The organism is Pseudomonas sp. Q11, assembly GCF_024494355.1.
Lineage (GTDB): Bacteria > Pseudomonadota > Gammaproteobacteria > Pseudomonadales > Pseudomonadaceae > Aquipseudomonas > Aquipseudomonas hefeiensis.
Window position 1 is genome coordinate 1 of record NZ_JAKNQY010000015.1, and the last position, 55,646, is coordinate 55,646.

Consider the following 55,646-nt stretch of genomic DNA (forward strand, 5'->3'; position numbering starts at 1 on the left):
CTCGCGATGGCGCCGGGTCAGCTTGCATCAATGCTGAATGTCAGACCGCTATCGCCAGCAAGCTTGGCTCCCTCAGGGGGAGCTGCGAACTGCGGCCGGGCACAAGTTTTATGCCCGCTGAAGATCCACTGTGGGAGCGAGCCTGCTCGCGATGGCGCCGGGTCAGCTTGCATCAATGCTGAATGTCAGACCGCTTTCGCGAGCAAGCTTGGCTCCCACAGGAGAAGCTGCGAACTGCGGCCGGGCACAAGTTTTATGCCCGCTGAAGATCCACTGTGGGAGCAAAGCTTGCTCGCGATAGCGTTGGATCAGCTACATCAATGCTGAATGTCAGACCGCTATCGCGAGCAAGCCCGCTCCCACAGGGTTCTGCGTCGTCTGTTATTTGAAGGCCAGGGCCTCTGGCACATCGACATCCCACGTCACGCCAGGATCGTCCACCGCCACCTCAACCACTCGTGCCCCGGCAAACAACACCTTGGCGCCGCGATCTGCGGTCAATGCCATCAATTTCGCACCAAACGCACGGCCAAATCCGACAGGATGCCCATATTCACCCCCAAGGACCGGCACACTGATGCCATCCTCGCTGATCTGCGCCACCACCTGCTCGATGCTCGACGGCAGGATGAACGGCATGTCACCCAGCACGATCAACCAGCCATCAAGGTCCGGGCAAGCCTGGACACCCGCGGCGATACTGTCACCCAGGCCGGGCGAGTCCAGCTCGACAAAATCACACCCATAAGCCTGCGCCATGCGAATCGCCTGTGGACGATCCTCGCGGGTCACCAGCACACGCTTTTCCAAGGAGGCAGGCAAGTTCACCAACACCTGCTCAATGACCGATCGGACGGCGCCATCACGGCCCGTGCAATCGGCCAGCAACTTATCTTTGTCCTGGCCTGCCACCTCACGGAAACGACTGCCCGATCCTGCCGCGAGAATGATCACGCCAATCGATCCAGACATCCCTCCTCCTCGCCGGCTGATTACAGCGGCTTCTTCTGGCGCAACTCGACGCCATTCTTGATCGCCACGATTTCAGCCAGCAACGACAAGGCAATTTCCGCCGGCGTATGACTGCCGATGTGCAAACCGATCGGCCCGTGCAGCCGCTCGATAGCCTGTGCTGACAAGCCTAGCTGAGCCAGGTTGTCCCGGCGCTTCTGGCTGTTGACCCGGGAGCCCAAGGCCCCGACATAAAAAGCCTTGGAGTCCAGGGCCGTGAGCAACGCCATGTCGTCCAATCGTGGATCATGGGTCAGGGCGACAATGGCCGTGCGCTCGTCAGTCTGGATGCTCAACACCGCTTCGTCAGGCATGCCGGAAACGAAGCGGCCATGCTGCTCTTCCCACCCGTAGACAAATTCCTTGCGCGGATCGCAGATCAACACCTCGAAATCCAGCAACCGGGCCATTTCTGCCACATAACGCGACAGTTGTCCTGCACCGATCAACAGCAGCCGCCAGCGCGGGCCGTAGAGGGTCCGCAAGACTTGACCGTCGAATACCAAGGCGTCGGTTTTGCTCGCTGGCGTCAGCACCACCTCGCCTGTGGCGACGGTCAGCTCTCGGGCGACAATCTCATGGTCTTCGCAGCGCTCCAGCAGCTCTGCGACCCACTGCCAATCGCCGACCCGTTCTTCGGTCAAGCGCAAGGTGCCGCCGCACGGCAGGCCGAAACGCGCCGCCTCCTCACGAGTCACGCCATAGGTGATGAACTGCACCGGCGGACCGTCCGCCGGAATACGCCCGTCGTGCAGCCGGGCGATCAGGTCATCCTCGACACAGCCACCCGACACCGAGCCAATCACCACGCCGTCCTCGCGCAGGGCCAACATCGCCCCCGGCGGCCTCGGCGCGGTGCCCCAGGTCTGGACCACCGTAAACAACACCACCCGCTGCCCGGCGCGGCGCCATTGAAGCACGCTACGCAGGACGTTCAGATCAACGCTGTCCATCAGGCCTTGGCCTGCTGCCAACCTTGCAACTGGTAACGCACGGGCAACTCACGGATGCGCTTGCCGGTGGCGGCAAAAATCGCGTTGCACAGCGCCGGCGCAATCGGCGGTACACCCGGCTCACCTACCCCGCCCAACGGCACCTCGCCCGGCGGCGTGACCAGATGCACGGCCACTTCCTTGGGTGCCAGGGACATGCGCGCCACTTCGTACATGTGGAAGTTGTCTTGCTGGACCTTGCCGTCCTTGAAGCTGATCTCCCCCACCACCGCATTGCCCAAGCCCATGACACAGGCGCCTTCGAACTGGGAGCGGATGCGCTCGGGGTTGATCTGCGGGCCGCAGTCCACGGCAATATCGGCCTTGTGCACGATCAACGTACCATCGTCCTTGACCTCCACCTCAAGCGCTGCCGCCACGTAGGTGACGAAGCTGTAATGCACCGCCAGCCCCAGGCCACGGCCCTTGGGCAGTTTACGGCCCCAACCGGCGGCCTTGGCGGCGGTTTCCAGCACCGTGCGGATTCGCGCCGTATCGATGGGATAACGCTCAGGGGATTCGCCGTAATTCCATTCTTCATTCAAGGTACGCGGATCGATCTTACGGTCCGGGCCAAGCAATTTGACGTGATACGCCAGTGGATCCTGGCCGGCCTTGTGGGCCAATTCGTCGATGAAACTCTGAATCGCAAAACCGTGGGGAATGTTCGACACCGAGCGGTACCAGCCGACCCTCGTATGGGCCACCGCTTCGGGATTCTCCAGGCGCATGTTGGCAATCGCATAGGCCATGTTGGTCACGCCCATGCCCACTTCGAACGGCGCTTCGTGGGTCATGCCCGGTGCAAACAGTGCGGTGATGCTCGGGGCTACGGTGCGATGCAGCCAGCCGGACGGCATCCCGTCCTGGTTCAGGCCAGCCTTGAGGTATTCGGCCGATACGGTGTGGAAATACGAATGATGGATGTCATCTTCGCGGGTCCACTGCACCCGTACCGCCTGGCCTGGAAACTCCTTGGCCAACACGGCCGCTTCGAGGACAAAATCGGGCTTGGACTTACGCCCGAAACCACCACCCAGCAGCGTGATGTGCACCGTGACCTTGTCGAAAGGGATCCCCAATCGCTCGGCGACGCGTTCACGGGTGACCTGCGGCGCCTGGCTCGGTGCCCAGGCTTCGCACTGGCCATCCTTGAACCGGGCGACAGCGACCATCGGCTCCATCGGCGACTGAGACAGGTGCGGCAGGTAATAGGACGCCTCCAGGGTCGAGCCGGCCTTGGCCAGCGCCTCGTCGAGGTCGCCCGTGTTGCGCAAGACTTTGCCAGGCTTGAGGGCGGCGGCTTCCAGCTCCTTGCGATAGGCGACGGAGTCATAGCCGGCATTCGGACCGTCGTCCCATTCGATTTTCAGCGCCTCGCGGCCCTTGATCGCCGCCCAGGTGTTTTTCGCCACCACCGCCACGCCGCCCAAAGGCTGGAACTCCGAGGGCAGCGGACGTCCTTCGATCTGCAGCACCTTGACCACGCCCGGTACTTTCAGCGCCGCGCTGCTGTCCACGCTCTTGACCTTGCCGCCATAGACTGGCGGGCGAGCCACGACGGCATAGAGCATGCCATCGAAATGCACATCGGCGCCGAACACGGCACGACCGTTGACGACGTCTTCGCCATCGATGGCCCGGCTCGACTCCTTACCGATGTAGCGAAACTCCGAAGGCTGCTTGAGGCGCAGGCTGTCACGGGCTGGAACTGGCAAGGCACTGGCCGCGGCGGCCAACGCGCCATACCCCAGTTCCCGACCGGAAGGCTGGTGCACGACGTTGTGCAATTGAGCACGACACTCGCTTACCGGGACGTTCCACTGGGCAGCAGCGGCCAGTTCCAGCATGGTCCGGGCCGCGGCCCCGCAACGACGCATCGGCTCGTACCAGTGGCGCATGCTGCGCGAACCGTCGGTGTCCTGGTTGCCGAAGCGGACCTCATCAGCCGGTGCCTGCAGCACCTTGACCCGCGCCCAATCAGCGTCCAGTTCATCGGCTACCACCATGGTCAGGCTGGTACGCACGCCCTGGCCCATCTCCGAACGGTTGCAGATCACCGTCACACTGCCATCGGCGGCGATGCTCACGTACACCTTCGGGTCGTCGATCACACCATTGGGCATGCCCTCGCCACCGAACTTCTTGTCCTCGGCAAAGGCGTCCGGCAGGCCCCAACTGGCGGCCAGCACCAACACGCCAGTGGCGCTCGCGCCTTTGAGGAAACCACGCCGGCTGAGGTTGCTCAGCACAAAATCATTAGGTAAGCGGCTCATGCCTTGGCCTCCTTCAGGTGGGTGGAAGCCTGACGGATCGCAGTCTTGATCCGGTTATAGGTACCGCAGCGGCAGATGTTGCCGACCATGGCCTCTTCGATCTGCTCATCGCTCGGGTTGGGATTGGTCTTGAGCAAAGCGGTCGCGGACATGATTTGCCCGCCCTGACAGTAACCACACTGGGCCACTGCCGTATCGAGCCAGGCCTTCTGGACAATTTGCCCGACCGGGTCGACGTGAAGCGCATCGATGGTGGTGACATTCTGGCCTTTCACCGAGCCAATCGGGGTGATGCAACTACGCACCGGGGCACCGTCGACGTGGATGGTGCAGGCGCCGCACAGGCCCATGCCGCAGCCAAATTTGGTGCCGTTGTAACCGGCTACATCGCGGATAGCCCATAACAGCGGCATGTCCTCGGTCACATCCAGTTGGTGATCTTTTCCATTGAGCTTCAGGGTAATCATGAGCACGCCCGCATAGTGATCGAGTTATGGGGTCGAGCAATCTGCCGTTTGGGCAACGGTTCGGTTGGCGCAGACTGACTCAGGCTAATCGGGCTCTCTTGTGCAAACACGCAAGCGCCTGCACCGGGCCTTCAATAATGCGATGGTCGCATCGTTAGCCCATTAAATTAACCCAGGATTAAGCAAAAAGCCCTGCACAATCCTGCACAAATGATCCTTGTGCGAGGTTTGTGCAGGGCCGTTGGTGAAAGCCAGATTCAGTACCGATTGGGTTCCATTTCCAGATCGACCTGAAAACGTTCGGCAATGTCTTTCTGGATGCGCAGGGCCAGATCCAGCAGCTGCGGACCGGTGGCGCAGCCGTAGTTGACCAGCACCAGCGCCTGCAACTTATGCACCCCGGCGTCGCCTTCGCGAACCCCCTTCCAGCCGGCCCGCTCGATCAACCAACCGGCGGCGATTTTCATCTGCCCTTCGGGCTGTGGATAAGCCACCAGGTCCGGGTATTGCAGCTTGAGTTGCGCGACGTGCGAAGCCGGCACCAACGGGTTCTTGAAGAAACTGCCGGCATTGCCCAGCACGGCCGGGTCAGGGAGCTTTTCGCTGCGAATGCTGCAAATGGCCCGACTGACATCCAAGGGGGTCGCCTGTTCAATGCCCAGTTCGGTCAACCGCTGGCGGACCGGACCGTACTCCAAGTGTAAAAGCGCGGCGCGACTGAGGGCAAAGCGCACCCGCAGGATCAGCCAGCGACCCGTTTGCTGCTTGAACAGACTGTCGCGGTAGGCGAAACGGCATTCTTCGAGGGTGAAATCGTGCTGTTCACCGGTTTGGCGATCCAGGGCGGTGAGGCCCGCGAAGACATCCTTGATCTCCACGCCGTAGGCACCGATGTTTTGCATCGGCGCGGCCCCCACCGTACCGGGGATCAGGCTGAGGTTCTCCAGTCCCGACCAGCCTTGCGCCAGCGTGTACTGGACGAAGGGGTGCCACGGTTCTCCTGCTTCGGCTTCGATCAGCACCCGCTCGCCATCATCGCTGAGCAGGCGAATGCCTTGGCTGGCCATGCGCAGCACCAGCGCGTCAATATCGCCAGTCAGCAGCAGGTTGCTGCCGCCACCGATCACCAGCAACGGCACATCATTGGCACTGGCATAGGCCAGCGCCTCGCGAACATCGGCATCGCTGTGAGCTTCGGCGAACAACCGGGCGGTAACGTCCACGCCAAAGCTGTTGAATGGTTTGAGGCTGACGTCGGCCCGCACCTGCAAGGTCATAACCGCCCCTTCAATTCGAGCACCAGGCGATCCGTGGCACGCTCGATCAGGTCCAGCACTTGCTCGAAACCCTGCTCGCCGTCGTAGTACGGATCCGGCACGTCATCGAGCTCAGCCTCGTAGCGGCGCAGGAACAGATCCAGTTCGGCCCTGCCATTGCTCGGTTGCAGGGCTTTTAAATTGCGCAGGTTGCTGCCGTCCATCGCCAGAATCAGGTCATAAGCGGCAAAATCGGCCCGGCTGACTTGGCGGGCACGCTGGGCCGACAGGTCATAGCCGCGTCGCAGGGCCGCAGCCTGGCTGCGTTTGTCCGGAGCCTTGCCGACATGCCAGTCACCGGTGCCGGCGGAAGCGACTTCCACCTGTTCGGCCAGCCCGGCCTCGCGCAGCTTGTGCCGCAGGATGCCTTCAGCGGTGGGTGATCGGCAGATGTTGCCGAGGCAGACAAACAAAACCCGCATCAGGCCTCCAGCAGGCGACGAACGCGCTCGAGGTCTTCTACGGTGTCGACGCCGGTCGGCGGGGCAATCAGCGCATCGGCGACGTGGATTCGCACGCCGTGCCACAGGGCACGCAGTTGCTCCAGGGATTCGGTGTTTTCCAGCCAGCACGGGCCCCAGGCGACGAAGTCCTGAAGGAAACCGGCGCGGTAAGCGTAGATGCCGATGTGGCGGCGGTACGGCACGCCGTCAGGCATGACGTCCCGGTTGTGCGCGAATGCATCCCGGGCCCAGGGCAAGGTGGCGCGGCTGAAGGTCAGCGCCAGGCCATTGAGATCGCTGACGACCTTGACCACGTTGGGGTTGAACAGGGTTTGCAGATCCTCGATCGGCTCGGCCAGGGTGGCCATACGCGCTTCGGGGTGGGCGGCCAGATTGTTTGCAACCTGATCGATCACGCTGGGCGGGATCAACGGTTCATCGCCCTGCACATTGACCACAATGGCGTCGGGCTCCAGGCCCAGCTTGGCGGCGACTTCCGCCAGGCGATCAGTCCCGGAGTTGTGATCCTCGCGAGTCAGCACCACTTCGGCGCCAAAGCCCTTGCAGGCCTCCACGATGCGCGCATTGTCGGTCGCCACTACCACGCGCTGGGCGCTGCTTTTGCAAGCCTGTTCCCACACGTGCTGGATCATCGGCTTGCCGGCGATCAACAGCAACGGTTTGCCGGGCAGGCGCGTCGAGGCAAAGCGCGACGGAATGACAACGGTAAAGGCTGCGGTCATTTATCCAGGCGCTCGTCGGTGGTCAGGGTACGGGCTTCGCTTTCGAGCATCACCGGGATGCCATCGCGAATCGGATAGGCCAGGCCGGCGCCCTTGCTGATCAGCTCGGTCTTGTCAGCGCTGAGCTTGAGCGGACCTTTGCAGACCGGGCAGGCCAGAATGTCGAGCAATTTGGTGTCCATGAATATTTCCCTGGATAAATGGTTTTAAGGCAAAAGCCGGTCCGGCAGCAGGCGCATCAACTGGGTATCGAACCAGTCCGCGAAGGCCGGCGACGGCGCGGCGTCCACCGCCAGGTACCACCAGTGGGGTTCGGCGAAGGCACGGCATTTGACCGCGTCCTTTTCCGTCATGACCACCGGCAACGACGGCGTGAAATTCAATGCCTGGGCGCTGTATTGGGCGTGGTCGGCAAACCCGTGCGGTATAGGTCGCCAGTGTAGCGTTTCGAGGGTATTGAAGAAACGTCGGGGATTGCCGATTCCGGCCACCGCATGCAGGGCCTGGCCAGGCGGAAAATGGTCCAGTGGCCGCCGTTCGCCGCTGGCCAGATTCACCAGGGCAGTGGGGCGCAGCTCGAAGGCAAAGCCGTCTTCGCGGTCGGCGCTGGCGCCGTTATACAGCACGGCATCGACCGATTGCAGACGCTCAACGGGTTCACGCAACGGACCGGCAGGCAGACAACGTCGATTGCCCAGGCCGCGAGCGTTGTCGATCAGCACCAACTCAAGGTCCCGGGCCAGGCGGTAATGTTGCATGCCGTCGTCGGACAGGATCAGGTCCAGCGGTTGAGCCTCCAGCAGCGCCCGGACCGCCCGACTGCGATCCGGATCGATCACCAACGGCACGCCGGTACGCTGGACAATCAGCAGAGGCTCGTCGCCCGCGACGTCGGCGCCCTGCCCGGCCTCGACTCGCCACGGCAGATGGGGTGGTTTAGCGCCATAACCCCGGCTCACCACGCCGACCCGCAGGCCACTGCGCTGGCAATGCTGGATCATCCACAGGATCAACGGCGTCTTGCCGGTGCCGCCTACGGTGATGTTACCCACTACCACCAACGGCACGGGCGGTTGGTAAATCTCACCCTCGCCCGCCAGGAAACGCTCGCGCTTGCCCACGACCACCCGCCGGTACAACCACTCCAACGGCCGCAACAGCGTCAGGGCCGGGTGACCGTCGTACCAGGCGGCAAGCAATCGATCAGACATGGCCATCAGGGCGCCGGCGCCGCCTCGACGGTGGTCATGCGCAGATGGCTGAAGCCGAGCTTGCCGGCCGCGTCCATGGCGGTGATGACGGATTGATGGGGGGTCTTGCCGTCGGCGCTGATGGACAGCGGCAGGCTGGTATCGCCGCCGGACTCTTTCTGCAGCGCATCGATCAGGCTCGCCAGGTCGCTCTTGGGCAGCAACTGATTGTTCACCGAAAACGTCCCTTCTGCGCTGATGGTGACTTCCAGGTTCTTGAGCTGCTGGTCTTCGGCCGGCGAGCCGCTGACCGCTTCCGGCAATTCCACCTTGAGCTGGGTTTCCCGGGTGAAGGTGGTGGTCACGACGAAAAACAGCAGCAGGATGAACACCACGTCAATCAGCGACGCAAGGTTGATCTCGACCGTTTCCCGTGGTTTGCGGCGGAATTTCACTTCTTGCCCTCGGCCAGGTCCACGTCACGGTCGCCTTGCACCACCTCGACCAGCTTGATGGCTTCCTGCTCCATGCCCACCACCAGTTCATCGATGCGCCGTTGCAGGAAGCGATGGAAAAACACGGAAGGTATCCCCACCATCAACCCGGCGGCCGTGGTGATCAAGGCCTTGGAAATCCCCCCTGCCAGCACCGAGGCATTGGCGGTCATGCCGGCGCCGGTGAACGAACTGAAAATGTCGATCATGCCCAGCACCGTGCCCAGCAGGCCCAGCAACGGGGCCATGGCGGCGATGGTGCCCAGGGCATTGATGTAGCGTTCCAGCTCATGGATGACCCGGGCGGCGGCTTCTTCGATGCACTCCTTCATGATCTCGCGACCATGCTTGGAATTTGCCAGGCCCGCAGCGAGGATTTCACCCAGAGGTGAACTGGCCCGCAGCTCCTTGAGCCGGTCCTTGTTCAGCTTCTTGTCCTTGATCCAGACCCAGACCTGGCCAAGCAAATGCTCCGGGGTCACGCGACTGGCCCGCAGGGTCCACAGCCGTTCGGCAACAATCCCCAGCGCCACGATGGAACTCAGAATGATCGGCAACATCATCCAGCCGCCGGATTTGACCAATTCCCACACAGTGACAGCCCCCTCGAAAAAGTGCGCCACTTTATCATACAGACTCGCCTTGCAGGCCCGCTCCAGCGATAACCCCGTCGCGGCAGCTGACCCGGATCAATGTGGCGTCTGCGGTCCCGCCGTCGGTGGGTCGCGCCAGTATCGTCGTTGGTCGGCCTGGAGGCGCGGCGGTTCGAAGGCTCCCAGTTGCAGACGAATGGCACCCTGTTCGGCGCTGTCGTAGATCGCCATGCCCAAGCGGCGATAGCGAGCCATCACCCGAGGATGAGGATGTCCGAATGCATTGCCTTGACCTCGGGAGATCAGCACCGAATGGGGTTTGAGGCGTGACAGCAGCACCATCGACGATGAACTGCGGCTACCGTGATGAGGCGCCGCCAGCCACTGGATCGGCACCGCCAGAGGCCCGTCAAGCAAGGCGCGCTCGGCATGGCTATCGATGTCTCCGGTGAGTAACAACCGCTCACCGCCGGCCTCGATCAGCAGAACGCAGGACCTCTGGTTGCTTTCAAGGGCCGATGACCATTGCCACAGCTCGAACCAGACCCCGTCCCATTCCCAGCGCGCGCCACTGTCACACGCCTCTGCCCGCAGATCGGCAGGCAACGCGGCAGGGTCTCCGCTGGCGACCCGAGTCGTTGGTAACCCGTTGCGCACCGCGCCGGCGCCACCGGCGTGATCGGCGTCGGCATGGCTGAGCAGCATCAGGTCCAATCCGACGACGCCCAGCTTGCGCAAGGTGGGCAGCACCACGCGCTCACCTGCGTCGGCCTCGCCAAAGCGCGGCCCCGCGTCGTAAAGCAGTGTATGACGACGGGTGCGCACCAATACCGCCAGCCCTTGGCCTACGTCCAGTTGCCAGATTTCGGCTTGGCCTGGGGGTACTTCCTCCCGAGGAGGAAAAACCACCAGCAGCAACATCGGCCATCCCAGGACCCGCATCGGTACGCCTTTCGGTAGCAACAGCAACAGAGCCCCAAGAGCCGCCACGCTCCATGCCCAGCCGGAGATAGCCGTCGGGACCCATGCCGGCATTCGTCCGGCCACCAGTGCCAGCCCCTTGAATAGCAGATCGAGCAACCCGCCAGCGATCCAAAGCAGTCCCTCACCCACGAACGGCAACGGCAGTAACGCCGTACCGAGCAGCGCTGGCGGCAACACCAACAGGCTGACCCAGGGCACCGCCACCAGGTTCACCAAGGGCCCGCTGAGGCTGACCGGCAAACCCAATACCAACAATATCGGGCACAGCCCGACCGCAACCAGCCACTGGGCACGGGTCCAGGTTTGCCACCAGCGCCAGGGTCCCAGCCGAGCGCCGAAAGTAAACATCAGGATCGCCACCGCGGCGAACGACAGCCAGAATCCCGGCCGCAGGCTGGCCAGCGGGTCGAACACCAGCACCCCATTAAAAGCCAGCAGCCACGCCCACCACGGGTCCGGATGCCGGTAACGCAAGCGCCACAGCAGCACCAGGGCGATCATGGCGCAGGCTCGCCGCACCGGCACCTCGAAGCCGGCGAGCAAGCCATAACCCAGGGCCGCGATAAAGGCCAGCGCGCAGGCCCAAGGTAGCCACGGCAGACGCACCGGCCACACACCATAGCGCGCCGCACCGGCCACCAGCAGATACACCAGCCCGGCGAGCAGCCCGATATGTTGCCCGGAAATCACCAACAGATGGACCGTGCCGGTGTCTTGCAGCACCTGCCAGTCATCGCGGCTCAATCCGCCGCCGTCCCCCAGGACCAATGCCGCCAGCGCCCCGGAGCGACCCTGGGCATCAACTTGCGCCAGCGCCTGACGCACGCCGTCGCGCCAGGCGCCTTGGGCAGGTTGCTGGAGATGACCGTCCTTTACCGTACCGGTCGCGCCGATGCCCCGACTCAACAGCCAGGCTTGGTAATCGAAGCCATGGGGGTTCAGGAGACCGACGGGGCGCTTGAGCTTCACCGCCAATCGCCATTGCTCGCCGCTGCTCACAGGCGGTCCACCGAACCAGGCCAGGCGCATCGACGACGGCAGCCGTGTGCGGCGGGAATGGGCATCGGCCAGTTCGAAACGCACCACACCCTCACTGTATTGCGGTAAACCGACGACGCGCCCTTCGACCCAGCGGGTTTCTCCGTCCAGCGCGACAGGCAACCGCTCGTCCAAGGCCAACTGCGCTGACAGACACGCCCAGGCCAATCCAAGCAGGAAAAAGCCCAATGAATGAGTTCGAAACGGTAAAAACATCAGCGCAAGCACTGGCATGACCGCAATCAGCCACAACGGCGGCAGCGCCGGAAAAAAAACCGGGGTCAATAGCCCCAGTGCAAGCGCGACCATCCCTGTGCGCATAAGCCTGTCCTTGAGAGTCTTCTCTTCAGGCATAGTCGGTCTACGGCACGGTGCGCGTTAACAATTGTCACAAAGTCTGAATCAGTCAGCCGTAGAATGCGGACATACTTGCGGCCTTACCGCTTTGAACCGACCGAGAAGCCTTATGCCCCGGCGCCTTTTCAAACGTTACATGCCTGACCCAGCGAGTATTCGGGAACATAAATCCTTACGCTTTCTCGGTTCATTGCTCCACGACCCCAACCTTTGGCACCTCAACCGACACTCGGTGGCTCGGGCGATGGCTGTCGGCCTGTTTGCCGCCTTTTTGCCGATCCCCTTGCAGATGCTGCTGGCCGCCGCACTGGCCATCACGGTACGCGGCAACATACCAATTGCGGTGAGCCTGGTCTGGCTGACCAACCCTCTCACCATGCCCGCTGTATTTTTCTGCACCTACCAGACCGGCGCCTGGTTGATGGACGTGCCTGCCCGCACGTTACCGGAAGAACTGACCTGGGAATGGATCACCAACCAGCTGTCCACCTTGTGGCAGCCGTTTCTGTTGGGGTCGGTGGTGACCGGCCTGGTGCTGGGCGCCCTGGCCTATTTCATGACCATGATCTATTGGCGCTGGTGGGTGGCGCGGCAGTGGAGACGGCGCAAGAAAAGCCGGATGTGAAATGCAAAAAGGCCTCCAGTGAATGGAGGCCTTTTTTGCATTTCCATGTGGGAGCGAGCCTGCTCGCGATAGCGGTATGTCAGTCAGCACACCTGCCGGGTTCTAAGTACGCATCCCCCGCCCACTGACCAACAGCCGCGCACAACCGACATAGAGCACCACGGTTGCCACCAGCATGAAGGTGATCGCAACGCTGATCCGGATGTCCGACACCCCTAGGATGCCGTAGCGGAACGCGTTGACCATGTGCAGCACCGGGTTGGCCAGGGACACGGTCTGCCAGAACGGTGGCAGCAGGGAGATCGAGTAGAACACTCCGCCCAGGTAAGTCAGTGGCGTGAGCACGAACGTCGGGATGATGGAAATATCATCGAAGTTGCGCGCGAACACCGCATTGATGAACCCCAGCAGCGAAAAGATCGTGGCGGTGAACACCACCACCAATATCGTCACGCCCAAATGATGCACTTGCAGATCGGTGAAGAACAGTGACAGCAAGGTCACGATCAAGCCCACCGCCAACCCACGCAATACACCGCCCAAGGTGTAGCCGATCAGGATCGTATGGGGCGAAACCGGCGAGACCATCAGTTCCTCGATCGAGCGCTGGAACTTGCTGCCGAAGAAACTGGAGACCACATTACCGTAGGAGTTGGTGATCACCGACATCATGATCAGCCCCGGCACGATGTAGTCCATGTACGTGAAGCCACCCATGTCGCCGATCTGCCGGCCGATCAGGTTGCCGAAAATCACGAAGTACAAAACCATGGTGATTGCCGGCGGCAGCAGGGTCTGCGGCCAGATCCGCATGAAGCGTCGGACTTCGCGATAAACGATCGTGTTGAGGGCAATGAGGTTGGGTCGCAGTTCGGAACTCATACAGCCACCTTCGCCAGATTTTTTTCCACCAGAGACACGAACAACTCCTCGAGGCGATTGGTTTTGTTGCGCAGGCTCTGCACTTCAATGTTTTGCAGCGCCAGTTGCGAGAACAAGCCGGTAATGCCGACGGCTTTATCCACCTGGACTTCCAGTGTGTGATGGTCCACCAGGCGGGCCGGATAACCGATAAGTTGCGGCACGGTCTTCAGATCGCTCTTCAGGTCCAGCAGGAACGTCTCAACATGCAATTGGCTGAGCAACTGTCGCATGCTGGTGTTCTCGACGATGGTGCCATGGTCGATGATGCCGATGTTGCGGCACAGCTGCTCGGCCTCTTCCAGATAATGGGTGGTGAGGATGATGGTGATGCCTTTCTGGTTCAGCTCGGTCAGGAAGGTCCACATCGAACGACGCAGCTCGATGTCGACCCCCGCGGTGGGTTCGTCGAGGATCAGCAGGCGTGGCTCATGCACCAGGGCACGAGCAATCATCAGGCGTCGCTTCATGCCGCCGGACAAGGAACGGGACGGCACATCACGCTTGTCCCACAACCCCAATTGAGTCAGATACTTCTCGGCGCGCTCATTGGCGATCTTCGGCGGAATACCGTAGTAACCGGCCTGGGTCACAACGATGTCGAAGGTCTTTTCGAACTGGTTGAAATTGAACTCCTGGGGCACCACGCCGATGCAGCGCTTGAGAGCGGCGGGTTCACGGTCCAGATCATGACCGAAGATATTCACCGTACCGCTGGTTTTATTCACCAGGGTGGAAAGAATGCCGATGGTGGTGGATTTGCCAGCACCGTTGGGGCCGAGCAAGGCGAAAAAATCACCTTCGGCGACGTCCAGATCGATACCACTCAAGGCCTGGAAACCGTTGCCGTAGGTTTTGGTTAGCTGCCGGATGGACAGAGCGGAACTCATATCGGATTACGCACCAAGAAGGGGAAGAAAGAATTAGATAAGGGCGCACGGCGAGCAATACAACCACGGCGCACGAAGGCAATGGTGCGTGGCGTCGCCGCACAAGTACAGTCAAGCGTGTCGATAGTAAGTATTAAGTCAACGCGGTCATCACCGCCTTGCGATACGCCGGACGCTGCTGCAGCCGGGCGTACCAGGCTTGTAGATGAGGCAGCGCAGCACGTTCGATGGGCATCTCGAACCAGGCATAAATGAAACTGCCCAAGGGAATATCGCCCATGCCGATTTCATCCCCGCTGAGGTAGGGTTGCTCGCTCAACGTCTGGTCCGCCATCGCTAGCAAGCCGTCGCAGACCTTGATGGCCGCATGGATCGCCGCCCAGTCCTGCTGCTCGGCAGGGGTGCGCAACACACCCCAGAACACGGTGCGAAACGGATCGGCAAACGAGGAGGTGGTCCAGTCCATCCACTTATCAGCCATGGCCCGAGCCTGGGGGTCTGCCGGATACCAGGCCGAACCCGGAGCGTGGCGAGACACCAGATAACGCACGATGGTGTTGGACTCCCAAAGCACGAAACCGTCGTCTTCGATCATCGGGACGCGGCCATTGGGGTTCTTTGCACGATACTCAGGCGTGTCCACCACACCGAACGCACCACCCGCATCGATGGCCTCGTAGGCCAGCCCCAGTTCTTCGGCGCACCACAGCGCCTTGCGCACATTCGATGAATTTTTCCGACCCCAGATCTTCAGCATCACGGCTTGCTCCGATGAATAAATGCCGCAGCAGCATACGCCGGATCAGCCGCGGCTCAAATCGCTCTGCATGTCGCCAAGCAGGGGCGGCATTTGCTCGTCGAACAAGTGCGGGTAGCATTTTTCCAGGTGTTCGAAGAAGAACGCTTCGGGCACATCGGCGAATTGGCCGTGGTCGGTGACGTACTCCATCAGCTTGGCGCCCTGGCGATTGAACGGGTGGAAAACGCTGTCTTGGAGGCCGTCGAATTCCAGGGGGGCTATGTCGAACAACTCACACAAACCTTGATTGAAGGCCGGCGTGGCCTTGACCCAGCGCTCGTTCAGGTAGAGCTCGGTATAACCGTGCATGGCGAACACGTCACTCTTGAGCAACTCCAGCAGGCGCGCAGTGGACAAGTGATTACGCACATCCGCCAGACCGATGCGCGCCGGGATACCACAATGGCGGGCGCAGGCGGCCAGCAAGGTCGCCTTGGGCACGCAATAGCTTTCACCGCAGGCCAGTGCGTAACTGCCACGCAGGGTCTGCGGATCGCGACTGAAGGTATAGGGGTTGTAACGCACGGCCTCGCGCACCGCGTAATACAGGCTGATTGCCTGTGCCCGTGGGTCGCGATCAGTGCCGCGATGGGTTTCGGCGAACTCGATGACGGCGGGGTGATCACTGTCGATGAAGCGGCTGGGGTTCAGGTATTGCTGCATGGTAAAGACCTCTGGGAAAACGCCAGCGTCCGTAGGAGCTGCCGAGTGCAACGAGGCTGCGATCTTTTCCCAGTCAATTGAATCCTGAGCGAAAGATCAAGATCAAAAGATCGCAGCCTTCGGCAGCTCCTGCGCGGCTTGCCACGAGTCTATCCACAGCCACAGCCCAGCGATAACGGCGTTTACGCCAAACAATGGCGCTTTCTCACTTTGTTAACGAACGATTTCCCACGGCTGTTGCCAACCAGACTGGCGCAATGCATCCAGGGTTTCCCACGAAATCAATCACATCGCGCCGACCGCCGGTTTTGCAGATGCCGTCTAAGCTCTGAGGGTCGGTTTTGCCCTGGTTCACGGAGGATTACATATGCTGTTGTTGTGGATACTGGTTCTGGTCGTCGGTAAAGCCTGGCTGGCGCACCGGCGCACCGCCCCGTTGCCTGCGCTGGGTATCATCGCGGTCTACCTGTTGGCCATGAGCCTCTTCAGTCCCGCTCCCGGTTGGCTGATGTTTATTCTCTGGGTGGCGCTCGCCGCTGTCGCGGCCCCACTGCTGCTGCCGGACCTGCGCCGCAAGTATTTCAGCGCGCCGATGTTCAACTGGTTCCAGAAGACCCTGCCTCCCATGTCAGAAACCGATCGCGACGCCATCGACGCCGGTACGGTGTGGTGGGACGGTGAACTGTTCAGTGGCCGGCCGGACTGGGACACGTTGCTGGCCTATCCCAAGGTGCAACTGAGCGAGGAGGAACAGGCTTTCCTCAACGGCCCCACCGAAGAACTCTGCGCCATGGTCAGCGACTGGCAGATCGGCCAGGCCATGGACCTGCCGCCCGCCGCCTGGGCACACATCAAGGAGCACGGGTTCTTCGCGCTCATCATCCCCAAGGAATACGGCGGCAAGGGCTTCTCCGCCTATGCCCATTCCCAGGTGGCGATGAAACTGGCCACCCGTAGCGGCGACCTGGCTTCCACGGTGATGGTCCCCAACTCCCTCGGCCCAGCCGAATTGCTGTTGCACTACGGCACCGACGAACAACGCAACCATTACCTGCCACGGTTGGCCCGCGGCGACGACATCCCCTGCTTCGCCCTGACCGGGCCGCTGGCGGGCTCAGACGCCGGGGCGATGCCCGACACCGGCATCATCTGCAAGGGCGAATGGGAAGGCCAGGAGACCCTGGGCCTGCGCCTGAACTGGGAAAAGCGCTACATCACCCTGGGACCGGTGGCCACCCTCCTCGGCCTGGCCTTCAAGGCCTATGACCCCGATCACCTGCTGGGCGATGAAGAAGACCTGGGCATCAGCCTCGCCCTGATTCCCACCGACACCCCTGGCGTCAATATCGGCCGTCGTCACCTGCCCCTTGGCGCCGCTTTCATGAACGGACCGAACTGGGGCAAGGACGTGTTCATCCCGCTGGACTTTCTCATCGGCGGCCAGCCCATGCTCGGCAAGGGCTGGATGATGCTGATGAACTGCCTGTCGGTCGGTCGGTCGATTTCCCTCCCGGCAGTGGGCACCGGGGCGGCGAAGTTCACCAGCCTGGTGACCGGCCAGTACACCCAGGTACGCGAGCAGTTCAACGTGCCATTGTCGGCCTTCGAAGGTATTCAGGAAGCCATGGCCCGTATCGGCGGCAACGCCTGGATGATGGACGCCGCCCGGATGCTGACCGCCAACGCGGTGGACCTGGGAGAAAAACCTTCGGTGCTGTCGGCGATCCTCAAGTACCACCTGACCGAACGGGGCCGTGAATGCATCAGCCACGCCATGGACGTCCACGGCGGCAAGGGCATCATCATGGGGCCAAACAACTACCTGGGGCGCAGTTGGCAAGGCGCACCGATCTTCATCACGGTCGAAGGCGCGAACATCCTGTCACGCAACCTGATGATCTTCGGCCAGGGTGCGATTCGCTGCCATCCGTTCGTGCTCAAGGAAATGGCCTTGGCCACGCGAGAAGATAAAGACCAGGCGCTGATCGAATTCGACGGGTTGCTGCTCAAACACATCGGTTTTGCCATCAGCAACGCCGCCAGCACCGTGGTGCTGAACCTGGGCCTGGGGCGTTTCGAAAGAGCCCCCGGCAACGCCTTGAGCCAGGGTTATTTCCGCGCCCTCAATCGGCAAGCGGCGGCATTCGCCCTGCTGGCGGACCTGAGCATGATGTTGCTGGGCGGCGAACTCAAACGTCGCGAACGCTTGTCGGCGCGCCTTGGGGATGTATTGAGCAACCTCTATCTTGCCTCCGCAGCGCTCAAGCGCTACCACGACCTGGACTCGCCGGACCATATGGAACCGCTGTTCACCTGGGCCATGGAAGAAAGCCTGGGCCAGGCGGAGCGTGCGCTGGACGAACTGCTGGCTAACTTCCCGAACCGCGTGCTCGGCTGTCTGTTACGCGTGGTGGTGTTCCCCTTCGGCCGCCGCCACAAAGGTCCGAGCGACAGGCTGGACGCTGAAGTGGCCGCGGTGATCGGTCGGGCCAAGGGTGACCCGACCCTTGAGGAGCTGCTGCAGGGTTGCTATCGCCCGCAATCGGTCGACGATCCGGTGGGGGCGCTGCAGCACGCTTGCGACCTGCTGGCCGCTGCTCATCCGCTGCACAAGAAACTGCACGGTGCGCTCAAACAGGGTCAGCTCAACCCCGCCCCTGGCGAACAGGTCATCGACGCGGCCCTCGAAGCCGGCGTGCTACAGGCCGGCGAAGCCCAAACCCTGCGCGAGGCCGAAGCGGCCCGACGTAAAGTGATCGACGTGGATGATTTCGACAAGGAGGCGCTCACGCTCGCCGAGGACAAGGTCCGCTGATTCTGGCGACCCTGTGCTCTGTGCCATGTAAAAACGGGCGCAAGCGCTTTATACTCTTGCGCCCGTTTTGCTCTTGAGGACTTATCTCGTGTCCAACGTCGTTGCCGATCACCTTGTCTTGCTTGACCACTTGCGCAGCATCTTGGTCGCCGTGGGTGAGGCAGAACAGGTTCCCGAAGAAAGCCATGCCCTGTTTCTGGAGCGCTTCGACGAATTGCGCGCGCAGTTGCCCGTTGATCCGATCGAAAGCCAGTACCTGGGCCAGGACCTGATGTGTCAGGTCATTGTCCGTTATCCACAGATCGCCCACCTGGTGCCTCGTGACCTGCTGTGGTACTTCGCTGGTGACTGCCTGCATTATATGCCCGACGAAGAAATCGCCTTGTACCAGGCTCTGGAAGAACGTCGTTTCGAAGCGGAGCAAAACGACGAACCCTTCGACTGGAACCAGGAAAAACAATTACTGGCGATGTCCGATCAGGACAGCAAGCACTGATTGCGATCAGTCATGCAAAGGCCCGCACGGTTAATCCGGCGGGCCTTTTTTGTGGGGCGCGGTATTCAAGGTGGGCTCCTTCTCCAGGCACTCCACCAGATAATCAATGAACACCCGTAACTTGGGCGGCAGGTAGCGGGTTGGCGAATGCAGCAGCCACAAACCACCCTGGTAGGAGGCCAGAAACGTCCAATCCGCCAGCACCTGTACGATCAACCCTTGCTCCAGCGCATGGCGGGCCGTGAAGTACGGCAAGCTGCCGATGCCAATGTCCTGCAAAACAGCCTCCAGCCGCACGCCCGTATGATTGGCGGCATAGCGCCCACGCACGCCGACGGTGACGGACCGGGTGCCTTTCCTGAGTTTCCAGCGAGCGTCGTGTGGGGTTTCTCCCAAGTAGATGCAGCTGTGCTCCAGCAGATCGTGGGGATGCTCGGGGATGCCGTGCTCGGCCAGGTAGCGCGGCGTGGCGCAGAGCAGGTGGTCAATGGTCAATAGTTGACGTCCCACCAGCCCGACCGGCGGCTGGTCGGTGATCCGCAAAGCCAGGTCAACGTGATCGTCGATCAGATCGACCTGCCGATCTTCCAGCAGTAACTCCACATCGACCTTGGGATAGCGACGCAAAAACTCGGACATGTGGGGATGAATGACAAAGCGTCCTACCGCCTTGGGCACGCTGACCCGGATCCGCCCCTCGGCTTCATCGGTGAACTGGCCGCTGACTTCCATCACCGACCGAGCGGCGGCGACCATTTCCCGACAGCGCTTGAACACTTCTTCGCCACCATCGCTCAAGCGCAGCTTGCGAGTGGTGCGTTGCAGCAATCGGGTCGCCAAGGCCTTTTCCAGACGAGAGATGCTGCGGCTGACAGCCGACGGTGACAAGCCTGACTGCCTGGCCGCTTCGGAGAAACTGCCGGTCTCCACGACCTTGACGAAAATGGCCATTTCGGCGAGCAAGGCCAGTGATTGATTTGTGCTCATGAAGCAAAAGCCCTGTGTAATTTGAACGGATTATCACCCGTTTTCACACAACTTATAATCCCGCACACATTCCGATGCGGGTATGAAATATCCGCGCCTGAGCCTTTTCTCTTTTTAATCGGTTATCGCCGCGATGCCTCGCCCTGACCGTTCGGAGTTGAAATGCTATCCAGCTACGTTGGCGAATTCCTGGCCCTGGCCACCGTTCATTTTCTTGCGGTGGTCGCACCCGGTCCTGATTTCGCCGTGACGATCCGCCAAAGCGTTCGTTTTGGCCGCTGGGTCGGGATCTGCACAGCGTTGGGCATAGGCGCCGGCATCTCGGTGCATGTGATCTACACCTTACTTGGCGTGGGTGCGCTGATGCACACCTTCCCCTGGTTGCTGATGGTCGCCAAGGTGGTGGGCGGTGCCTACATTCTTTACCTGGGTGTCAGCCTGCTGCGCAGCCAACCCAAATCCACCCTTGAAGGCGAGCAAACCAACAATCAAACCACTGCCCGGCAAACGCCATTCAAAGCGTTTGTCACCGGGTTTCTGACCAACGCGACCAACCCGAAAGCCACGCTGTTTTTCCTGGCCATCTTCACCACGCTGATCAGCACCACCACACCGCTGCAGATCCAGGCCTTGTACGGGGTCTGGATGTGCCTGGTGAATGCACTGTGGTTTATCGTCGTCGCGTTGTTTTTTTCCAGCGCCCGGGTGCGGGAAGTGTTCATGCGCTTGGGACATTGGTTCGAACGGACCATGGGCGTGATCCTGATTCTGTTTGCTGGGCGGCTGATCCTTTCCCTGCGAATACGCCCACGAAACCGAACAAAAGACAAATTATTGACGGCTACTTTGCCGAGTTTTCCCCTCCCGTCACTTTTTAGTCGTTTTTTTCGTTTATGGCGTGGCGCTTTGCCATGCATGAACTACCTTCAGAAAGAAGCGGGCACGGCGGTGAATAAATCACCCCTCGGGCGACCTGATCAACCGGTCACCCTACTCGCCACCCCGGTATCGCGGGGCTCAAAAGGTTTTTCGAAAGCTGCCTGCCATTCAGTCAGGCCGGTGGGATGCGCCCGCTCGCTTTAGCGACGAGGCGCTCACCGCAGCCGCTCGATGAACGGGTGAAATACAAGGGGCAGCCCGGGCCCCTTAAGTGATCCGAGGCATCTGGTAAGCCTAGGACGGCCTCTCTGTCGAGGATCACTTCATGAGCTATCGTACCCTGCCCGCGTTAAAGCAATTGATTCATGGTCTGTTCTGGATGGGCCTAGGCCTGGAAGCGGCCCAGGCCGCCACGGCAAATTGTGCTCAGTTGGACAATTTGCCAGCGACCTTCGAGGTTGGCCAAGGGCTCCAGAACGAACTGCGTATCCTGGCCCCCGTAACGAAGCTGGCGGTGGGCGACCCGAAGATTGCCGACGTACAGCCCAGCGGCAGCGATGCCTTCATTCTCACGGGCCTGGCGCCCGGTGCCACCAGCCTGATGGTCTGGACGGCATGTTCAAAAATCCCCCGCCAGAGCATGATCTTCGTCAAAGGCAGGGCCACTACAGCACTGACCAGCGCAGCGAACGTCCCCTCCGAAGACCCTATGCTGCTCGCCCAGGTGCAGACCGACATCCGTTTCGTCGAAGTCAGCCGGACCAAGCTCAAGGAAGCCTCAACCTCTATTTTCGGTAGCCGTGGCAACTTCCTGTTCGGCGCGCCGAGAACCCTGCCCACCATCGGTGGCGTGGTCCGGCCGTCATTGCCGGTCAATAACGACATGTTCAACCTGTCCTTCGCCACCGGACAAACCCTGCTGATGATCAATGCGCTGGAAGGCAGCGGCTTCGCCTACACCCTGGCGCGGCCGAGTCTGGTGGCCCTGAGCGGGCAAAGCGCGAGCTTCCTGGCCGGCGGCGAAGTGCCAATCCCGGTGCCCAGCGCCGGCAGCGACAACGTGTCCATCGAGTACAAGGAATTCGGGATTCGTCTGACCTTGACGCCCACCGTCATCGGAACAAACCGCATCATGCTCAAGGTGGCACCGGAAGTCAGTGAACTGGACTTCACCAACGCGGTGAACATCGCCGGCACGCTGGTTCCGGCGCTCACCGTACGCCGTACCGATACCAGTATCGCCCTGGCCGATGGCGAAAGCTTCGTCATCAGCGGCCTGATCAGTACGCGTAACGCCTCCCAGGTGAACAAATTGCCAGGGTTAGGTGATATTCCGATTCTCGGCGCGTTCTTTCGCGATAACTCCATCAATCGTGAAGAACGCGAGCTGCTGATGATCGTCACGCCGCACCTGGTCCAACCCCTGGCCGCCGACGCACAACTGCCCACGTTGCCGGGCGAACAGCTGCGCAATTACGACCCCAGTTTCTACCGCATGTACTTCCTCGAAAACGGCGAGTTCGACAACCGTAACGGGCTGTCCCAATGAGCCGGCGCCTGAAGTGCAAGCATCCACGTGTTCAACCTGATACGAGGGGACATTCAATGAAAGCGGTGATCGCGATAGCCGCAACGGTGCTGCTGGTCGGCTGCGCCAGCAATGGCGTGGCTTCACGCCCGGCCAGTTGTGCCAAGCCCGGATCCGATCAGGAACTGGCGCTGAACCTGGCCGATGACATGGCCAATGATGGTCGTTTGTACGCCAGCCTGGCGAACCTTGAAGGTCTGCCGGAGGATCTGGTCCAGGTCCGCCTGCGCAAGGCGCGCGTGCTGCGCCTGATGGGACGTAACGAAGCAGAGCCGTTGTACCAGAGCCTGCTCGGCACTTGCCTGGCCGCCGATGGCGAGCATGGCCTCGGCCAGTTGGCTGCCGCCAGACATGATCATGCTGGCGCCACCGAACACCTTGAGCGCGCGGTGAAAATGTCCCCCACCGAAGGGAAAATCCGCAATGACCTGGGGGTTGTCTATCTCAATCAGCGACGGATCCCTGAAGCCCGCTTCGAGTTCATGACCGCCATGGAGCTCAGACAGTCAGACTCACTGGCCGCCTTCAACATGGTGACGCTGCTGATTTACCAGGACAACTGGAAGCAGGCAGCCGAACTCGCAAATATGGCCAACCTGAGCCCTAAACAAGTGGCCGATGCTCAAGCCCGGGCGGAAAAAATCAGAGGCTCGACCCCTACCGGGGTGACGTCACCCGCGAACCGTTTGACCGATATGGCCGACGCTTCATCCGATGCGGTCAAGTAGAGCCTTACGAGGAGTCCAAGAGATGAAAACCAGACAACTGTTGATCGTGTGCATGACTTGCCTGTCCACCACCGCCTGGGCCATTGAACCTGGCCCCTCTTCGGCCGCGCAACAGGGCACGGAGAGCTGGATGCAGTTGCAGATTCGCGGGGTGGTGGCCTCAACTCACCTGCAAACCGCCTCGGCCAGCGAACGCGAACTGGCCATGCAGCGCTGGCTCAATAGTTTCAATTACCCGATCCCGGAATTCTTCGAACAGGACTCGGGAGGGGAAATCACCAGCAGCAACTGACACACAGTGGAAAACCAATAGATCGCAGCCTTCGACAATCCCTACATCCGATCCGGGGTAGGCATTGTCGAAGGCTGCGATCTTTTGGTTTGCCTTGCATCAGGTCGAGCGCCCCTGTTTGTGGCGAGGGATCTATCCCCGTTGGGTTGCCCCACCCAGGAAGCACATCCCCATTCAAACTGAGTCTTGCGCGGGGCCGGCCAGTGGGTGACATACCGTATCCTGGTTTTCAGGACCGCTACGCGGCCCAACGGGGTAGTGTTCGGTTGGGTATGGACTTTGAGAGGGTGACCTTTGTGTGCCCGGCTGGGTGTTGGCTTTCAGGCAGTCATCATCGTGGCGAGGGAGCTTGCTCCCGCTCGGCTGCGTAGCAGCCGCAAAACGGGGCCGCTGCGCTGCTCGAGCGGGAGCAGGCTCCCTCGCCACAGGCTTGTCCAGATGGGGTCGTACGCGCCTCTACATATTTCCAAAGGCCCTGAACACACCAATCATGGCGGGGCCGATGGCGACCAGGAAGAAGCTTGGCCAGAGGCAGAAAATCAGCGGAAAGATCAGCTTGGTGCCGATTTTGGCGCCCATTTCCTCCGCCGCCTGGGTGCGCCGGTCACGAAACTCATCGGCGTAGATGCGCAGGGTGTCGGCCACGCTGGTGCCGAAGCGGATGCTCTGGGCCAACAGGCTGACCAGGCCCTGGATATCGTCCAGGCCGGTGCGCAGGGCCAGTTGCTTGAGAGCATCGGTGCTGGTGATACCGGCGCGGATCTGCGCGTTCACCAGAGCCAGCTCTTCGGCCAGCTCAACCTGGCTGACCGACATCTCTTCAGCCACCCGTTCTATGGTGGTGGGCAGGGCCAGGCCTGACTCGACGCACACCACCATCAGGTCCAGCGCATCGGGAAATGCCGCCCGCAGCCGGGCTTGTCGCGCCTGTTTGCGCTTGCCGACGTAAAGCGCCGGCAGCAGCCATCCAATACCCGCCATCAGCGTCGCCACCAGCAAACCGACAATCAGGGACACCTTGATCAGCGGCAGTAGCAGCAACGTAACGCCAAGCAGCAGCAACGGCAGCATCAGGCGCACGGCCCAGTACATCTGCACCGCCGAGGCGGAACGGTAGCCGGCGTGTGTGAGCAGGGTCAGGGTGGCGCTGGCCTGGGTCGGGTCAGTCGCTGCGAAACGCTGGCCGACCCGTTCCAGCAAGAGTTGCAGGTTACCTGGCGCCTCCTGCCCTTGCGTGCTGCCGGAATACCCCCGTTTGATCAACGCCAGGCGCCGTTGCACCGGGTCCTGCAGGCCCAGCATCAGCAGGATCATGGCGACGACCGCCAGTACCGTACTGAGGCCGATCACGGCGATGAACAACAGCCGTGCCGCCTCCTCGTTTCCCGTAAACCGACTGAACAACCCGAGCAGAAAATCCATGACTGATACCTCTCGCCGCAAGGGCGCTTAAACCTGGATCCGGATGATTTTTCGTATCCAGAGAATCCCGAGCAACATGGCGCAGAACGCGCCGATGATCAGCTTGTGACCTATAGGGTCATTGATCAGCACCGGCATATAGCTGGGGCTGGTGAGCACAATGGCGATCGCCAGCACGAAGGGGATCGCCACCAGTACCCAGGCCGACATGCGCCCTTCCGCCGACAGGGTCCGGATCTTGCGCTGGAAGCGGAAGCGCCCGCGGATCAAGCGGCTCAGGCGCTCCAGTACTTCGGTCAGATTGCCACCGGTTTCGCGGTGGATAAGTATGGAGGTCACCAGCATCATCACCGTCATGCTCGGCATGCGTTCCAGGAGGCCGAGCATGGCCCGGCGCACATCGTTGCCATAGTTGATGTCGGCGAAGGTCATGCCGAACTCCTGGGCGACCGGGCCCTTATGCTCCTCGGCGACCAGACGCAGGGTTTCGTTGAACGGGTGCCCGGCGCGCAAGGCCCGGCACATGGCGTCCAGTGCATCCGGCAAACCTTCCTCGAAGGCGGCGAAACGCTTGTTACGGTCACGCATGATTTTCAGCACCGGCAGCCAGGTCACCGCAAAGGCCACCAGCAGCGCCATCCACCATACCGGCCAGAACATCAGCACCACGGCACCGGCCGCCACGCCCAGGGCCAGCCCGAGCACCATCACCCGATAAGCCCGGTATTCGTGGCCGGCCTGCTCGATCAACTGAGTCAGGTTGGCCATGAACGGCAACTGTTCAAGCCGGGCTTCCAGGGGTGACAGGCGCGTCAGGTACTTCTGCCGCAATACGGTCTGCATGTTGGGCAGATGGTTGGCTTTCTCCAGCACATGCAGGCGCCCACGGATGCGCTTGCGCATTTTGCCGGCCTCGCCGAACACCGGCACCACCACGCCTTGGGACAGAAGGAAGACGGCGATGAACACCATGGCGAGAAAAATCAGGATGAACTCACTGGGGATGTTGTTCATGACGACCGGGCCTCCATCCACTCAGGGCGGAACAGGGTCAGCGGCAACTCGATGCCGCGCCTGGCCAACACATCGCGAAAGGCCGGGATCATGCCGCTGGGCCGATAATCCCCCAGCACCTCGCCGTTTTCACCGATGCCTTGGCGCGAAAAGGAGAAAATTTCGGTCATGGTGATGATCTCTCCTTCCATGCCATTGATCTCCTGCATGCTCACCACCCGTCGTTTGCCGTCTTCTTGACGCTCCAGTTGGATCACCACATCGATGGCGGAGGCAATTTGTTGACGCATGGCCTTGATCGGAAAAGTTGCGCCGGTCATCGACACCATGTTCTCGATTCGCCCCAACGCATCACGCGCTGTATTGGCGTGGATCGTGGTCAGGGAGCCGTCGTGACCGGTGTTCATGGCGGTGAGCATGTCCAGCGCTTCAGCGCCGCGCACTTCGCCGATGACAATGCGGTCCGGTCGCATCCGCAGGCTGTTGCGCACCAGCTCCCGCTGACTCACCTCGCCGCGCCCCTCGATGTTCGAAGGACGGGTTTCCAGGCGTACCACGTGAGGTTGCTGCAGCTGCAGTTCGGCCGAATCCTCGATGGTGACGATGCGTTCGTTGTGGGGGATGAAACTGGACAGCACGTTGAGCATGGTGGTCTTGCCGCTGCCGGTGCCGCCGGAAATCAGCACGTTCAAGCGCCCACGGACAATCGCCTTGAGCAACAAGGCAATGGCCGGGGTCATGGTGCCAACCTGGATCAGGCTGTCGGTATTGAGCAGGTCGATCGCAAAGCGACGGATCGACATGCTCGGACCGTCGATGGCCAGTGGCGGGATGATTGCGTTGACCCGTGAGCCGTCCTTGAGACGGGCATCCACCAGAGGTGACGACTCATCGATACGCCGCCCCAGGCTGGAGACGATGCGATCAATGATGTTCAGCAAATGCTGGTCGTCGCGAAAGCGCACGTCGGTTCTTTGCAGCTTGCCGAAGCGTTCGACATAGACCGAGGCAAAACCGTTGACCAGGATATCGGACACGCTATGGTCGGCCAGCAATGGTTCCAAAGGCCCCAGACCGAGCACTTCGTCGGTGATCTGCTTGATGATCAACTGACGGCTGGCAGAGCTTACCGGCGCCGAATGCTCATCGAGCAAACGCAGGCAGATATCACGTATCTGCCTCGTGGCTTCGGCCTGCTCGAGAGAGTCGAGCAAGGACAGGTCCATGACCTTGAGCAGCTGCTGGTAGATTTTTTCTCGCCACTGGGCCTCCACCGGGGTCACCTGGCTTCGGGTTTCGTAGAGCACGTCGGGGATGGCATGCTCCCAGGCCATCAATTGCTGGGTGGGATCCGGCAGGCTGTCGCCAGCCAGCTCAATGGCAGGTTTACCGGACTGTTTACGCAAGCGGTTGCGGAAGTCGCTGATCATGGGTCACCCCCCGAAAAAACGGTTGAAGGCACGTTTGAGCAGGCCTTTGTCTGCGGCCATCTGGTGACCGACCAGGTCTTCGGTCAAATCGCGCAGGGCAACGGTGATGGCCGCCCTCGGCGCATGCAGCCCCAACGGCACGCCAGTGTTCTGACTCTGGCTGACCAGGTTGAAGTCATTGGGTAATTTCGACAGGTTGGTGCACCGCAGGGCTTCTGCGACATCCTTGAGGCTGACCGCGGCCGCCTTGTCATAGCGGTTGACCACTATCTGCAACTGGTCCCCGCGCACGCCCAGGTCCTCGCGAAGGATCCGCACCAGCGCGCTGGCATCGCGCAGATGGCTGACGCTTTGTTGAACCACCACGTAGACCCGGTCGACCTGCTCCAGCACGGAACCGGTGAGGTGGTCGATCTGGCGCGGCAGGTCCACTACCACCCAGTCATAGCTGGCACGGGCCAGTTGCAACAGGGCGTCGAGTTGTTCCGGCTGAGCGTCCTGTGGCAGGCACAACTCACCGCTGCGGCCACCCAGCACGTGCAGGGTCGGACTGAAGTGACTGCAAAAACCCCGCAGGGCAATGCTGTCCAGGTCCTCGACCTGTTGCAGCACTTGCAGATGGCTATGGGACTGGGCGACATCCAGGTAATGGGTCACGCTGCCAAATTGCAGGTCCATATCCAGCAACAGGGTGGTACCTGCCTGGGCGCTGAGTTGCTGGGCCAGGTTGCAGGCCACCAGGGTTGCGCCGGAACCACCCTTGGCGCTGATCACGGCGACCAGTTTGCCCTCGGCGCCTTGACCGACGCGGACCTCCGCAACCAGACGATTCAAGGCGGCCACCAGTTCCGTCTCGGCGAAAGGTTCAGGCAGCACGTCCCGGGCGCCGGCCTGCATCGCCAAGCGCATGCCTTCCTGCTCGCCCATCAGACCGCACACCAGCATCGGTGGACGCTCATGGGCCGGACGCTGCAGCAACGCCGCCAACTCTTCGCGCCACAAGTGACTAACCCGCAACAGCAGCAGGTCGGGCATCCGCTCCAGGCCGTAGAGCGGATCGACATGGCCGTTGCTCACCAGACGTGTGCTCACTTCCAGGCAAGGCATGCGCTGGCAGACACATTGCAAATCACGCAGGGACGAAGCGTCACGACTGCTGATCAGTAGCCGCAGCCCGGGTTTGCCGGTGATGGTGGAGAGTGGAGTTTCCCTGGTATTCAGCATGGTGTGATCTCCCCGGAATCGGAATGACGCCCAAGGCTTTCGCGTGGCAACGTCGCCCGGAACGCGGGCAAGGTAATGGGCACGCCAAACCCGGGAATGAACAGATTGAAAACGAAGTTCTGCACGCTCAACTGGACGTAGCGGATCGCGCGAAATCCGTTGGCGCTGACCGTGTCGGCGGGGTTCGCCACCACCGCGCCGTTCACATCCAGATAGGTCAGCGCCAGGTTCGAGGTGGCGAGGCTGCTGATCAGTTGACTGGTGCCTGCGTCCGTCGCGGCGTTGAAGATGGCCCGGCGCAACACCACCGGATCGTTGATATTGCACACCGCCGCCAGGCGCGCGCCGCGCCGCGCCGCTTCATCCAAGGCGCTGGCAGTGAAGTACAGCCGGCCCATCTCCACCACACCAAACAGCAGGATGAACACCAGCAGGCCAACGAAGGCGAACTCCACGATATAGGTGCCTTGCATGTGCTTGTTGTTCATCACAACGCCCTCATGACGGTGGTCGCGACCAGCGGGATACCCAGCGCAATGGCACTGCCGAAAAAACCGGGAATTGTTCCGCCGCAATTGCCCGCTCCAATCACCGGGCAAAAGGTGTAGGTGATGGTGACACGCACATGGTCAACACCCACCGCCGCGACCTCCACGTTAGCCGTGGTCAAGCCGGCCACCACAGCGGCGCCGGCCTGGCTCGGGGTGCCATACACCGCGACGTTTTTCGTCTGGGTCTGCAGCGTGTTGTTCAGGGTGATGCTGCCCAGGGTGGTATTCCAGGCCTGGCCGGCGACGAATCGATTGGCATCACGACTGGCCTGTAGCAGCACGTTGTATTGGAAGAGCATGCGGCCGAACTCGCCAAAAGCCAGCAACAGCAGCAACAACAACGGCAATACCAGGGTGAATTCCACCAGCGCCACGCCTTTCTGGGCCTGCGCTGGTTTGAAATGGGCAAGTCTCATGACGCCTCCTACGAGTCGGTGCTCGGAGTGCCGCTGCCGTTGAGATAGGTTTTGTAGAGCTGAATGATCTGCGGGCCGGTATCGCTGACCGGCGTGGGGCCGGGCACATTATCGCCTTCGCATTCCTGGACGAACTGGCCAAAGATGATGGAGTCCGAACCTCCGCCATTAACCGGCTGCACAACGAAATAGCAGCCAAAACCCAGGACGGGAATCGAGGTAGAACCGCTCAGTTTGCCGGTGCAGTCACCGATCACGATCTTGAGCATCCGCCGTTCGAAAACCCCGTTGCCCTCGCAGCCATTGCCAGCTCCGGCCACACAGGCGGCGACCGTTGTTCGCCAGTCGTTGTAGTCCAGAATTGCCTCGCCGCCGGCCGTGAGATCGCCGTTGCTCGAAGTAATGGGCTGTCCTTTGTATTGCGCCTGGGAGAGCGAATCGTCATAGGTCATCGCCGGGTTGCTCGAAGTGGTGACCAGGTCGGGTGGATAGTCCGAAGAACTGACCGGGCCGTTATAGATACCGAATCGCGTGTTCAAGCCCTGGGACGTCGGGCCGGCTTTGTTGCCCGGCGCGGTCTGGACGTTGTCCCCGACACTGCGGCAGACCGAACCCCCGCCCGCCAGGTCTTCGCGCACTGCGCTGCCGCCGGAGCCGAAATCGAGCAGTTGGAAATTGCCCGGGCCGATGGGCGAAGTGTTGCCCGCCGCCGTCTTCAGCACCGTCAGGTCGCCAAAGCGGTAACTCCAGAAATTCCCGGCAGCGGGGTCGTATTGGCTGGTGTCGCCGCAGACCATCAAGGGCGCAAGATCACACGGAGCCGTCGGGCTGGGGCCTGCGGTGGCGAGCGCCGCCACGGCCTTATTGCCCAGACCGGCACTGCCCATCGCTTGCACGAAACTCCAGAAAAAACCGCTCAAGCGATAACTGGACACCGACACTCGCACGTATTTGGCATCCGCAGGCCCAGGATAGGAGAACGGGCCATAAACGCTGCTGGCCAGCTCCACCACGGCGAACGCACCCGGGTTGCCGGCGACAGCGGTTGCCAATTCAGCGTTGCCTGCCGCGTCGGCATTTCGTGTCAGCGTGTCCAGGGCGGCGGCCCGAGTCGTGCTGGCCATGTTGAGACCGCCCGTCACCTGGCTCAGGGTCTTGGCGCCGCTCAGGGCGGCGGCATCCACGGCATTCTGCAGGCGGGTCTTGTTCAGTAGCATGTGTCCGCCATCCAGGGCCAATGCCGCCATCATGGAAATCGCCATTAACGCGATCACCATCAATACACTCACTGCTCCTTCCTGGCGCCGAAACGTCGCAGTGACAGGCTGCCGGATACTGGGATTCATGATCGAGCCCTCGTTTGCCGACGCGTGAGGATCGGCATCGCCATGGCCGAAGGGGCCAGGCATTTTTCTACGCGTTTTCAGCGAACGTTGACGACACTGCTTTCGATTCCACGGATCACCGTGATCCCGCTGCCCTGCGCTTTGGGGCTGCGCTGCACCACGGGCCTGGGCATCGCTGCGGGTGCCACCGCCATCACCGGAGCAGGAGGGGGCGCCACGACCACGGTTTTTTTCTCCAGGTTCAGCGGGTTACGCAAGGCCAGTTGTAACTTGCCTTCAGTCTGCGCAGTCACCAGCGCCTCGGCTTCAGTGGCCGACATTTCCAGCGTCACGGCCCGTACCACCACCGGCTGGGTCTTGTCGGTGCCCGCCGTCTGATCCACCGCCAGCACCCGCAGGTTTTCAAGGATGGTCCGGGACACGGCGTTGTTACTGCCGGCGCTGGTGGTCTTGGTTGCCAGCACGTCGACCCGGTTCCCGGGCAACAGGAACCCACCCACACCGACCACATCATCGACCCGTACCGATATGGCGCGTTTGTCAGGATCGATCAGAGACGCCAGGGTGCTGCCACCCAGGTGCTCACTCAGACGCGCACCCCGGACGATGTCTCCGCGCAGAATGTCGAACGTCGCGATCTTGCCCACCGCCTGTTCGCTGGAATCAAAGGCATCGTCCGGGATCGTATCCATGGGCATGCGCACGGTCGTGACCTGTTGGGCCTCGACCATCTGCCCGAAAGGAATTGGCACGGTGGCTACCACCACGCTTCGCAAGTGGTCATCGGGTTTGGCGTTAAGTCGTGCGCTCAGCCAGGAGTCAGCCATCCATGCGGCCCCCAGGCCCATTACCAGGGAAACGCCAATCAGCGAAAGCGTACGAGAGCTCATGTCGGTATCTCCGATTCAAAGGAAGTCGAGCTGAACGAAGTAGTTGTGCCAGGCCCATTCCAACTCTTGCGGCAACAAAGGGCCTGATCCGCCCAGGTAACGCTGGCGGTCGAGCGCCATGTTCAACAAGTCACGGGGATGGCAAGGCACCAGCGGCATGCCTTCGCCTGCATAAAGCTGCTGCAGCACATAGCGCACCAGCGACGGATCATGGGGAATGCCCAGGCGTTCGCACTCCTGGCGCCAGATGCGTTCGTATTCTTCGGGCTTGAGATAACCGAATTGCACCTTGTAGCCAATGCGGCGCAGAAAGGCCTCGTCAGCCAGTTCCAGGGGGTTGAGGTTGGTGGAAAACACCAGGACCAGATCGAACGGCAACTCGCAATGGCGACCACCGCCCAGGTTGATGAAGTCGCGCTTTTCTTCCATTGGTACGATCCAGCGGTTGAGCAGCTCGGCCGGGGCCATGCGCTGGCGGCCCATGTCATCGATGATGAACAGGCCGTTGCTGGCCTTGAGTTGCAATGCGGCCTGGTACTGGCGGGTAAAGGGGTCGTAGCGAACATCCAGCTGTTCCATGTTCAACTCCCCGCCCGTGATGACGATCGGGCGTTTGCAGCACAACAACCGACGGTCGATGCCTTCATTGAGCATCAGATTGTTCGATTGGCTCTTGTCATCCAGGCGCTGATGCACCTGTGGGTCGTAGATCTCGATCACCGACTCGTTGATGACGATCGCATGGGGCACCCAGATGGCCTCGGCGAACAGCCGGATAAGACGACTGCTGACGTATGTCTTACCAGTGCCCGCCGGGCCGTAAATCATGATCGCCCGCCCGGAATTCAACGCCACGCCCAACTGATCGAGCATGCCTTGCGACAGCACCATGCCGGCTAGGGCACGTTGCATGTCGGTGGCGGTAATACGCCCATGGTGAATGGTCTGGATCTTGATCAGGGATCGATAGCTACTCACCGGAAAAGGTGCCGCACCGATATAACCACTGCGAGCCAGGGCATCGCGGGCGGCACTGCGGCCACGTTCGGTCAAGCTGTAACGCAAGGCCTGTACGCTCGTCTGCCCGAGCTGGCCGAGTACTTCGACCCGACCGTCCTTGCGCAGGAACGCCAGGACTTCTTCCAGTACCGCACCGGTCAGCGCCATGCGCTCCACCAGCCGTGGCAGGTCCAACACCCCGGCGTCGTGCAGATGCTTGCAGACCAGCTCGCCGAGAAAACTGTCGCTCAGGCCAGTGTCTTGAATCGTGCATGGCTGAGGTGCCAGGCGTTGCACCGCTTCCCGTTCACTGGGGTAGGCATCACTATCGTTGATGACGTGCATGACTAGACTCCCCAGCCGTCGGCAACCAGCTGCCAGTAGACGCTGTTCAAGGTGCCGATCAGGATCGCGATCGAATAAGGAAAAGGTTTGCCGGCCACTTCATCCGCAGTAGGCGCCAGGTAAGCCTGGGCCCGCACGATCAACCAGTAACGCTGGAGGGTCTGGAGCAACTGACCGCGGGCCAGCACGATCAGGAAACCGCACACGCCACCGGCAATCAGGCTGAACAGCGCAGCCCACAAGGCGTAATGAACCGGCAGGAAACTGCCCACCATGGCCATCAACTTGACGTCACCGGCCGCCATGCCGCCCACCGCATACATGGGTAAAAACAGCGCGAAACAGATCAGCATCCCCAGCAGGCTGTCACCCGTTCCGCTGATCCCGCCTATATAAGTCTGACCGGCCAAGCCCAAGGCCAGGCCTAACAGGACCAGCGTGTTGGGGATGCGGTGGCGAAGCAAATCGCTCACCACCGCCACGCCTAGCAGTCCCAGCAGCAGTACCGTCGACACCAGCAATTCCATGGACATGGCGCGTCTCCCTGTTGCAGTTATCGTTAGCAGGCCACGTTACCGTTGACGGCCTGGCACAGCGCACGGATCTTGGTGTCCACCGCGCCGCCGAGAAGGACGAAGGCTGCCGCCACCAACACGGTGATCAAACCACCCGCTACGGCGTATTCAACAATGGTCAGGCCGTCTTCATCTTTGGCGAACCGGCTGATCGCAGTTCTTATTGTGTGCAGAGTCATTTTCTTCACCTCAACGTTGAGAAAGGCTGTACCGCCATGAACTTAGTTGTCGGGGACAACGCCAAGTCCATTTGAATTATTCGTTGTACTCACAGCAAAAGAGTCGCAAGCGACGATTCCGTAAACATTGCCGTGTCCCCGCGCAGTTGTTGCTATCAGCAGGCGACGTTGCCGTTGACGGCCTGGCACAGCGCGCGGATTTTGGTATTCACGGCACCGCCCAGAAGAACGAAGGCGGCGGCCACCAACACCGTAATCAACCCACCGGCCACGGCGTATTCCACAATGGTCAGGCCGTCTTCATCTTTGGCGAACTTCAGCACCGAAGCCTTGATTGTTTGAAGAGTCATTTTGCGCACCTCATCAGGGTTGTTTTCAGGGGCAGTACTTTTGCAACTGCCTGATGCAACCCTAGTCAGCGGGTGGGGATAGCCGTTAGGAGGATTTTGCGTATCGCTAGGATTATTTTGCGCGGGGGGCCAGGCATATATTGCAATTGCAACTCGCAATGATTTGCGCTCTGCCGTTTTTGAACTTGCGGCGCTTTAAAAAAAGCTTTTTATAAAAAATTATTCGGCGAAGTGATGGCACATTGGCAATACTGCTAGCTTAAGAGCAGTAGTACCGCTGAGTGGTAGGCACATGACGCCGAATCTGACCAGAAAGCCAAAGCTGTTGTGGTTCGATCTGACTCACGATCGGTCCACCCCGGAACTTGTCAGCCAGTTCGAGGACTCTTGCGACTGTACCCAGGCAAAAGACGCCCTGCTGCCCGGCGGGGAACAGGCAGACATGATCTGCATCCACTTCGATCGCCCGGACACGCCGGGCCTGAGGCGGTTACTGGAGATCAAGCACACCGTTCCCGCCACACCCATTACCATGTTCACCGTGCAGCACTCTGAGGAACTGGCGGTATGGGCCATGCGCTCTAGCGTTTGGGAATACATGGTATTGCCCCTGTCGGCCACGGAGAGGAAGCGCTACCTGACGGCCCTGGTGCAATTATGCGAGCTACGTCGCCACACCAGTGGCCCGCGCAAGACTTCGCTGATCGACCACGCGCCAACCCTGCCGGACAGCATTCGTCTGACCTCCGGACACCAGAAACACCAGGCCCTGAGCCACATCATGCTGTACATCGACCAGCATTTTCGCGACAGCATCGATCAGCGGGACCTGGCCAAGCGATGCGGCATGACCACGTTTCGCTTCAGCCGTGTGTTCAAGGAAGCCAACGGGCTTGGCTTCACCGATTACGTGCTGAACAAACGCATGAGCTTTGCCAAGGAACTGCTCGACAATAGCCAGATGCCTATCACCAGCATCGGCTATGAGGCCGGTTTCAAGGATCCCTCCTACTTCGCCCGCGCCTTCAAGCAATACGCCAACTGCACACCCAGCGAATACCGCTTGGCTCGGCAGAAGCGGACAATGACTCCCGCGCCCGAGTCGCCGGAAGACGAGAGTGCAGACGTACTAGAGAGTCTGGTGGATAGCCTCGAAGGTTGAGATCGCTTTTTCACGGACGAAAAAAAACGCCGCTCAATGAGCGGCGTTTTTTTGAATTTGGAGCGGGAAACGAGACTCGAACTCGCGACCCCGACCTTGGCAAGGTCGTGCTCTACCAACTGAGCTATTCCCGCAAATGGCGTCCCCTAGGGGACTCGAACCCCTGTTACCGCCGTGAAAGGGCGGTGTCCTAGGCCACTAGACGAAGGGGACACGCTGCCCGGAACACATGGTGTGTGTTCCAGTGCCCAGATCCGTACCCGAAGATATCGGTTCTGGTTTCACTCAGCCCTGCCCGAAGGCAACGCTGTTTAAAATTGGAGCGGGAAACGAGACTCGAACTCGCGACCCCGACCTTGGCAAGGTCGTGCTCTACCAACTGAGCTATTCCCGCATTGGCGTCCCCTAGGGGACTCGAACCCCTGTTACCGCCGTGAAAGGGCGGTGTCCTAGGCCACTAGACGAAGGGGACACACGTACAACATTCACTGCTTATCGCGTTTGGCTAAGTGCTTTACGCTGTAAGTGGCGCGCATTCTATGGATGGATTGCTGGGTCGTCAACCCCCAGATATAAATTTATTTAAATCAATGACTTCGCCCGGTTTGAGGCCTGTTCGCACATTTTGCCCGCCTGGCCTCTGGCGCCTATATTCTGTCGTCCGCCAAGACGTTATAGTCGTGTCCGACAAATAGTGGCAATGTGCACCCACATTCGCCGCACGTTCATACACAGCGCAACGCCTGTCTAATCGCATCGCGCGGGCCTATGCGCTTAAAAGCCAAGCCACTACACTCTTGATATGCGAACCCCAATAAAGAGGTCTTACCGGTGACACCACTCATGATCACCCTGCTCGTCGTAGCCGGGATCGCACTGTTGATCGCCATTGGCTACATGAACCATGTGGTGGAAAACAACAAGCTGGAAAAGGCCCGTACCAAGGTTGAACTCAACGACCGTTTACGTCGTTGTGGCGAGCTCACCGAGACCTTCCCCGGACAACTGATGACCCCGGCCCTGAAGCTGTTGATCACGCGTCTTGAGATCAACGTCTGCCAACGCCTGCTGAACCTGGAGAAAACCAATACAGCGGTCAAGGCGCGCCTGGACGAACTGAATGCGCTGGCCGCCCAGGGCGAATCAATCCCGGTGAACAATCCACCGGCACCGATCCAGACTGAAGCCAAGGCCAAGGATGTGCGGTTTCTGCTCGAAGCCCTGCACGGTCAGATCACCCGCGCTGCCCAGGACGGTTTCCTGCCGCCCAACGAAGCCAAGCGCTGGATCCGCGAAGTGCGGCACATCCTGGTGCTGTTGCACATCGAGTTTTTCAACAACCTCGGCCAGCAAGCCTTGCAGCAGGAACAACCGGGACAGGCCCGCCTGGCGTTCGAACGTGGCGTGCAGTACCTGCGCAAGCAACAGGAACCACAGGTCTATGCCGAGCAACTGGCCTACCTGGAAAAACTCCTGGCCCGCGCCAACGCCATGGTTCTGGCCAGCACCCAACCCGTCGAAGGCGAAGTCAACCAGTTGACCGAAGGGCTGAAGGACGCCGAAGTAAACGACGAGTGGAAGAAGAAGAAGGTTTACGACTGATATTAGGGTTGGGCTCTCAAGCCTGACTCATCTGTGGCGAGGGGACTTATCCCCTCGCCCCAAGTGCTCCGTCGTCAGCTCACAACCTGAAATGCCCCACCATTCCCTTGAGCTCAACCCCCAGCTGCGCCAGCTCAATGCTCGACGCGGCATTGCCCTGCATCGCCAGGGAAGATTGATCGGCACTGGCGCGGATGCTGGTGACACTGCGGTTAATCTCTTCAGCTACCGAACTTTGTTGCTCGGCCGCCGCCGCGATCTGCTGGTTCATCTGCTGGATCAGCGACACCGCCGCCGCAATGCTCCCCAAGGCGCTTTCGGTTTGCAGTGCGTCACTGACCGCCATTTTCACCAGCTCGCCACTGCTCTGGATCTGCTGCACGGAGGTCTGGGCGGCTGAGCGCAAGGCGCTCACCAGTCGTTCGATTTCCTCGGTGGACTGTTGCGTGCGCTTGGCCAGGGCCCGCACTTCATCGGCCACCACCGCAAAGCCCCTGCCCTGCTCACCGGCCCTGGCGGCTTCGATGGCCGCATTGAGCGCCAGCAAGTTGGTCTGTTCAGCCACGCTCTTGATCACGCTCAACACTGTGCCAATGTTCTGGATCTCAGCGCTGAGGCTTTCAATACTGCTGCTGGCTGACGTGGCCGAATCGGCTAATTGTTCAATGCGCACCATGCTCTGGCGCACCACCTGCTGACCGCTTTCAACCTTATCGTCGGCGGTCTGGGCCGCCTGGGCCGCTTCCTCGGCATTACGTGCCACGTCGTGCACGGTGGCGGTCATCTGGTTCATGGCCGTGGCGACCTGCTCGGTCTCCTCCTTCTGGCTGCTGACTTCCAGGTTGGTCTGCTCGGTCACAGCCGACAGCGATTGGGCAGAGTTGGCCAACTGTTCGATACCGGCCTGCAAACCGCTGACGATACCGCTCAGGCCCGCCCCCATCTGTTGCATGGCGAGCATCAGTTGACCGATTTCATCCTGGCGCGTCACCTGCACCGTTGCGCTCAAGTCGCCCGAGGCAATCTTCTGTGCAACGCGGATGACACTGCGCAAAGGCCCGACGATCAGCCGCGTGATAACCCAGGCCGCAATCAGTCCCACCAGCAGCGCCAGGGCCGACGAGCCAATGATCAGCAGCGAATTCTTCTTCAATTCCGCCTGCATGGCACCGTCCTCGGCTGTGTAAGCCTGGTCAACCCGCTCCACTACCTGGGAGGCACGCTCATGCAGTTGCTGGTAAACGATTTTCTCCTGGGCCAGCAGACCGGTGTATTCAGCGAGTTTTTCGTTGAAACCGGCGATGTGCCCGGCCACTTCGTTAAGCACGGTCTGGTATCCCGGGTCCTTGACGGTGGTCTTGAGCACCTCGGCCTGCTTCATGGCTTGCTCGGCCTGTTCAATAGTGCCCTGCCCGGCGCCCTCGTCAGAGCCTTTACGGCTTTGGTCCAGGCGGACCCGCGCTTCGTTCATGGCCTGCAACATCAACCGTGACACTTCGCTGACCTGATTGGCCTGCTCAATGAATTCGGCGCCCTCCTTGCCTTCGGACTCTTTCAATGTATAGGCGCCATCATCCGCCAGCCCCGCTTGCAGCACATCCAGGTTGTTGGCAACGCTGGAGACTGACCAACTGGCCATTTCCAGTGCCAGGTCTTTGCTCTGGCTCAACTCGACGAATTCGTCGAACGCCTTGCGGTAAGCCGCCAGGGCCTGCTCCACGTCATTCATCACCGGCACATTGGCCGCCGATTGCGCCTTGAGTTCGTTGGCCTGGGCAATCAACCCGTCCACACCCAGCCGCAAGGCATCGACCGTTTTGGGGTCCGAGCGCAAGGCGTACTCCTGCTCAAGCAGCCGGACCTTGAGCAACCCGCTGTTGAGGGACGACATCTGCTTCAAACCATTGAAGCGATGGCTGATGGTTTGCAGGGACCAGACACCAATGGCCGCCACCACTGCGGTAAGCAGCAGCACCAGGAGAAACCCCAGACCCAGTTTTTTTGCCATACCCAAGTTGGCAAAACGTCTTTGCACGGCCGAAATCATTGCGCCCAGTCCCCTGCCAGTGTGTGTTGATTGCAGATTCGCAACGAGACGCCCTGTAGCACAAGATGCTGGCGTCGGAATAATGGCAAAAAGCTACAGCGCCGTCGCTTTCAGGACACTTGAGGTCGATCCAGAGCCGCGGCCCGGAAGAATGCCAGGGCCCTCGAATCGCTGGCGTGGGCCACGTTGATCCGTAGCCAGTCACTGTTAGCGCCCGAAGGGCTGAACGCTGTACGGGAAGAAAGCACTATGCCGAACCGCTTGGCCAGGCGCTGCAATGCAGCGTAGTCGCATAACGGTGGACGCGCCCAGATGAACAGCCCGCCAGCCGGTTTACCAAAAACCTCCCAATCCGCATCCTCCAGCACCTGCAACACCGCTGCCATATCGCCGCTCAAACGTTGCCGCTGACGCTGGACCAGTTTGCGATAGGCGCCATTGGCCAAGAGATTGGCCAGCACCGACTCACAGAACCGCGAACTGCCCATACTGGTGATGCCCTTGACCTCCCTCAGGCGGGCGATGACAGAAGAACCGGCCACCACGAAGCCGACCCGCAACGAGCTGCTCAGGGTTTTCGAGAAACTGCCCACGTACACCACGTCAGCATCCAGCGCTGCCAGCCGGGTCCGCGTCGAGCCCTGGAAGTCGGCATAGACATCATCTTCGACCACCAGAACGGCGTGTTTTTTCGCCACTTGCAGCAGTTGCTGAGCCACGACCGGGGCCAGGCTACTACCGGTCGGGTTGTGGCAGGCACTGTTGACGAACAGGGCACAGGGCCGGTGCGTCGCCAAGAGGTACTGAAGTGCCTCAACGTCCGGGCCGCGTGGGGTCCTGGGTAGTTCGATCATGTTGATTTTATGAAGTCTGAGCAGGTCAAACAGATTCGAGTAACCGGGGCTCTCCACCACCACGCAACAGCCAGGTTGAAGCAGTGTGCGCACAATCAGGTCCAGGCCGTGGGTCGCGCCCGTGGTGGTCAGAATCAGGTTTTTATCGGCTTCGATATTGAATTGTTTCAGACGCCTGGACAGTTGTTCGCGCAAAGCGGGCAGTCCCATCGGCGTGCTGTAATTGAACAACCCCGCCATATCGGTGCGGGTAACCTGGCGGATCGCATAGCCCAAGTCATCGCTTTCGCGCCAGCTTTCGGGCAGCCCCCCACCACCCAGTTTCAGCTCCCATTGCCAACTGTCGGTCAAATTATCCTGGTCCCCCCGCGCCTCTTCCTGCCAGCCTTGGTCGGTGGGTTCCTGCCCGGACGAAGGGAGCGGCGCGACAAAAAAACTCGAGCCATGGCGAGACGCCAATACGCCTTGCGCCACCAGGCGTTCACACGCTTCACTGACACTGGACTGGCTGAGCAGATTTTCCCGCGCCAGTTGGCGGATGGATGGCAGGCGAGTCCCCGGTTGAACCGCATCCTGTCGAATCCAGCCGGCCAGCGCATCGACAATTTGCTGTACGACAGGCACCAGGGCCTGCCGGTCGATTCTCAACTCCATGAGTAACCAAGCTCCTAAGCAACTGTTTTATCTCTGGAAACAGTTAAGCACAGGCTGCCTCCAGACGATGTACGACAACATCACCAAAACCGCCGATTCTCACCCTTTGAAACACATTGAGGGGCTTATACTGGGACTTTTTGACCTCCAAAGAAAAAGCCCACAACTAGTGCGGGCCTCGTCCTACGAGCTGATCGCAGCTTCCTTCAGAAAGCCGTGACACCGCCATCCACCGCCAGCGAATGACCGGTGGTGAAGGCCGCGCCATCGCTGCACAGGTACAGCACTGCGCTGGCGATTTCCTCGACCTTGCCGATCCGTCCTACCGGATGCATGGCGTTGGCGAACTCAGCTTTTTTTGGATCCGCTTCATAGGCACGGCGGAACATGTCGGTGTCGATCACCGCCGGGCAAACCGCGTTGACGCGGATTTTTTTCTTGGCGTATTCGATGGCCGCCGACTTGGTCAAGCCGATCACCGCGTGCTTGGACGCCGCATAGATACTCATCTTCGGCGCCGCCCCCAGGCCTGCCACCGAGGCGGTATTGACGATGGCACCACCCCCTTGGGCCAGCAGCAACGGCAACTGATATTTCATGCACAGCCAGACGCCCTTCACATTGACGCCCATGATTGCGTCGAATTCATCGAGGGTGCCATCAGCCAACTTGCCCTTTTCGATCTCGATCCCAGCGTTGTTGAAGGCGTAGTCAAGGCGGCCATAGGCATTGATCACTTCGTTCATCAGGTTCTGCACGTCGCTTTCCAGCGTTACGTCGCAGCGCACGAACACCGCTTCACCGCCCGCCTCGCGAATCGACTGCACGGTGCCTTCACCACCCGCTACGTCCAGGTCGGCCGCCACCACTTTCAGGCCTTCTGCCGCGAACGCCTGGGCCGTCGCACGGCCAATGCCCGCAGCTGCACCCGTGACCACGGCGACCTGTCCGGAAAACGTCATGCTCATTATCAATTCCTCGAAGAATGCGGGAGATGACGCCAGTCTAGTCACAGGTCCGAAGGACACGGCAGCACTATCCAATTGCCGTTTGGGTACTTATGGGCGCCAGTGATAACGGGGCCGAGGCCATTATCACTGGGTTCGATCGAACTGCATTCGCTGCATCAGCAAACCTTGCGGCAAACGCTTCGAAGGTCTATCAACAAGGCTTCATTCATCTTGAGTGCCAGCCATGACTGCCCAGACCAATCGCCAGTTCCTGCTCGCCAAACGCCCGGTGGGCGCGGCGACCCGTGAGACTTTCACCTATCAGCAAGTACCGGTCGGCGAACCGGCAGCCGGTCAGATTCTGGTGAAGAACGAATATCTGTCCCTGGATCCGGCCATGCGCGGCTGGATGAACGAAGGCAAGTCTTACATCCCGCCGGTAGGCATTGGTGAAGTGATGCGCGCCTTGGGCGTAGGCCAGGTGGTTGCTTCGAACAACCCGGGCTTCGCGGTCGGGGACTACGTTAACGGTGCACTGGGTGTGCAAGATTATTTCCTCGGCGAGCCGCGAGGTTTCTACAAGGTTGATCCGAAACTTGCGCCATTGCCGCGTTATTTGTCAGCGTTGGGCATGACCGGCATGACTGCCTATTTCGCCCTGCTGGACGTTGGTGCGCCCAAGGCCGGCGAGACGGTAGTGCTCTCGGGTGCCGCCGGTGCGGTGGGTAGCATCGCCGGGCAAATCGCCAAGATCAAAGGTTGCCGAGTGGTGGGCATCGCCGGCGGGGCCGACAAATGCAAATTCCTGATCGATGAGCTGGGCTTCGACGGTGCCATCGACTACAAGAACGAAGACGTCCATGCCGGCCTCAAGCGCGAATGCCCCAAAGGCGTGGATGTGTATTTCGATAACGTCGGCGGCGACATCCTCGATACGGTGCTCAGCCGCTTGAACCTCAAGGCCCGCGTAGTGATCTGCGGTGCCATCAGCCAGTACAACAACAAAGAAGCGGTCAAAGGCCCGGCCAACTACCTGTCGCTGCTGGTCAACCGGGCGCGCATGGAAGGTTTCGTGGTCATGGACTACGCCTCGCAATTCGCCGCCGCCGGGCAGGAAATGGCCGGCTGGATGGCCAAGGGGCAGCTCAAGAGCAAGGAAGACATCGTGGAAGGGCTGGAGACATTCCCCGAGACTCTGACCAAATTGTTCAGCGGGGAAAATTTCGGGAAGCTTGTATTGAAGGTCTAACTCAAAACAACCAGTGGGAGCGGGCTTGCTCGCGAAGGCGGTGGGTCAGACAGCACAACTGGCGCCTGACACTCCGCTTTCGCGAGCAAGCCCGCTCCCACAAGGGGAAACCTCGGCGTTTGATCAGGCCAGTTCGGCCACCACCGCCGCCAGCGCCTTGGCCGGATCCGCCGCCTGGCTGATCGGTCGGCCGATCACCAGGTAGTCGGAACCGGCGTCCAGTGCCTGACGCGGGGTCAGGATGCGGCGTTGATCGTCTTGGGCGCTGCCCGCCGGACGAATCCCGGGGGTCACCAGTTGCAAGGTCGGGTGTGCCGTTTTCAGCGCACCGGCTTCCAGCGCCGAACATACCAGACCGTCCATGCCGGCCTTCTGCGCCAGCGCCGCCAGGCGCAGCACCTGTTCCTGAGGCTCGATATCCAGACCGATGCCGGCCAAGTCCTCGCGCTCCATGCTGGTCAGCACGGTCACGCCGATCAGCAACGGTTTTGGACCGCTGCGCTGATCCAGCACCTCACGACAGGCCGCCATCATGCGCAGGCCGCCGGAACAATGCACGTTGACCATCCACACCCCCATCTCGGCGGCAGCCTTGACGGCCATGGCGGTGGTATTGGGAATATCGTGGAATTTCAAATCCAGGAATACTTCAAAACCCTTGTCACGCAGGGTCCCGACGATTTCCGAAGCGCAACTGGTGAACAGCTCCTTGCCGACTTTAACCCGGCACAGCTTGGGGTCCAACTGGTCGGCCAGCTTCAGGGCGGCGTCACGGGTAGGGAAATCCAAGGCAACGATGATGGGCGTCTGGCAGGCGGACATGAGCGGGCTCTCAGGCAAGTCGAAATCGGCGCGCATTGTAGCGGAACCAGCGCCCGTGCGGGACCCGATGATCGGTAAATCCTCATCGCGCCCGGACAGCATGGACGATGCCGGCCTTTGTGTCGAAGTCGATACACTCATGACACGCGCACAACACGCCGGCACGCTACCGTCTGGCGCCGCACCCCCGTCCTTTCAGCGCTTCACGCCTCACGGCACGAAGCCTATGCTGAAGCCTCAACCTCGCCGCCTTCTTTGCGGTTGGCAGCCTACCTGGCAGATGATGCATCCATGCAGAACACCCCTGTTGCAAATTCTGACGATCAAAAAACGCCCGACGATGACAAGCGCTGGAGCACCCGGGCGTTGATCGTCGATGACGATGTGCCGATCCGCGAGCTGCTGATCGATTATCTGGCCCGTTTCAGCATACGCGCCAGCGGCGTGACCGATGGCGCGGCCATGCGCCTGGCGATGCAGGCCGAGCATTTCGACGTGGTCGTGCTCGACCTGATGCTGCCGGGCGAAGACGGCTTGCAACTGTGTCGCTGGTTACGCGCCGAATCGGACATTCCGATCCTGATGCTCACCGCCCGGTGCGAGCCCACCGACCGCATCATCGGCCTGGAGCTGGGCGCCGACGATTACATGGCCAAACCTTTCGAACCCAGGGAACTGGTGGCGCGGATCCAGACTATCCTGCGTCGGGTACGCGACGACCGTACCGAACAACGGGCCAATATTCGCTTCGATAACTGGCGGCTCAACAGTGTGCTGCGCCAGCTGATCTCCGCTGACGGACTCGTGGTGCCGTTGTCCAACGCCGAGTTCCGGCTGTTGTGGGTGTTCATCGAACGACCGCGCCGGGTACTGAGCCGCGAACAGTTGCTGGACGCCGCCCGTGGGCGCTCCATCGAGGCGTTCGACCGCAGCATCGATCTGCTGGTCTCACGCCTGCGCCAAAAGCTGGGTGACGACCCCAAGGCGCCGCAACTGATCAAGACCGTACGCGGTGAAGGCTACCTGTTTGATGCCAGGGACATCGGCTGATGCGCTTGCGCCTCGACACCTTGTTCGGCCGCCTGTTTGGCGTGCTGTTGTTGGCGATCATCCTGGCGCACCTGTTGGCCTTTGCCTGGTTTTTTTATTACGGCCCACCACCGCCCCCCGGGCCACCGCCAGAATTTTCCCGGCAAGGCGAAGGTCCAGCGCGCTTTAACCCGCCCCCTCAACACACTCAACGTCCCTGGTTCGGAGGCCCGGTGGTACCGCTGACCTTTCAGTTCGTGTGTCTGATCATCGCCGCCTGGTACGGTGCAAAACTGCTGACCCGGCCTATCCAGCGCCTGAGCGATGCCGCCGAACGCCTGAGCGAAAACCTCGACAGCCCACCGCTGGACGAAACCGGCCCCCGGGAAGCCCGCCAGGCTGCCCATACGTTCAACCTCATGCAACAGCGAATTCGCGAGCAGGTGCAGCAGCGTTCGCGCATGCTCGGTGCGGTGTCCCACGACCTGCGCACTCCGCTTTCACGGCTCAAGCTGCGCCTGGAACAGATCGGTGACATCAAGCTGCAGGGCCAGATGCGTCAGGACCTGGACGATATGATTGGCATGCTCGATGCCACCCTGACCTATTTGCACGAACAGCGCACCAGTGAAGCGCTGCAATGGATGGACGTGCAGGCCCTGGTGGAATCATTGAGCGAAAACGCCCAGGACCAGGGCGCCGATGTGCAGGTCAGCGGCGCCTGCGCCCCACTGCAGGTGCAACCCATGGCACTGCGCTCGTGCCTTAACAACCTCATCGACAACGCGCTGCGCTATGCCGGCCATGCCTTGGTAACCCTGCAAGACCAGCAACATCAGGTACTGATCCGGGTCATCGACCACGGCCCCGGTATCGCGGCAGATAAACGCGAAGCGGTGTTCGAACCCTTCTATCGCCTGGAAGGCTCACGCAACCGCAACTCCGGCGGTGTCGGCCTGGGCATGACCATCGCCCGTGAAGCCACCGAACGCCTGGGCGGGCAGTTGAGCCTGGAAGAGACGCCGGGGGGTGGGTTGACGGCAGTGATCCGCTTACCGCGCACCTGACCTCCTGCGAAACACCTTCCCCGGTGGGAGCGAGCCTGCTCGCGATTATGCCGGCACATCCAGCACAAATGTTACAGCCAGACCGCTATCGCGAGCAGGCTCGCTCCCACAAGGTCCGGGACAGGTCCGAATGCTTATGTATGTACACCGGTACAAACCCCACACACCCACGACAACTGCGCCATCGAGGCTGCATAAGCCGGTACACCCACCGGTTACCCCAGTCCAAGGAGAGCGCACATGATCGGTAGCGTCAGCAGTTACCCGAGCTATACCAGCACCAGCAGTGCCCGCAATCAGCAGTTTCAAAAGGAGCTGCTCAGCAAGCTCGACGCCGATGGTGATGGTGATGGTGATGGTGATGGTGATGGCAGTATCGTCGCCAGTGAACTGACCAGCGCCTTGCAAATTAGCAGCAACAGCGACAGCTCCACCGACCAGACCAATGTCAGTGAAGCGCTGAGCAAGATGATCGCCAACCTCAGCCGGCAATACTCGCTGGATGACGTTGCCACCGTGGGGAAATACCTGAACGTAGCGACTTGATTCATCAAGGCTGCACTTGTATGCACTTGTAGGAGCTGCCGAAGGTTGCAATCTTTTGATCTTTCGCTTGAGATTCAAGTGTCAGGGAAAAGATCGCAGCCTCGTTGCACTCGACAGCTCCTACACAGCTCCTACACCGCTCCTGCGCCCTAGCGGGAGCAAGCTCCCTCGCCACAGATGCTCGGCAATCGAACTATCGCGCCTGGCTTTTGCTCCAGTCCGTCAACAGGCTGTAGGCCACCGCCAGCAGGGTCGGGCCAATGAACAGTCCGATGAAACCGAAGGCGATCAACCCACCGAACACCCCCAGTAACACGATCACCAGCGGCAAGTTTCCGCCACGGCTGATCAGGTAGGGTTTGAGCACGTTGTCTACGCCGCTGATGATGAACGTGCCCCAGATGCCCAGGAACACCGCCATCCCGTATTCGCCCTTCCACGCCAGCCACGCCGTGGCGGGAATCCAGACCAGGGGCGGCCCCATGGGAATCAGGCTGAGCAGGAAGGTGACGATGCCCAGCACCAATGCCCCCGGTACGCCAGCGATCAGGAAACCAATCAGCGCCAGCACCGCCTGGGCTGCCGCGGTACCGATCACACCGTTGACCACACGCTGCACAGTACCGGCCACCAGTTCGATGTAGTAACCGGCACGGTCACCGATCAGACGCTCCAGCAACCCGTGCACGAACACCGCCAGGCGCGGGCCGTCACGGTAGAAGAAGAACACGAACACGATGCTCAGGGTCAGTTCGAGGATGCCGCCGCCGATCTGCGCACTGCGGGCCAGCAGCCAGTTGCCGACCTGTCCCAGGTACGGCCTGACGGACACCATCATCGCCGCACCCTGCTGATCGATGCTGTTCCAGATACCCACCAACCGGCCACCCACCAGCGGTACGCCCGCCAGCCATACCGGGGGATCGGGCAGACCATCGACCTGCACATTCTTGACGAATGCCGTGGCATCGCGCACATGATCGGCCAGGTTGAAGCCCAGCCACACCAGTGGCACCGCCACCAGCACCATCCAGCCCACCGTCAGCAAAGCCGCAGCCAGGGACTCGCGACCGTTGACCCAGCGGGTCAGCAGGCGCATCAGCGGCCAACTGGCAAACGCCAGGACCGCGCCCCAGAACAGCGCCGACCAGAACGGAGCCATCACCCAGAAACTTGCACCGAACAACACCAGGAGCAGGATCTGCACCAACAGCCGATCGTTATTGAGCATGTCAGGTCTCGAAATATGAACAAGGCCGGGGTGACGGCGTGAAGCACGTCACCCGAAACAGCTTATCGCAGCAGCTCAAGATGCAGGCCCGCCGCATCGCCCCTGGCAGCCTCCATTCGCGCCGCCCGGACACCCTGGTCAATCAACGCTTGCCGCCAGGCCTCGGCCTGGGGACCGGCGACAGTGACCCGAAGGCCCGTATCCAGGTTCAGCGCCCGGGATAGCAGACGCAACCAGGTTTCGTCTGGTTCGCCGACCAGGCGCGGCAAGTCCAGCACGCCGGTATCCTTGAGTTGGCGCAACAGCGTGGCCGATGTGGGCAGCAGGTTCCCCAGCGAGGCGTTTGCCTCGAACTGTTCGACGTGCAGGTAAGCCTTGCGATTGCCGCGAGTAATGCCATACAGCGCAATCAGCGTGTTGTCCGCGGGTGGCGCCAGGCGCAACAGCAGGTAAGCCTGACCGTTATCGGCGCCGTAGAGCTTGGCATTGCCAAACACTTCGTTGGCCCACAGGCTGCTTTCGCCGCAATCACGGGCCTGGCACCAGAACAACAGTTGCGCGTCCTGTTTCTGCAAGGCTTCACGGGCGGCGGTAAAGGCCTGGGTGGCGGAGTGTTCCGGCGGCAGTTCGTAGGTCACCGACGTGGTGTTGCCACGGGCATCGACCTGGCCGTCGAAACGCAACTGGCCGCTGATCTTGCGGATCGAACCCAGGGGATAAATCCGCTCCAGGTCAGTGGTTTGCCGGTAATCGACAATTTGCGCGTCGGGCATGCGGGGCACCCCCTCCAGGTCCCGACTGCCAGGAACATCGGCGGCAAACGATGCCGGGCTGAAGCAGGCCAGCGTAAGCAAGGCGAATGAATGAATGGATAATTTCATCGGATCGGCATGGCCTGGGTCTCTGGGGTGGGGCCGGTGTCATCAATGCGCTGCGAGGCCGCTAAACAGAGATCTGTCATGGTTGTCTCCCTTTTTCAACCCGCCCAGCCTCGACAGTTGCCGGGCGCAAGTCAAGAAACGGTGAAGAACCGATTGAAACAGTCTGCTACAAGCGCGGCGCCGTCCTCGTCGTTCAGGTGCAAATGATGACCGCCGGGCAACCGTTCATGACTGAAGGGTAGACGCTCCAGCAACTCGGGGTGTCGGGCGAGCATGCCGTCGGCAGCCACCACCAGATGCGCCGGACAAGCGACCCGCGCCACGAAGGCCATGGCCTGTTCGTCGGTCAGGCGTAGCGGCGATGGCAAGGTCAGGCGATTGTCGGTGCGCCAGGTGTAGCCTCCCGGCACCGGCATCAGGCCGCGCTGGGCCAGCAACTCGGCGGCTTCGCGGCTGACCGCAACCAACCCTTTCATGCGCGCCTCAATGGCCCGGTCGAGGGTTTTGTAGACCGGTTTTCGTTTTTGTTGCAAATCCAGCTGCGCCTGCAAAGCCATGCCCATGCGTTCGGCGGCATTGTCACCTTTGTCCGTGGGAGGGATCACCCCGTCGATCAGCCCCAGGTGCGTGACCCGTTCGGGCAAGGCTGCGGCGAGCACCAGCGAAACGATGGCGCCCATGGAATGCCCCAGCAGAGCGAAACGCGCCAGGCCCAGTTGTTCGGCGACTTGCAGCACATCATGGGCATAGTCCCACAGGGCATAGCCGGCACCGGGCGGGCGATGCCCGGAGTGACCGTGACCGGCCATGTCCAAGGCAATGACCCGCAAGCCCTCAAGCCGGGGGGCCAGCCGGGCGAAGCTGTTGGCGTTGTCCAGCCAACCGTGCAAGGCGATCACCGGCCGGCCATCCTCCGGCCCGAACAGGTGGGCCGCCAGTTCAATGTGGGGCAGGCTCAGACGGACTTCTTCGACCACACTCATAAGCTGCGCCCTTCCCAGCGCTGAAAGAGGTCCTTGAGCAGTTTGGCCGTGTCCTGCGGACGTTCCAGGGGAAACATGTGGCCGCCGGGCATGCTCAGGGATTCGCCATGGGGCATTCGCCCCACCGAACGGGTGTGATGACGCATCACCACGCGACTCTGCCGGCCGCGCACCACCGCCAGCGGCACTTTGAGCATGCGGGCCCGCCCAGGACTGGTGTGTGGCACGCCGCGGTAAATGCTGATCTCCGTGGCCGGATCGAAGCGCAGCCGCAAGCGGTCGCCGACTTGCTGCAAGCCATGTTGCAGGTAGGCGTCGAAGCATTCCGGGTCAAACCCACGGAACAGTGTCTTGGCGGAAAAATACTGCCGGGCCGACTCCAGGTCAGTGAACTCTTCACGCCGACCCAACGTCCGTCCCGCCGGAGTCAGGCGATCGATGAACCCCAGGCGCTTGGCAGCCAGGATCACCCATTGATCGGCGCGGGTCAGCACCGGCGAATCGAGCATCACCACGCCACGATATAGCTGCGGGCAGCGCAATGCGGCATGCAGATGCAGAACGCCACCCAGGGAATGGCCGACGCCCCACACCGGTTCAGGTTGTTGCTCCAGGTGATGGATAAGTTCGTCCACCAGGTTGTGCCAATTATCGTCCGCCGGAAAACGCGGGTCATGGCCGTGCAACTCCAGATGCGCGACCTCGTACTGCGGCGCCAGCGCGGCGAACAGCTTGCCGTAAGTGGCCGAGGGAAAACCATTGGCGTGGGCGAAAAACACCTGTTGCGACATGACAGTGGATCCATGGGGAAACTGGAACCGATTGTCCGCACAACCCGGTGGCGCGGCAATGACCGTAACTGACAGCAATGGTGACAGGCACGGCTGGGTTATGAACCCGGCCCCATGCAAGAAGACGCTGCCCCCTGTAGGAGCTGTCGAGTGCAGCGAGGCTGCGATCTTTTCCCAGGCAACTGAGGCGAGAGTGAACGCTCATGGATCAGGATCAAAAGATCGCAGCCTGCGGCAGCTCCTACAGGGAAGGCGCCGCATGGTCCAACCAGGCTTCAGCGCGTCGGCGGCTGCTCGCCCAGCGGCACCACGGCCATGGTCAGGCGCGACACGCAGTTGACCTTGCCCTCGTCGTTGGTCAGGCGGATGTCCCAGACCTGGGTGGTACGGCCCAGATGGATCATCCGGGCCGTGGCCGTCACCCGACCGCTGCGCACACCGCGCAAGTGGTTGGCGTTGATCTCCAGGCCCACGCAATAGAACTTGCTGGTGTCCACGCACAGATAGGCGGCCATGGACCCGACCGTTTCAGCCAGCACCACCGACGCACCGCCATGCAACAGGCCGAATGGCTGATGGGTGCGGTGATCGACCACCATGCTGGCGGTCAGGGATTCGTCGTCGAAAGATTCGAAACGAATGTCCAGCACTTCGCTGATGGTGTTTTTACTTTTGAGGTTCAGTTGCTCGATGTTGGGGGTGGTGCGCCACAGACTCATCGTTGCCCTTCCTTTGTGATTTTCACGGTGCTCAATCTTATGGGTGCTTGATGCTCTTGAGCGCCATAGCCCCAGCCAAGGGCAGATCGCCCGCAAGCTCCGCCAGCCCGGCCGTTTGCACCTGCTCCGGTTGCTGCAAGTGCCCATGTTGGAGAAAACCCAGCAAGCTGCCCACCAGCGGGTTATGACTGACCAGCAGTACATCATCCTGATCCTTGAGGTGTTCCAGGACGGTTTGCGGACGGGTCTCCGGCGTGAGCCAGTCCACGGTGATCAGCGCCGGTTCAAAACCCAGTGCTTCACGCACCAGTTGGGCGGTCTGCTGGGCGCGTACATAAGGGCTGGCGTAGATGGCCCGCAACGGCTCGCCCATCAACCGGCCAGCGCTGCGCAGCACCTCTTCACGACCATGGAGGGTCAGGGTTCGCTCGGGATCGGGACGGGCACCATGGGGCTCGGCCTCACCATGACGCAATACCCAAAGCTTCATAGTTTCGGCTCCTCGTCCCGAACGGGATGCGGGGCCGGAGCCACGGCGTGAGGTGCTTCACCTTCCGGCGTGCGCGGGGTTGGCCAGTCCGCGAATGGCCAGGGCTTCTGGTCGCTGTGGAAGGTGCCGAAACGGCCAATCTGCGCCAGGAACTGGCTCAGGCTGTCACCAAAGTTCATCAGGCTGGCACTGGGCGCGCCATAGATCAGCCGGTAGATCAGTTGCACCAGCACCACCGCGCCCAGGATGAACTGCGCCACCTGCCAGACCAGCAGGTAAATCACCATCCACAACACACGCAGCAGGATGGACTCGTATCGGGCCTGCCCTTTTGGATCGTTCATGGTTCGCTCCTGCTTCTGATCAATTGAGGCTCAGTTGAAGCCACTGGTGGAAATAAAATCGACGTCGGTCTTGGGTTCGCCACGCATCAACAGTTCGATCACCTGTTCCAGCGTGCGCCCTTCGAACAGAATCGCATGCAACCCCGCGACCAGTGGCATGTAGACCCCAGACTCCTGAGACTTGGCCTTGAGTACCTTGAGCGTATTCACCCCTTCGGCCACTTCGCCCAGGCGCGACACGGCCTCTTCCAGGCTCAAACCCTGACCGAGGGCGAAGCCGACCTGGTAGTTGCGGCTCTTGGGGGAGGAACAGGTGACGATCAAGTCGCCGACCCCGGCCAGCCCCAGGAAGGTCATGGGATTGGCGCCCTGGTTGACGGCAAAACGGGTCATTTCCGCCAGCGCCCGAGTAATCAGCATGCTCTTGGTGTTCTCCCCCATACCCAGCGCCACCGCCATGCCGGCGATGATTGCATAGACGTTCTTCAGCGCCCCGCCCAGTTCCACACCGAAACGGTCGGCACTGGCGTAGACCCGAAAGGTGCGGCCATGCAGCGCGGCCTGGACCTGCTGACACAGCTCTTCGTCTTCACTGGCGACCACGGTGGCCGTCAGGGCATGCTCGGCGATCTCGCGCGCCAGGTTCGGCCCGGAAATCACGCCGATTCGAGCCTTCGGTGCAATTTCTTCGAGAATCTCGCTCATCAGCTTGAAGGTCTGGGCTTCGATCCCCTTGGTCAGGCTCACCAGCAATTTGCCGCTCAAGCGTTCGGCATGGGGCGCCAGGACCGAACGCAGGGCGCTGGACGGCAAGGCGACAAAAAACAGGTCGCAGTCCTGCAAAGTCGCCTGCAAGTCAGTCACCGGCTCAACTTCAGGGCGGATCTTGATGCCCTTGAGGTAACGCGGGTTCTCGCGATTGATCCGGATGGCCTCGGCCTGCTCCGGGTCACGCATCCATTGGCGTACCGGATGGCCGTTCTCGGCCAGCAGATTGGCCACGGCGGTACCGAAACTCCCGCCCCCCAGGACCGCAATCGGGCGCTGTTCAGTCATATGCAATCCGTTCATCCATACCAAGTGGCAATGTCGGGCATTATACGGAGCAGCCGGATCGCGACCAGCCCCGGCTACAATTACCGGCAGTTGTAGGAAGCTGACCATCAATTCCTAGGAAAATGCTGTCAACGTGAATGGAAAAGTCACTCACCTCGGTTAACATGCCCGCCATCCTCTCCGTAATCAAAGGCTGTGTCGTGTCCGTTGGCCCTTCCCGTTCAGGCTCGTCGCTATTATTGGCGCTGTTCATCAGCCAGCCAGTGCTGGCCGACGACTTGTTTGTCGACAGCCAACCCCTGCCCCAAGTGTTGACGGCCACGCGCCTGAAGCAATCGCCGGCGGCGGTGCCCGGCAGCATGACCGTGCTGGACAGCGAATTAATCAAGGCCAGCGGCGCCCGGGATATCAGCGAACTGCTGCGTCTGGTGCCGGGCATGATGGTCGGCAATATCAGCGGCAACCAGGCCGCCGTGAACTACCACGGCACCAACGCCACCGAAGCCCGGCGCATGCAGGTGCTGATCGACGGCCGCTCGGTGTATCGCGCCGGCCTGGCCACGGTGGACTGGAGCGATATTCCGGTGGCCATGGAGGACATCGAGCGGATCGAAGTCTTCCGCGGCCCCAACACCGTCAGCTACGGCGCCAATGCGCTGATGGCGGTGGTCAATATCATCACCCGCGCTCCGGCCGACAGCCATGGCACCCGCCTGAAAATCACCCGTGGCGAGCGTGGCATCAGCGACTGGTACGCCAGCCAGGGCAGCGGTTGGGAGGGCGGTGACCTGCGGCTCTCACTGTCCGGCCAGGAGGACGACGGCTTTGACAGTAACCGTAACGGCGCCGATTACCGCGACAGTCGACGCTTGAACCGTTTCAACCTGTCCGTCAGCCAGACCCTGAACGAACAGCAGAGCATCGACTGGCAACTGAACGCCAAGGACGGGACCAATCAGCGGCCTTATACCTACCATCCAGTGTTCGCCGGGATTACAGCCGCCGGGGATAATTCCGATGTTGTCGCCAAGGACTACGCCGGTTCGCTGCGCTGGAACCTGGACCTGAACCCCAACCACAGCCTTTATGTACAAGGCTCGATCCAGCACTGGGATCGTCAGCAGACCTGGCGTGCGTGCGATGCCGAGGTATCCTTCAGCCCGCAGTTGACCGATCTGTGGTTGCTCAATCCTAACTACGCCGAGAAGCTGGCGCGTAATATTCCCAGCTTCACCGGCACCGGTGCGCCACCCGGCACCCCACAGGAACAGGCGCTGGCCAATCAGGTGCTCGATCAATGGCGCAACGGCGCCTCGCAAACCCTGTGCGGCGATATCGATCAGAGCGCCCGTGAGTCGCGCTACGACCTGGAAATCCAGGACACCCTGAGCCTGTCCGACAGCTTGCGACTGGTTACCGGAGCAAACTATCGCTACGACCGGGCCGACTCAGAGACGTACTTCAACGGCACGCTGGACGACACCACCTGGCGCTTGTTCGGTCAACTGGAGTGGCGGGCCAGCGAGCATTGGCTGGTACAGGGCGGCGCGATGTTCGAAGACACTCACCTGACCGGCAGCTCGCTGACGCCGCGGGTGGCAGTCAACTACCTGATCACCCCGCGTCATGGCCTGCGGGCGGTGTACTCCGAGGCGGTGCGCTCGCCGGACATGTTCGAGAACAATGTCAATTGGAGTTATCAGGTCACCAACCTCAAGCCCACCGCCTTCGGCCAGAGCAGCGCCCGTTACTTTGTCCAGACCCGAGGCCCAGGGAACCTGGACCAGGAGCACATGCGCTCCCGGGAACTGGGCTACAACGGTTATTTCATGAACCTGGGGCTGGCGGTCGATGTGAAGCTGTTCCATGACGAAATCACCGGCATGATCAGCGAACCCCTGCGCAACAATCAGTACATTGCCAGCAACGCCAATGAATCACAGTTTTCCGGGGCCGAAACCCAGTTCGACTGGCGCGTCAGCAGCGCCGACCGCCTGCGCCTGACCTATGCCTACGTCGATGCCCTGGCCAGTAACGCCCTCGACGAACAGCCGACCGCTCGCAACAGTGGTTCGGCCGGCTGGCTGCGGGACTGGGGCCAAGGCTGGAACAGTGCGGTGTTCTATTATGGCGCCGACGCTCTCAACGGCTATCGCTTTGAACGAATCGACACCCGCCTCGCCAAACGCATTCCTTTGGGCAAGGCCAATCTGGAACTGGCGGGCGTCCTGCAACAGCGCCTCGACAACCAGCCCACCACGTTTGTCGACAACCACTACGACTCCCGTCACGTCCTGTACTTCACCGCGGAGTTGTCGTTCTAGATGTCCCGGGGTCGATCGCGCAAGACGCCCTTTCGTGGCCGCCTGCCGCTGGCGCTGTGCCTGGTGTTTGCAGGTTGGCTGGCAACGATCGAGGCCCGGGCTGCCGAGATTGTACTGACCGGCGTGCATAACAGTCCTGGTGTGCAGTCTTTCACCCAGGCCCTGAAGGCCTTGCGCCCCGAGGACGAAGTCAGGTTTACGCCACTGGCCAGCCTGCCGGCGCCCGGCAAACTGCCACGCAATGTCCGCCTGATCTTGCTTGACCAGCCCAGCCTCGACTGGCGCCTGCAGGAAACCCACGGACCGGCCACCCTGGTATTGCGGATCAGCCGCCAACAAGCCCGGGACCGCCTGGGCGAGACAACGCCCGATCACCTGAGCCTGTTGTGGAGCGATCCGCCGCTGGCGCGGCAATTGCGCCTGATTCGCGCGATCCTTCCGCAAATGCGTAGGGTTGGCGTGCTGTTCGACGGGCACAGCGAATTCCTCCTCAAGGAAATCCGCCAGGCTGCGACGC

55 protein-coding genes, 4 tRNA genes and 2 pseudogenes (1 of these 61 running past the window's edge) are annotated in these 55,646 nt (G+C 61.0%); 15 read left to right on the forward strand and 46 right to left on the reverse strand.

Going from position 1 to position 55,646, the window contains the following annotated elements:
* Positions 1–381: 381 nt before the first annotated feature.
* From MA884_RS16475 to MA884_RS16530, 12 genes are all read right to left on the reverse strand, one after another.
* The gene (locus MA884_RS16475; RefSeq protein WP_256231506.1) at positions 382–972 is read right to left on the reverse strand and encodes an NTP transferase domain-containing protein; all 591 of its coding nucleotides are present in this window, start codon (positions 970–972) and stop codon (positions 382–384) included.
* 20 nt (positions 973–992) lie between these two features.
* Positions 993–1,964, reverse strand: a complete 972-nt coding sequence (locus MA884_RS16480; RefSeq protein WP_256231507.1) for an XdhC family protein — start codon at positions 1,962–1,964, stop codon at positions 993–995.
* Entirely contained in the window at positions 1,964–4,279 is a 2,316-nt protein-coding gene (locus MA884_RS16485; RefSeq protein WP_256231508.1) for a xanthine dehydrogenase family protein molybdopterin-binding subunit, read from the reverse strand. The genes MA884_RS16480 and MA884_RS16485 overlap by 1 nt, the downstream gene beginning before the upstream one ends.
* The gene (locus tag MA884_RS16490; protein ID WP_256231509.1) at positions 4,276–4,746 is read right to left on the reverse strand and encodes a (2Fe-2S)-binding protein; all 471 of its coding nucleotides are present in this window, start codon (positions 4,744–4,746) and stop codon (positions 4,276–4,278) included. Before MA884_RS16490 ends, MA884_RS16485 begins: the two co-directional genes overlap by 4 nt.
* A 257-nt stretch (positions 4,747–5,003) precedes the next feature.
* Positions 5,004–6,023: a UDP-N-acetylmuramate dehydrogenase gene (murB, locus tag MA884_RS16495; RefSeq protein WP_256231510.1), complete on the reverse strand. Its 1,020-nt coding sequence runs from the start codon at positions 6,021–6,023 to the stop codon at positions 5,004–5,006.
* Complete coding sequence (locus tag MA884_RS16500; protein WP_256231511.1) at positions 6,020–6,484, reverse strand: low molecular weight protein-tyrosine-phosphatase; 465 nt, start codon at positions 6,482–6,484, stop codon at positions 6,020–6,022. Before MA884_RS16500 ends, murB begins: the two co-directional genes overlap by 4 nt.
* Entirely contained in the window at positions 6,484–7,248 is a 765-nt protein-coding gene (gene kdsB, locus MA884_RS16505; protein WP_256231512.1) for a 3-deoxy-manno-octulosonate cytidylyltransferase, read from the reverse strand. The genes MA884_RS16500 and kdsB overlap by 1 nt, the downstream gene beginning before the upstream one ends.
* A complete protein-coding gene (locus MA884_RS16510; RefSeq protein WP_003179363.1) occupies positions 7,245–7,430 on the reverse strand; it encodes a Trm112 family protein in 186 nt (61 codons plus the stop codon). Before MA884_RS16510 ends, kdsB begins: the two co-directional genes overlap by 4 nt.
* Before the next feature lie 24 nt (positions 7,431–7,454).
* A complete protein-coding gene (gene lpxK / locus MA884_RS16515; RefSeq protein ID WP_256231513.1) occupies positions 7,455–8,465 on the reverse strand; it encodes a tetraacyldisaccharide 4'-kinase in 1,011 nt (336 codons plus the stop codon).
* Positions 8,465–8,893, reverse strand: a complete 429-nt coding sequence (locus MA884_RS16520) for a biopolymer transporter ExbD (RefSeq protein WP_047228182.1) — start codon at positions 8,891–8,893, stop codon at positions 8,465–8,467. The genes lpxK and MA884_RS16520 overlap by 1 nt, the downstream gene beginning before the upstream one ends.
* Complete coding sequence (locus tag MA884_RS16525) at positions 8,890–9,525, reverse strand: MotA/TolQ/ExbB proton channel family protein (RefSeq protein ID WP_177513903.1); 636 nt, start codon at positions 9,523–9,525, stop codon at positions 8,890–8,892. The genes MA884_RS16520 and MA884_RS16525 overlap by 4 nt, the downstream gene beginning before the upstream one ends.
* A 96-nt stretch (positions 9,526–9,621) precedes the next feature.
* Complete coding sequence (locus MA884_RS16530) at positions 9,622–11,868, reverse strand: DNA internalization-related competence protein ComEC/Rec2 (protein WP_256231514.1); 2,247 nt, start codon at positions 11,866–11,868, stop codon at positions 9,622–9,624.
* A gap of 145 nt (positions 11,869–12,013) precedes the next feature.
* Between MA884_RS16530 and MA884_RS16535 the strand changes: the two genes are divergently transcribed.
* The gene (locus tag MA884_RS16535) at positions 12,014–12,529 is read left to right on the forward strand and encodes a DUF2062 domain-containing protein (protein ID WP_256231515.1); all 516 of its coding nucleotides are present in this window, start codon (positions 12,014–12,016) and stop codon (positions 12,527–12,529) included.
* Between the two features lie 102 nt (positions 12,530–12,631).
* Here the strand turns inward: MA884_RS16535 and MA884_RS16540 are convergent, their stop codons facing one another.
* The 4 genes from MA884_RS16540 to MA884_RS16555 all read right to left on the reverse strand — a co-directional run bounded on the left by MA884_RS16540 (position 12,632) and on the right by MA884_RS16555 (position 15,802).
* Entirely contained in the window at positions 12,632–13,411 is a 780-nt protein-coding gene (locus MA884_RS16540) for an ABC transporter permease (protein WP_047228178.1), read from the reverse strand.
* Positions 13,408–14,340 carry an ABC transporter ATP-binding protein gene (locus MA884_RS16545; protein WP_256231517.1) on the reverse strand — a complete coding sequence of 311 codons (933 nt, stop codon included), beginning with the start codon at positions 14,338–14,340 and terminating at the stop codon, positions 13,408–13,410. The genes MA884_RS16540 and MA884_RS16545 overlap by 4 nt, the downstream gene beginning before the upstream one ends.
* 133 nt (positions 14,341–14,473) lie before the next feature.
* Complete coding sequence (locus MA884_RS16550; protein WP_256231518.1) at positions 14,474–15,097, reverse strand: glutathione S-transferase family protein; 624 nt, start codon at positions 15,095–15,097, stop codon at positions 14,474–14,476.
* 45 nt (positions 15,098–15,142) lie between these two features.
* A complete protein-coding gene (locus MA884_RS16555; protein ID WP_256231519.1) occupies positions 15,143–15,802 on the reverse strand; it encodes a transglutaminase family protein in 660 nt (219 codons plus the stop codon).
* 367 nt (positions 15,803–16,169) lie between these two features.
* Between MA884_RS16555 and MA884_RS16560 the strand changes: the two genes are divergently transcribed.
* Both MA884_RS16560 and MA884_RS16565 read left to right on the forward strand, forming a co-directional pair.
* Positions 16,170–18,617: an acyl-CoA dehydrogenase gene (locus tag MA884_RS16560; protein ID WP_256231520.1), complete on the forward strand. Its 2,448-nt coding sequence runs from the start codon at positions 16,170–16,172 to the stop codon at positions 18,615–18,617.
* Between the two features lie 88 nt (positions 18,618–18,705).
* Positions 18,706–19,113: a PA2817 family protein gene (locus MA884_RS16565; protein WP_256231521.1), complete on the forward strand. Its 408-nt coding sequence runs from the start codon at positions 18,706–18,708 to the stop codon at positions 19,111–19,113.
* Between the two features lie 30 nt (positions 19,114–19,143).
* Here MA884_RS16565 and MA884_RS16570 read toward each other — a convergent pair whose 3' ends face one another.
* On the reverse strand, positions 19,144–20,100 hold the full coding sequence (locus MA884_RS16570) for a LysR family transcriptional regulator (RefSeq protein WP_256231522.1): 957 nt from the start codon (positions 20,098–20,100) through the stop codon (positions 19,144–19,146).
* Positions 20,101–20,262: 162 nt separating this feature from the next.
* Here MA884_RS16570 and MA884_RS16575 point away from each other — a divergent pair.
* The 4 genes and pseudogenes from MA884_RS16575 to MA884_RS16590 form a co-directional block, all read left to right on the forward strand.
* A pseudogene (locus MA884_RS16575) lies at positions 20,263–20,898 on the forward strand (LysE family translocator); the annotation flags it as partial.
* 406 nt (positions 20,899–21,304) lie between these two features.
* Positions 21,305–22,528: a type II and III secretion system protein family protein gene (locus tag MA884_RS16580; RefSeq protein WP_256231523.1), complete on the forward strand. Its 1,224-nt coding sequence runs from the start codon at positions 21,305–21,307 to the stop codon at positions 22,526–22,528.
* Between the two features lie 56 nt (positions 22,529–22,584).
* On the forward strand, positions 22,585–23,295 hold the full coding sequence (locus tag MA884_RS16585) for a tetratricopeptide repeat protein (RefSeq protein WP_256231524.1): 711 nt from the start codon (positions 22,585–22,587) through the stop codon (positions 23,293–23,295).
* 22 nt (positions 23,296–23,317) lie between these two features.
* Positions 23,318–23,587 (forward strand): DUF3613 domain-containing protein, encoded by a 270-nt coding sequence (locus MA884_RS16590; protein WP_256231525.1) that lies wholly within the window; start codon positions 23,318–23,320, stop codon positions 23,585–23,587.
* 456 nt (positions 23,588–24,043) lie between these two features.
* On the opposite strand, the gene MA884_RS16595 is transcribed toward MA884_RS16590, so the two are convergent.
* The 12 genes from MA884_RS16595 to MA884_RS16650 all read right to left on the reverse strand — a co-directional run bounded on the left by MA884_RS16595 (position 24,044) and on the right by MA884_RS16650 (position 34,328).
* A complete protein-coding gene (locus tag MA884_RS16595; protein ID WP_256231526.1) occupies positions 24,044–25,009 on the reverse strand; it encodes a type II secretion system F family protein in 966 nt (321 codons plus the stop codon).
* Positions 25,010–25,036: 27 nt separating this feature from the next.
* Positions 25,037–26,023 carry a type II secretion system F family protein gene (locus MA884_RS16600; protein WP_256231527.1) on the reverse strand — a complete coding sequence of 329 codons (987 nt, stop codon included), beginning with the start codon at positions 26,021–26,023 and terminating at the stop codon, positions 25,037–25,039.
* Complete coding sequence (locus tag MA884_RS16605; protein ID WP_256231528.1) at positions 26,020–27,453, reverse strand: CpaF family protein; 1,434 nt, start codon at positions 27,451–27,453, stop codon at positions 26,020–26,022. The genes MA884_RS16600 and MA884_RS16605 overlap by 4 nt, the downstream gene beginning before the upstream one ends.
* 3 nt (positions 27,454–27,456) lie before the next feature.
* Positions 27,457–28,677, reverse strand: a complete 1,221-nt coding sequence (locus tag MA884_RS16610; RefSeq protein WP_256231529.1) for an AAA family ATPase — start codon at positions 28,675–28,677, stop codon at positions 27,457–27,459.
* Complete coding sequence (locus MA884_RS16615; RefSeq protein WP_256231530.1) at positions 28,671–29,165, reverse strand: TadE family protein; 495 nt, start codon at positions 29,163–29,165, stop codon at positions 28,671–28,673. Before MA884_RS16615 ends, MA884_RS16610 begins: the two co-directional genes overlap by 7 nt.
* Positions 29,165–29,644, reverse strand: a complete 480-nt coding sequence (locus MA884_RS16620) for a TadE/TadG family type IV pilus assembly protein (RefSeq protein WP_256231531.1) — start codon at positions 29,642–29,644, stop codon at positions 29,165–29,167. Before MA884_RS16620 ends, MA884_RS16615 begins: the two co-directional genes overlap by 1 nt.
* Before the next feature lie 8 nt (positions 29,645–29,652).
* Positions 29,653–30,990, reverse strand: a complete 1,338-nt coding sequence (locus MA884_RS16625; protein ID WP_305519094.1) for a TadE/TadG family type IV pilus assembly protein — start codon at positions 30,988–30,990, stop codon at positions 29,653–29,655.
* A gap of 77 nt (positions 30,991–31,067) precedes the next feature.
* Positions 31,068–31,880 (reverse strand): Flp pilus assembly protein CpaB, encoded by an 813-nt coding sequence (cpaB, locus tag MA884_RS16630; RefSeq protein WP_256231532.1) that lies wholly within the window; start codon positions 31,878–31,880, stop codon positions 31,068–31,070.
* Between the two features lie 15 nt (positions 31,881–31,895).
* Entirely contained in the window at positions 31,896–33,224 is a 1,329-nt protein-coding gene (locus MA884_RS16635) for an AAA family ATPase (protein ID WP_256231533.1), read from the reverse strand.
* Between the two features lie 2 nt (positions 33,225–33,226).
* Positions 33,227–33,757 (reverse strand): prepilin peptidase, encoded by a 531-nt coding sequence (locus MA884_RS16640; RefSeq protein WP_256231534.1) that lies wholly within the window; start codon positions 33,755–33,757, stop codon positions 33,227–33,229.
* Positions 33,758–33,783: 26 nt separating this feature from the next.
* Positions 33,784–33,978, reverse strand: coding sequence for a Flp family type IVb pilin (locus MA884_RS16645; RefSeq protein WP_256231535.1), 195 nt, complete (start codon positions 33,976–33,978; stop codon positions 33,784–33,786).
* A gap of 155 nt (positions 33,979–34,133) precedes the next feature.
* On the reverse strand, positions 34,134–34,328 hold the full coding sequence (locus MA884_RS16650; RefSeq protein WP_008070254.1) for a Flp family type IVb pilin: 195 nt from the start codon (positions 34,326–34,328) through the stop codon (positions 34,134–34,136).
* A 292-nt stretch (positions 34,329–34,620) separates the two neighbouring features.
* Here MA884_RS16650 and MA884_RS16655 point away from each other — a divergent pair, with 292 nt between their 5' ends.
* The gene (locus tag MA884_RS16655) at positions 34,621–35,490 is read left to right on the forward strand and encodes a DNA-binding response regulator (protein ID WP_256231536.1); all 870 of its coding nucleotides are present in this window, start codon (positions 34,621–34,623) and stop codon (positions 35,488–35,490) included.
* Between the two features lie 58 nt (positions 35,491–35,548).
* Here the strand turns inward: MA884_RS16655 and MA884_RS16660 are convergent.
* From MA884_RS16660 to MA884_RS16675, 4 genes are all read right to left on the reverse strand, one after another.
* Positions 35,549–35,624 (reverse strand) — tRNA-Gly (locus MA884_RS16660).
* 3 nt (positions 35,625–35,627) lie between these two features.
* Positions 35,628–35,703, reverse strand: a tRNA-Glu gene (locus tag MA884_RS16665).
* Between the two features lie 105 nt (positions 35,704–35,808).
* Positions 35,809–35,884, reverse strand: a tRNA-Gly gene (locus MA884_RS16670).
* A 2-nt stretch (positions 35,885–35,886) separates the two neighbouring features.
* Positions 35,887–35,962 (reverse strand) — tRNA-Glu (locus MA884_RS16675).
* A 371-nt stretch (positions 35,963–36,333) separates the two neighbouring features.
* Between MA884_RS16675 and MA884_RS16680 the strand changes: the two genes are divergently transcribed.
* Positions 36,334–37,092, forward strand: a complete 759-nt coding sequence (locus tag MA884_RS16680) for a hypothetical protein (protein WP_256231537.1) — start codon at positions 36,334–36,336, stop codon at positions 37,090–37,092.
* Between the two features lie 79 nt (positions 37,093–37,171).
* Here MA884_RS16680 and MA884_RS28065 read toward each other — a convergent pair whose 3' ends face one another.
* From MA884_RS28065 to MA884_RS16695, 4 genes and pseudogenes are all read right to left on the reverse strand, one after another.
* Entirely contained in the window at positions 37,172–38,053 is an 882-nt protein-coding gene (locus MA884_RS28065) for a methyl-accepting chemotaxis protein (protein WP_371134785.1), read from the reverse strand.
* A pseudogene (locus MA884_RS28070) lies at positions 38,033–39,139 on the reverse strand (HAMP domain-containing protein); the annotation flags it as partial. The pseudogene MA884_RS28070 and the gene MA884_RS28065, both read right to left, overlap by 21 nt.
* A 110-nt stretch (positions 39,140–39,249) precedes the next feature.
* Positions 39,250–40,647 (reverse strand): PLP-dependent aminotransferase family protein, encoded by a 1,398-nt coding sequence (locus tag MA884_RS16690; protein WP_256231539.1) that lies wholly within the window; start codon positions 40,645–40,647, stop codon positions 39,250–39,252.
* A 206-nt stretch (positions 40,648–40,853) separates the two neighbouring features.
* Positions 40,854–41,615 (reverse strand): SDR family oxidoreductase, encoded by a 762-nt coding sequence (locus MA884_RS16695; RefSeq protein WP_256231540.1) that lies wholly within the window; start codon positions 41,613–41,615, stop codon positions 40,854–40,856.
* A gap of 226 nt (positions 41,616–41,841) precedes the next feature.
* Between MA884_RS16695 and MA884_RS16700 the strand changes: the two genes are divergently transcribed.
* Positions 41,842–42,846 carry an NADP-dependent oxidoreductase gene (locus MA884_RS16700; RefSeq protein WP_256231541.1) on the forward strand — a complete coding sequence of 335 codons (1,005 nt, stop codon included), beginning with the start codon at positions 41,842–41,844 and terminating at the stop codon, positions 42,844–42,846.
* 123 nt (positions 42,847–42,969) lie between these two features.
* Here MA884_RS16700 and pyrF read toward each other — a convergent pair whose 3' ends face one another.
* Positions 42,970–43,668 carry an orotidine-5'-phosphate decarboxylase gene (gene pyrF / locus MA884_RS16705; RefSeq protein ID WP_256231542.1) on the reverse strand — a complete coding sequence of 233 codons (699 nt, stop codon included), beginning with the start codon at positions 43,666–43,668 and terminating at the stop codon, positions 42,970–42,972.
* A gap of 291 nt (positions 43,669–43,959) precedes the next feature.
* Between pyrF and MA884_RS16710 the strand changes: the two genes are divergently transcribed.
* The 3 genes from MA884_RS16710 (at position 43,960) to MA884_RS16720 (ending at position 46,310) form a co-directional block, all read left to right on the forward strand.
* Positions 43,960–44,718 carry a response regulator gene (locus MA884_RS16710; RefSeq protein ID WP_256231543.1) on the forward strand — a complete coding sequence of 253 codons (759 nt, stop codon included), beginning with the start codon at positions 43,960–43,962 and terminating at the stop codon, positions 44,716–44,718.
* Positions 44,718–45,764: a HAMP domain-containing sensor histidine kinase gene (locus tag MA884_RS16715; protein ID WP_256231544.1), complete on the forward strand. Its 1,047-nt coding sequence runs from the start codon at positions 44,718–44,720 to the stop codon at positions 45,762–45,764. Before MA884_RS16710 ends, MA884_RS16715 begins: the two co-directional genes overlap by 1 nt.
* 240 nt (positions 45,765–46,004) lie before the next feature.
* Complete coding sequence (locus tag MA884_RS16720) at positions 46,005–46,310, forward strand: hypothetical protein (protein WP_256231545.1); 306 nt, start codon at positions 46,005–46,007, stop codon at positions 46,308–46,310.
* 193 nt (positions 46,311–46,503) lie between these two features.
* On the opposite strand, the gene MA884_RS16725 is transcribed toward MA884_RS16720, so the two are convergent.
* From MA884_RS16725 to MA884_RS16760, 8 genes are all read right to left on the reverse strand, one after another.
* The gene (locus MA884_RS16725; protein ID WP_256231546.1) at positions 46,504–47,541 is read right to left on the reverse strand and encodes an AI-2E family transporter; all 1,038 of its coding nucleotides are present in this window, start codon (positions 47,539–47,541) and stop codon (positions 46,504–46,506) included.
* Between the two features lie 62 nt (positions 47,542–47,603).
* Positions 47,604–48,410: a DUF4892 domain-containing protein gene (locus tag MA884_RS16730; RefSeq protein ID WP_256231639.1), complete on the reverse strand. Its 807-nt coding sequence runs from the start codon at positions 48,408–48,410 to the stop codon at positions 47,604–47,606.
* A 143-nt stretch (positions 48,411–48,553) separates the two neighbouring features.
* Positions 48,554–49,405: an alpha/beta hydrolase gene (locus tag MA884_RS16735; protein WP_256231547.1), complete on the reverse strand. Its 852-nt coding sequence runs from the start codon at positions 49,403–49,405 to the stop codon at positions 48,554–48,556.
* Positions 49,402–50,196, reverse strand: coding sequence for an alpha/beta fold hydrolase (locus MA884_RS16740; RefSeq protein WP_256231548.1), 795 nt, complete (start codon positions 50,194–50,196; stop codon positions 49,402–49,404). Before MA884_RS16740 ends, MA884_RS16735 begins: the two co-directional genes overlap by 4 nt.
* 275 nt (positions 50,197–50,471) lie before the next feature.
* Positions 50,472–50,915, reverse strand: a complete 444-nt coding sequence (locus MA884_RS16745) for a hotdog fold thioesterase (RefSeq protein WP_256231549.1) — start codon at positions 50,913–50,915, stop codon at positions 50,472–50,474.
* A 37-nt stretch (positions 50,916–50,952) separates the two neighbouring features.
* The gene (gene sixA / locus MA884_RS16750; RefSeq protein ID WP_256231550.1) at positions 50,953–51,405 is read right to left on the reverse strand and encodes a phosphohistidine phosphatase SixA; all 453 of its coding nucleotides are present in this window, start codon (positions 51,403–51,405) and stop codon (positions 50,953–50,955) included.
* Positions 51,402–51,749, reverse strand: a complete 348-nt coding sequence (locus tag MA884_RS16755; RefSeq protein ID WP_214913404.1) for a DUF4389 domain-containing protein — start codon at positions 51,747–51,749, stop codon at positions 51,402–51,404. Before MA884_RS16755 ends, sixA begins: the two co-directional genes overlap by 4 nt.
* A 30-nt stretch (positions 51,750–51,779) precedes the next feature.
* Positions 51,780–52,805, reverse strand: a complete 1,026-nt coding sequence (locus MA884_RS16760; RefSeq protein ID WP_256231551.1) for an NAD(P)H-dependent glycerol-3-phosphate dehydrogenase — start codon at positions 52,803–52,805, stop codon at positions 51,780–51,782.
* Positions 52,806–52,969: 164 nt separating this feature from the next.
* Here MA884_RS16760 and MA884_RS16765 point away from each other — a divergent pair, with 164 nt between their 5' ends.
* Complete coding sequence (locus MA884_RS16765) at positions 52,970–55,129, forward strand: TonB-dependent siderophore receptor (RefSeq protein ID WP_305519123.1); 2,160 nt, start codon at positions 52,970–52,972, stop codon at positions 55,127–55,129.
* Positions 55,130–55,646 carry the 5' portion of an ABC transporter substrate-binding protein gene (locus tag MA884_RS16770; protein WP_256231553.1) on the forward strand. The gene runs 416 nt beyond the window's last position, so only the first 517 of its 933 coding nucleotides appear in the window; the start codon lies at positions 55,130–55,132; its stop codon lies off the right edge, out of view.

What these genes read in the sequence shown, in the direction of transcription:
- MA884_RS16570 (WP_256231522.1), bottom strand. Translation starts at nt 20,100, where the DNA reads ATGAGCACAAATCAATCACTGGCCTTGCTCGCCGAAATGGCCATTTTC.
- MA884_RS16715 (WP_256231544.1), top strand. Translation starts at nt 44,718, where the DNA reads ATGCGCTTGCGCCTCGACACCTTGTTCGGCCGCCTGTTTGGCGTGCTG.
- MA884_RS16600 (WP_256231527.1), bottom strand. Translation starts at nt 26,023, where the DNA reads ATGAACAACATCCCCAGTGAGTTCATCCTGATTTTTCTCGCCATGGTG.
- MA884_RS16510 (WP_003179363.1), bottom strand. Translation starts at nt 7,430, where the DNA reads ATGGACACCAAATTGCTCGACATTCTGGCCTGCCCGGTCTGCAAAGGT.
- MA884_RS16680 (WP_256231537.1), top strand. Translation starts at nt 36,334, where the DNA reads ATGATCACCCTGCTCGTCGTAGCCGGGATCGCACTGTTGATCGCCATT.
- MA884_RS16560 (WP_256231520.1), top strand. Translation starts at nt 16,170, where the DNA reads ATGCTGTTGTTGTGGATACTGGTTCTGGTCGTCGGTAAAGCCTGGCTG.
- MA884_RS16540 (WP_047228178.1), bottom strand. Translation starts at nt 13,411, where the DNA reads ATGAGTTCCGAACTGCGACCCAACCTCATTGCCCTCAACACGATCGTT.
- kdsB (WP_256231512.1), bottom strand. Translation starts at nt 7,248, where the DNA reads ATGACCGCAGCCTTTACCGTTGTCATTCCGTCGCGCTTTGCCTCGACG.
- MA884_RS16640 (WP_256231534.1), bottom strand. Translation starts at nt 33,757, where the DNA reads ATGTCCATGGAATTGCTGGTGTCGACGGTACTGCTGCTGGGACTGCTA.
- MA884_RS16650 (WP_008070254.1), bottom strand. Translation starts at nt 34,328, where the DNA reads ATGACTCTTCAAACAATCAAGGCTTCGGTGCTGAAGTTCGCCAAAGAT.
- MA884_RS16735 (WP_256231547.1), bottom strand. Translation starts at nt 49,405, where the DNA reads ATGAGTGTGGTCGAAGAAGTCCGTCTGAGCCTGCCCCACATTGAACTG.
- MA884_RS16480 (WP_256231507.1), bottom strand. Translation starts at nt 1,964, where the DNA reads ATGGACAGCGTTGATCTGAACGTCCTGCGTAGCGTGCTTCAATGGCGC.
- murB (WP_256231510.1), bottom strand. Translation starts at nt 6,023, where the DNA reads ATGACCTTGCAGGTGCGGGCCGACGTCAGCCTCAAACCATTCAACAGC.
- MA884_RS16580 (WP_256231523.1), top strand. Translation starts at nt 21,305, where the DNA reads ATGAGCTATCGTACCCTGCCCGCGTTAAAGCAATTGATTCATGGTCTG.
- MA884_RS16720 (WP_256231545.1), top strand. Translation starts at nt 46,005, where the DNA reads ATGATCGGTAGCGTCAGCAGTTACCCGAGCTATACCAGCACCAGCAGT.
- MA884_RS16725 (WP_256231546.1), bottom strand. Translation starts at nt 47,541, where the DNA reads ATGCTCAATAACGATCGGCTGTTGGTGCAGATCCTGCTCCTGGTGTTG.
- MA884_RS16590 (WP_256231525.1), top strand. Translation starts at nt 23,318, where the DNA reads ATGAAAACCAGACAACTGTTGATCGTGTGCATGACTTGCCTGTCCACC.
- MA884_RS16645 (WP_256231535.1), bottom strand. Translation starts at nt 33,978, where the DNA reads ATGACTCTGCACACAATAAGAACTGCGATCAGCCGGTTCGCCAAAGAT.
- MA884_RS16475 (WP_256231506.1), bottom strand. Translation starts at nt 972, where the DNA reads ATGTCTGGATCGATTGGCGTGATCATTCTCGCGGCAGGATCGGGCAGT.
- MA884_RS16655 (WP_256231536.1), top strand. Translation starts at nt 34,621, where the DNA reads ATGACGCCGAATCTGACCAGAAAGCCAAAGCTGTTGTGGTTCGATCTG.
- cpaB (WP_256231532.1), bottom strand. Translation starts at nt 31,880, where the DNA reads ATGAGCTCTCGTACGCTTTCGCTGATTGGCGTTTCCCTGGTAATGGGC.
- MA884_RS16535 (WP_256231515.1), top strand. Translation starts at nt 12,014, where the DNA reads ATGCCCCGGCGCCTTTTCAAACGTTACATGCCTGACCCAGCGAGTATT.
- MA884_RS28065 (WP_371134785.1), bottom strand. Translation starts at nt 38,053, where the DNA reads ATGCTCGCCATGCAACAGATGGGGGCGGGCCTGAGCGGTATCGTCAGC.
- MA884_RS16635 (WP_256231533.1), bottom strand. Translation starts at nt 33,224, where the DNA reads ATGCACGTCATCAACGATAGTGATGCCTACCCCAGTGAACGGGAAGCG.
- MA884_RS16625 (WP_305519094.1), bottom strand. Translation starts at nt 30,990, where the DNA reads ATGAATCCCAGTATCCGGCAGCCTGTCACTGCGACGTTTCGGCGCCAG.
- MA884_RS16605 (WP_256231528.1), bottom strand. Translation starts at nt 27,453, where the DNA reads ATGATCAGCGACTTCCGCAACCGCTTGCGTAAACAGTCCGGTAAACCT.
- sixA (WP_256231550.1), bottom strand. Translation starts at nt 51,405, where the DNA reads ATGAAGCTTTGGGTATTGCGTCATGGTGAGGCCGAGCCCCATGGTGCC.
- MA884_RS16555 (WP_256231519.1), bottom strand. Translation starts at nt 15,802, where the DNA reads ATGCAGCAATACCTGAACCCCAGCCGCTTCATCGACAGTGATCACCCC.
- MA884_RS16760 (WP_256231551.1), bottom strand. Translation starts at nt 52,805, where the DNA reads ATGACTGAACAGCGCCCGATTGCGGTCCTGGGGGGCGGGAGTTTCGGT.
- MA884_RS16545 (WP_256231517.1), bottom strand. Translation starts at nt 14,340, where the DNA reads ATGAGTTCCGCTCTGTCCATCCGGCAGCTAACCAAAACCTACGGCAAC.
- lpxK (WP_256231513.1), bottom strand. Translation starts at nt 8,465, where the DNA reads ATGGCCATGTCTGATCGATTGCTTGCCGCCTGGTACGACGGTCACCCG.
- MA884_RS16485 (WP_256231508.1), bottom strand. Translation starts at nt 4,279, where the DNA reads ATGAGCCGCTTACCTAATGATTTTGTGCTGAGCAACCTCAGCCGGCGT.
- MA884_RS16740 (WP_256231548.1), bottom strand. Translation starts at nt 50,196, where the DNA reads ATGTCGCAACAGGTGTTTTTCGCCCACGCCAATGGTTTTCCCTCGGCC.
- MA884_RS16530 (WP_256231514.1), bottom strand. Translation starts at nt 11,868, where the DNA reads ATGCGCACAGGGATGGTCGCGCTTGCACTGGGGCTATTGACCCCGGTT.
- MA884_RS16595 (WP_256231526.1), bottom strand. Translation starts at nt 25,009, where the DNA reads ATGGATTTTCTGCTCGGGTTGTTCAGTCGGTTTACGGGAAACGAGGAG.
- MA884_RS16490 (WP_256231509.1), bottom strand. Translation starts at nt 4,746, where the DNA reads ATGATTACCCTGAAGCTCAATGGAAAAGATCACCAACTGGATGTGACC.
- MA884_RS16710 (WP_256231543.1), top strand. Translation starts at nt 43,960, where the DNA reads ATGCAGAACACCCCTGTTGCAAATTCTGACGATCAAAAAACGCCCGAC.
- MA884_RS16695 (WP_256231540.1), bottom strand. Translation starts at nt 41,615, where the DNA reads ATGAGCATGACGTTTTCCGGACAGGTCGCCGTGGTCACGGGTGCAGCT.
- MA884_RS16765 (WP_305519123.1), top strand. Translation starts at nt 52,970, where the DNA reads ATGCCCGCCATCCTCTCCGTAATCAAAGGCTGTGTCGTGTCCGTTGGC.
- MA884_RS16690 (WP_256231539.1), bottom strand. Translation starts at nt 40,647, where the DNA reads ATGGAGTTGAGAATCGACCGGCAGGCCCTGGTGCCTGTCGTACAGCAA.
- MA884_RS16550 (WP_256231518.1), bottom strand. Translation starts at nt 15,097, where the DNA reads ATGCTGAAGATCTGGGGTCGGAAAAATTCATCGAATGTGCGCAAGGCG.
- MA884_RS16700 (WP_256231541.1), top strand. Translation starts at nt 41,842, where the DNA reads ATGACTGCCCAGACCAATCGCCAGTTCCTGCTCGCCAAACGCCCGGTG.
- MA884_RS16745 (WP_256231549.1), bottom strand. Translation starts at nt 50,915, where the DNA reads ATGAGTCTGTGGCGCACCACCCCCAACATCGAGCAACTGAACCTCAAA.
- MA884_RS16615 (WP_256231530.1), bottom strand. Translation starts at nt 29,165, where the DNA reads ATGAACAACAAGCACATGCAAGGCACCTATATCGTGGAGTTCGCCTTC.
- MA884_RS16755 (WP_214913404.1), bottom strand. Translation starts at nt 51,749, where the DNA reads ATGAACGATCCAAAAGGGCAGGCCCGATACGAGTCCATCCTGCTGCGT.
- MA884_RS16610 (WP_256231529.1), bottom strand. Translation starts at nt 28,677, where the DNA reads ATGCTGAATACCAGGGAAACTCCACTCTCCACCATCACCGGCAAACCC.
- MA884_RS16500 (WP_256231511.1), bottom strand. Translation starts at nt 6,484, where the DNA reads ATGCGGGTTTTGTTTGTCTGCCTCGGCAACATCTGCCGATCACCCACC.
- pyrF (WP_256231542.1), bottom strand. Translation starts at nt 43,668, where the DNA reads ATGTCCGCCTGCCAGACGCCCATCATCGTTGCCTTGGATTTCCCTACC.
- MA884_RS16620 (WP_256231531.1), bottom strand. Translation starts at nt 29,644, where the DNA reads ATGAGACTTGCCCATTTCAAACCAGCGCAGGCCCAGAAAGGCGTGGCG.
- MA884_RS16585 (WP_256231524.1), top strand. Translation starts at nt 22,585, where the DNA reads ATGAAAGCGGTGATCGCGATAGCCGCAACGGTGCTGCTGGTCGGCTGC.